The organism is Terrabacter sp. P5_B1, from assembly GCF_056400505.1.
In genome coordinates this window covers 1-51,635 of the sequence record NZ_JBFULD010000003.1, presented here as the reverse complement: position 1 = coordinate 51,635, position 51,635 = coordinate 1, and the positions used below count along the sequence as shown (strand labels likewise).

The 51,635-nt window shown below is 66.2% G+C and carries 38 protein-coding genes, 3 tRNA genes and 2 pseudogenes; 20 read left to right on the top strand and 23 right to left on the bottom strand.

Going from position 1 to position 51,635, the window contains the following annotated elements; genetic code table 11:
* Positions 1-396: 396 nt before the first annotated feature.
* Together hemG and hemQ are read left to right on the top strand one after the other, a co-directional pair.
* The gene (hemG, locus tag AC1DP0_RS00685; protein ID WP_478081827.1) at positions 397-1,773 is read left to right on the top strand and encodes a protoporphyrinogen oxidase; all 1,377 of its coding nucleotides are present in this window, start codon (positions 397-399) and stop codon (positions 1,771-1,773) included.
* A gap of 34 nt (positions 1,774-1,807) precedes the next feature.
* On the top strand, positions 1,808-2,509 hold the full coding sequence (gene hemQ, locus AC1DP0_RS00680) for a hydrogen peroxide-dependent heme synthase (protein ID WP_478081825.1): 702 nt from the start codon (positions 1,808-1,810) through the stop codon (positions 2,507-2,509).
* A gap of 27 nt (positions 2,510-2,536) precedes the next feature.
* Here hemQ and AC1DP0_RS00675 read toward each other — a convergent pair whose 3' ends face one another.
* Positions 2,537-2,932, bottom strand: a complete 396-nt coding sequence (locus AC1DP0_RS00675; protein ID WP_478081823.1) for a DUF1707 domain-containing protein — start codon at positions 2,930-2,932, stop codon at positions 2,537-2,539.
* Between the two features lie 63 nt (positions 2,933-2,995).
* Positions 2,996-3,442, bottom strand: coding sequence for a peptide-methionine (R)-S-oxide reductase MsrB (msrB, locus tag AC1DP0_RS00670; protein ID WP_478081821.1), 447 nt, complete (start codon positions 3,440-3,442; stop codon positions 2,996-2,998).
* A gap of 127 nt (positions 3,443-3,569) precedes the next feature.
* Between msrB and AC1DP0_RS00665 the strand changes: the two genes are divergently transcribed.
* Positions 3,570-4,739, top strand: a complete 1,170-nt coding sequence (locus tag AC1DP0_RS00665) for an alpha/beta hydrolase family protein (RefSeq protein WP_478081819.1) — start codon at positions 3,570-3,572, stop codon at positions 4,737-4,739.
* A gap of 63 nt (positions 4,740-4,802) precedes the next feature.
* Here AC1DP0_RS00665 and AC1DP0_RS00660 read toward each other — a convergent pair whose 3' ends face one another.
* Positions 4,803-5,546 carry a dihydrofolate reductase family protein gene (locus AC1DP0_RS00660; protein WP_478081817.1) on the bottom strand — a complete coding sequence of 248 codons (744 nt, stop codon included), beginning with the start codon at positions 5,544-5,546 and terminating at the stop codon, positions 4,803-4,805.
* 90 nt (positions 5,547-5,636) lie between these two features.
* Between AC1DP0_RS00660 and AC1DP0_RS00655 the strand changes: the two genes are divergently transcribed.
* Entirely contained in the window at positions 5,637-6,623 is a 987-nt protein-coding gene (locus AC1DP0_RS00655) for a polyphosphate kinase 2 family protein (protein ID WP_478081815.1), read from the top strand.
* A gap of 73 nt (positions 6,624-6,696) precedes the next feature.
* On the opposite strand, the gene AC1DP0_RS00650 is transcribed toward AC1DP0_RS00655, so the two are convergent.
* Positions 6,697-8,337 carry an acyl-CoA dehydrogenase family protein gene (locus tag AC1DP0_RS00650; protein WP_478081813.1) on the bottom strand — a complete coding sequence of 547 codons (1,641 nt, stop codon included), beginning with the start codon at positions 8,335-8,337 and terminating at the stop codon, positions 6,697-6,699.
* Between the two features lie 102 nt (positions 8,338-8,439).
* Between AC1DP0_RS00650 and AC1DP0_RS00645 the strand changes: the two genes are divergently transcribed.
* From AC1DP0_RS00645 to AC1DP0_RS00630, 4 genes are all read left to right on the top strand, one after another.
* On the top strand, positions 8,440-9,648 hold the full coding sequence (locus AC1DP0_RS00645; RefSeq protein WP_478081811.1) for a YihY/virulence factor BrkB family protein: 1,209 nt from the start codon (positions 8,440-8,442) through the stop codon (positions 9,646-9,648).
* Between the two features lie 112 nt (positions 9,649-9,760).
* Positions 9,761-9,833 (top strand) — tRNA-Gly (locus AC1DP0_RS00640).
* A gap of 28 nt (positions 9,834-9,861) precedes the next feature.
* Positions 9,862-9,932, top strand: a tRNA-Cys gene (locus tag AC1DP0_RS00635).
* Between the two features lie 43 nt (positions 9,933-9,975).
* Positions 9,976-10,050: transfer RNA gene (locus AC1DP0_RS00630), tRNA-Val, on the top strand.
* A 99-nt stretch (positions 10,051-10,149) separates the two neighbouring features.
* On the opposite strand, the gene AC1DP0_RS00625 is transcribed toward AC1DP0_RS00630, so the two are convergent.
* The 3 genes from AC1DP0_RS00625 to AC1DP0_RS00615 form a co-directional block, all read right to left on the bottom strand.
* Positions 10,150-11,367, bottom strand: a complete 1,218-nt coding sequence (locus tag AC1DP0_RS00625) for a site-specific integrase (RefSeq protein ID WP_478081809.1) — start codon at positions 11,365-11,367, stop codon at positions 10,150-10,152.
* A complete protein-coding gene (locus AC1DP0_RS00620) occupies positions 11,330-11,539 on the bottom strand; it encodes a helix-turn-helix domain-containing protein (RefSeq protein WP_478081807.1) in 210 nt (69 codons plus the stop codon). The genes AC1DP0_RS00625 and AC1DP0_RS00620 overlap by 38 nt, the downstream gene beginning before the upstream one ends.
* Positions 11,540-11,842: 303 nt before the next feature.
* Complete coding sequence (locus AC1DP0_RS00615) at positions 11,843-12,931, bottom strand: hypothetical protein (RefSeq protein WP_478081805.1); 1,089 nt, start codon at positions 12,929-12,931, stop codon at positions 11,843-11,845.
* A gap of 532 nt (positions 12,932-13,463) precedes the next feature.
* Here AC1DP0_RS00615 and AC1DP0_RS00610 point away from each other — a divergent pair.
* A complete protein-coding gene (locus tag AC1DP0_RS00610; protein WP_478081803.1) occupies positions 13,464-13,769 on the top strand; it encodes a hypothetical protein in 306 nt (101 codons plus the stop codon).
* A gap of 36 nt (positions 13,770-13,805) precedes the next feature.
* Here AC1DP0_RS00610 and AC1DP0_RS00605 read toward each other — a convergent pair whose 3' ends face one another.
* Positions 13,806-14,678 (bottom strand): tyrosine-type recombinase/integrase, encoded by an 873-nt coding sequence (locus AC1DP0_RS00605; RefSeq protein WP_478081801.1) that lies wholly within the window; start codon positions 14,676-14,678, stop codon positions 13,806-13,808.
* Positions 14,679-15,041: 363 nt separating this feature from the next.
* Between AC1DP0_RS00605 and AC1DP0_RS00600 the strand changes: the two genes are divergently transcribed.
* From AC1DP0_RS00600 to AC1DP0_RS00590, 3 genes are all read left to right on the top strand, one after another.
* On the top strand, positions 15,042-15,971 hold the full coding sequence (locus tag AC1DP0_RS00600; protein WP_478081799.1) for a hypothetical protein: 930 nt from the start codon (positions 15,042-15,044) through the stop codon (positions 15,969-15,971).
* Positions 15,972-16,078: 107 nt separating this feature from the next.
* A complete protein-coding gene (locus tag AC1DP0_RS00595) occupies positions 16,079-18,076 on the top strand; it encodes a sensor histidine kinase (RefSeq protein ID WP_478081797.1) in 1,998 nt (665 codons plus the stop codon).
* A complete protein-coding gene (locus tag AC1DP0_RS00590) occupies positions 18,073-18,735 on the top strand; it encodes a response regulator transcription factor (RefSeq protein WP_478081795.1) in 663 nt (220 codons plus the stop codon). Before AC1DP0_RS00595 ends, AC1DP0_RS00590 begins: the two co-directional genes overlap by 4 nt.
* Positions 18,736-18,959: 224 nt before the next feature.
* On the opposite strand, the gene AC1DP0_RS00585 is transcribed toward AC1DP0_RS00590, so the two are convergent.
* Entirely contained in the window at positions 18,960-19,211 is a 252-nt protein-coding gene (locus AC1DP0_RS00585) for a hypothetical protein (protein ID WP_478081793.1), read from the bottom strand.
* Positions 19,212-22,034: 2,823 nt separating this feature from the next.
* Here AC1DP0_RS00585 and AC1DP0_RS00580 point away from each other — a divergent pair.
* Both AC1DP0_RS00580 and AC1DP0_RS00575 read left to right on the top strand, forming a co-directional pair.
* Positions 22,035-22,856, top strand: a complete 822-nt coding sequence (locus AC1DP0_RS00580; RefSeq protein WP_478081791.1) for a GIY-YIG nuclease family protein — start codon at positions 22,035-22,037, stop codon at positions 22,854-22,856.
* 224 nt (positions 22,857-23,080) lie between these two features.
* The gene (locus AC1DP0_RS00575) at positions 23,081-23,863 is read left to right on the top strand and encodes a nuclease-related domain-containing protein (RefSeq protein ID WP_478081789.1); all 783 of its coding nucleotides are present in this window, start codon (positions 23,081-23,083) and stop codon (positions 23,861-23,863) included.
* Positions 23,864-24,046: 183 nt separating this feature from the next.
* Here the strand turns inward: AC1DP0_RS00575 and AC1DP0_RS00570 are convergent, their stop codons facing one another.
* From AC1DP0_RS00570 to AC1DP0_RS00535, 8 genes and pseudogenes are all read right to left on the bottom strand, one after another.
* Complete coding sequence (locus tag AC1DP0_RS00570) at positions 24,047-25,294, bottom strand: ScoMcrA-related endonuclease (RefSeq protein WP_478081787.1); 1,248 nt, start codon at positions 25,292-25,294, stop codon at positions 24,047-24,049.
* Positions 25,295-26,238: 944 nt separating this feature from the next.
* Positions 26,239-26,817, bottom strand: coding sequence for an alkaline shock response membrane anchor protein AmaP (amaP, locus tag AC1DP0_RS00565; protein ID WP_478081785.1), 579 nt, complete (start codon positions 26,815-26,817; stop codon positions 26,239-26,241).
* Positions 26,814-27,350 carry a DUF6286 domain-containing protein gene (locus AC1DP0_RS00560; protein ID WP_478081783.1) on the bottom strand — a complete coding sequence of 179 codons (537 nt, stop codon included), beginning with the start codon at positions 27,348-27,350 and terminating at the stop codon, positions 26,814-26,816. The genes amaP and AC1DP0_RS00560 overlap by 4 nt, the downstream gene beginning before the upstream one ends.
* Position 27,351: 1 nt before the next feature.
* Positions 27,352-27,738 carry an Asp23/Gls24 family envelope stress response protein gene (locus tag AC1DP0_RS00555; RefSeq protein WP_478081781.1) on the bottom strand — a complete coding sequence of 129 codons (387 nt, stop codon included), beginning with the start codon at positions 27,736-27,738 and terminating at the stop codon, positions 27,352-27,354.
* Between the two features lie 50 nt (positions 27,739-27,788).
* Positions 27,789-27,971 (bottom strand): hypothetical protein, encoded by a 183-nt coding sequence (locus AC1DP0_RS00550; protein WP_478081779.1) that lies wholly within the window; start codon positions 27,969-27,971, stop codon positions 27,789-27,791.
* A 308-nt stretch (positions 27,972-28,279) separates the two neighbouring features.
* Positions 28,280-28,600 carry a hypothetical protein gene (locus AC1DP0_RS00545; RefSeq protein WP_478081777.1) on the bottom strand — a complete coding sequence of 107 codons (321 nt, stop codon included), beginning with the start codon at positions 28,598-28,600 and terminating at the stop codon, positions 28,280-28,282.
* A 13-nt stretch (positions 28,601-28,613) separates the two neighbouring features.
* On the bottom strand, positions 28,614-29,105 hold the full coding sequence (locus tag AC1DP0_RS00540) for an Asp23/Gls24 family envelope stress response protein (protein ID WP_478081775.1): 492 nt from the start codon (positions 29,103-29,105) through the stop codon (positions 28,614-28,616).
* Positions 29,106-29,412: 307 nt separating this feature from the next.
* A pseudogene (locus AC1DP0_RS00535) lies at positions 29,413-29,679 on the bottom strand (VOC family protein); the annotation flags it as partial.
* Positions 29,680-29,738: 59 nt separating this feature from the next.
* Here AC1DP0_RS00535 and AC1DP0_RS00530 point away from each other — a divergent pair.
* Together AC1DP0_RS00530 and AC1DP0_RS00525 are read left to right on the top strand one after the other, a co-directional pair.
* Positions 29,739-30,455, top strand: a complete 717-nt coding sequence (locus tag AC1DP0_RS00530) for a hypothetical protein (protein ID WP_478081773.1) — start codon at positions 29,739-29,741, stop codon at positions 30,453-30,455.
* Positions 30,456-30,711: 256 nt separating this feature from the next.
* Entirely contained in the window at positions 30,712-31,950 is a 1,239-nt protein-coding gene (locus tag AC1DP0_RS00525) for an IS110 family RNA-guided transposase (protein ID WP_478081771.1), read from the top strand.
* Between the two features lie 159 nt (positions 31,951-32,109).
* On the opposite strand, the gene AC1DP0_RS00520 is transcribed toward AC1DP0_RS00525, so the two are convergent.
* The gene (locus tag AC1DP0_RS00520; protein WP_478081769.1) at positions 32,110-32,736 is read right to left on the bottom strand and encodes a hypothetical protein; all 627 of its coding nucleotides are present in this window, start codon (positions 32,734-32,736) and stop codon (positions 32,110-32,112) included.
* Between the two features lie 863 nt (positions 32,737-33,599).
* Here AC1DP0_RS00520 and AC1DP0_RS00515 point away from each other — a divergent pair.
* Complete coding sequence (locus AC1DP0_RS00515; protein WP_478081767.1) at positions 33,600-34,112, top strand: hypothetical protein; 513 nt, start codon at positions 33,600-33,602, stop codon at positions 34,110-34,112.
* Positions 34,113-34,519: 407 nt separating this feature from the next.
* Here AC1DP0_RS00515 and AC1DP0_RS00510 read toward each other — a convergent pair whose 3' ends face one another.
* From AC1DP0_RS00510 to AC1DP0_RS00495, 4 genes are all read right to left on the bottom strand, one after another.
* Positions 34,520-35,950, bottom strand: coding sequence for a patatin-like phospholipase family protein (locus tag AC1DP0_RS00510; RefSeq protein WP_478081764.1), 1,431 nt, complete (start codon positions 35,948-35,950; stop codon positions 34,520-34,522).
* A 1-nt stretch (position 35,951) separates the two neighbouring features.
* Complete coding sequence (locus tag AC1DP0_RS00505; protein WP_478081762.1) at positions 35,952-37,025, bottom strand: ComEC/Rec2 family competence protein; 1,074 nt, start codon at positions 37,023-37,025, stop codon at positions 35,952-35,954.
* Between the two features lie 4 nt (positions 37,026-37,029).
* The gene (locus AC1DP0_RS00500; protein WP_478081760.1) at positions 37,030-39,459 is read right to left on the bottom strand and encodes a hypothetical protein; all 2,430 of its coding nucleotides are present in this window, start codon (positions 39,457-39,459) and stop codon (positions 37,030-37,032) included.
* A gap of 1,160 nt (positions 39,460-40,619) precedes the next feature.
* Positions 40,620-41,264, bottom strand: coding sequence for a hypothetical protein (locus AC1DP0_RS00495; protein ID WP_478081758.1), 645 nt, complete (start codon positions 41,262-41,264; stop codon positions 40,620-40,622).
* A 2,079-nt stretch (positions 41,265-43,343) separates the two neighbouring features.
* On the opposite strand from AC1DP0_RS00495, the gene AC1DP0_RS00490 reads away from it, so the two are divergent.
* The 3 genes and pseudogenes from AC1DP0_RS00490 to AC1DP0_RS00480 all read left to right on the top strand — a co-directional run.
* On the top strand, positions 43,344-44,303 hold the full coding sequence (locus AC1DP0_RS00490; RefSeq protein ID WP_478081756.1) for an alpha/beta fold hydrolase: 960 nt from the start codon (positions 43,344-43,346) through the stop codon (positions 44,301-44,303).
* Between the two features lie 8 nt (positions 44,304-44,311).
* Positions 44,312-45,526 carry a hypothetical protein gene (locus AC1DP0_RS00485; protein ID WP_478081754.1) on the top strand — a complete coding sequence of 405 codons (1,215 nt, stop codon included), beginning with the start codon at positions 44,312-44,314 and terminating at the stop codon, positions 45,524-45,526.
* A 234-nt stretch (positions 45,527-45,760) separates the two neighbouring features.
* Positions 45,761-45,943 (top strand): annotated as a pseudogene (locus AC1DP0_RS00480) (DUF6998 domain-containing protein); the annotation flags it as partial.
* Between the two features lie 107 nt (positions 45,944-46,050).
* Here AC1DP0_RS00480 and AC1DP0_RS00475 read toward each other — a convergent pair.
* Positions 46,051-51,357, bottom strand: a complete 5,307-nt coding sequence (locus AC1DP0_RS00475; RefSeq protein WP_478081752.1) for a sacsin N-terminal ATP-binding-like domain-containing protein — start codon at positions 51,355-51,357, stop codon at positions 46,051-46,053.
* Positions 51,358-51,635: the final 278 nt, after the last annotated feature.

The following is a 51,635-nucleotide window of genomic DNA, read 5'->3' as shown; positions in this document are numbered from 1 at the left end:
CGGCTGGGGCGCCCGCTCCGGCCACCCCACCCCCGGCGGCCGCACCGCGGCCGGCTTCCCCGACAGCGGACCCTGCCGAGGGAGACGAGGACGAGGATCCGTGAAGGGCCCTCAGGCCCAGAGCGATCGAGAGGGCGAGCACGGCAACGGCCACGGCGAGCGCAGCCAGAGCCCTGCGCCATGAGCGGGATGTGAGGCGCGGCAGGTGGGGCGTCGCAGTCATGGCATACCTTCCGACGGGTCGCCCGTCGTGGCCGGTGAGCCGTGCAGACCGGGACCGCGTGCGTGGCGACGTACTTGTCATGAAGGACACGCTGCGGGCGCAGAACGTTGCGAGCCCGATGCCCGTGGTCGGGCCGGTCACCCGGCGCGCGAACCGGATGAAAGAGTGACGGCATGAGCAGGACGGTCGCGGTCATCGGTGGTGGCATCAGTGGGTTGGCGGCAGCCTGGGAGCTCAGCCGCCTCGGCGACCTGTCCGTCACGGTACTCGAGGGCTCCGATCGTCTCGGTGGGAAGCTCCGGCTCGAGGACGTCGGAGGCGTCCGCATCGACGTCGGCGCCGAGTCGGTCCTGGCCCGCCGGCCGGAGGCCCTGGCACTCTTCGCGCAGCTCGGGCTCGACGACCTCACGACGCACCCCGGGCCCGCCGGCGCGGCGATCGTCTCGAGGGGACGGCTCTGGCCGATGCCGCGCGGCACCGTCATGGGAGTGCCCTCCGACCCCGAGTCGGTGCGCGGGCTCCTCACCGACGAGGAGGTGGATCGCCTCGCTCACGAGACCGTCGGCCGCCCGGTCGTCGGCGACGTCTCGGTGGGCGACCTCGTCGACGCCCGGCTCGGCGTTGCCGTCACCGACCGGCTCGTCGAACCGCTCCTGGCCGGCGTCTACGCCGGTCATGCCCGCGAGCTCTCCGCCGAGCAGGCGGTGCCGGCGCTGGCGGCGGCAGCGCACGAGGGACGTCCGCTGCTCGACGTGGCCCGGGCCGCAGCCGACGCCTCGACCAACGGGTCCCTGGCGGGCCGCCCCGTCTTCGCCTCGCTCGTCGGCGGTCTCGGGACGCTGCCCGAGATCCTGGAGCGCGAGCTCGTCACCGCCGGTGTCCGGGTGCGCACCGGCGCCCTCGCCCGCGGCCTGCGTCGCGACGGTGCCGGCTGGGTCGTGTCGACCGGGCCCACGACCGAGGTCGTCGACGAACGGTTCGACGCCGTCGTGGTCGCGGTCCCCGCGGCGCCGACCTCACGCCTGTTGCGTGACGTCGCCCCCGCGGCGGCCACGGCCCTCGCGACCGTCGAGTACGCGTCCATGGCCATCGTGACGTTCGCGCTCGAAGGGCCCGCGCCGGCCGTGCTCGGCGGCAGCGGCTTCCTCGTCCCGCCCACCGAACCGCTCACGATCAAGGCGTCGACCTTCAGCTCGGTCAAGTGGCCGTGGCTCGCCGCCGCCCGTCCGGACCGCACGTTCCTGCGCGCCTCGATCGGCCGGCACCGCGAGGAGGCGACCCTGCAACGGTCCGACGACGAGCTCGTCGCCGTGGCGCTGGCCGACCTGTTGACCGTCCTCGGGCCCGAGGTGCCCGCTCCCGTCGCCACCCAGGTGCAGCGTTGGGGCGGGGGACTGCCGCAGTATGCCGTGGGCCACCGCTCGCGCCTGGCGCCCACCCGAGCGCTGCCCTCGGGGCTCGCCCTGTGCGGGGCGGCCTACGACGGCGTCGGGATCCCGGCCTGCATCGCGTCCGGACGGGCGGCCGCCCGTGCGGTCGTGACCCCGTGAAGGGACGCCGGGGACTGCGGGGGATGATGGACCCATGAGCGAGCGCCTGACCCCGTCCCAGATGCGAGAGATCAACGACACCATCCGCTACTGCATGTGGTCGGTGTTCAGCACCGTCACACCGCTGGGCGACGACCGGGCCAAGGTGACCGCCGAGCTCGAGGCGTTCCTGGCCGACATCAGCGGCGAGGGCGTCGCGGTCCGCGGCATCTACGACGTCGCAGGCCTGCGCGGTGACGCCGACTTCATGATCTGGTGGCACGCCGAGACGATCGAGCAGCTCCAGTCCGCCTACCACCGCCTGCTGCGCACCGAGCTCGGCCAGCACCTCGAGCCGGTCTGGAGCAGCGCGGCGCTGCACCGCCCGGCTGAGTTCAACAAGAGCCACATCCCGGCGTTCATGGCCGACGAGGTCGCCCGCAAGTACGTCTGCGTCTACCCGTTCGTCCGCTCCTACGAGTGGTACCTCCTCGAGGACGGTGAGCGTCGCGACCTGCTCCGCGAGCACGGCCAGATGGCGCGGGACTTCCCGGACGTGCGCGCCAACACCATCGCGTCGTTCGCGCTGGGCGACTACGAGTGGCTGCTGGCCTTCGAGGCTGACGAGCTCCACCGCATCGTCGACCTGATGCGCGAGCTGCGCGCGTCACGGGCCCGGATGCACGTGCGCGAGGAGATCCCCTTCTTCACCGGGCCCCGGGTCGAGGCTGCCGAACTCGTCGCCAACCTGCGCTGACGCCTGCCGCTCGGCGACCTCGGGCCGTCAGTCGTCGATGGCCCGGGCGAGGATGGCGATGATCGGGATGAGCAGGAAGACCAGCCACGTGTCGGTGCGGAAGAACGCGACGAGCGCGATGAACGGCGACAGGTACACGAGGGTTCGTGCGACTTTGCTCCTCGTGCTGGACCGAGCGGTCGCGGGGCGGGCCGCGTTTCTGCCCGCGCCCTTCCCGGTCGCGCCCTCGAGTCTCGGCCGGGGCTCGGGCAGGTCGGTGAAGAGCGAGCTCAGGTCACGTCGGACGATCGCGTCCGTGGCGCGGCCCCGCCGGTCCTCGTAGTCGTTGGCGTCGAGGCGTCCGGCCGCGTGGTGCTCGGCCAGGGCGGCCAGGGCCTCCTCGCGCTCGGCGCTGCCGATGCGGATGTCGCCGTCGTCCTGCATAGGACGAATCTAGGCGAGGAGGCTTGGCCGCGGCACTCGAGGTGGAACCTCTGGCGCTCGGGCTCAGGCCTGGCGACCCGGGTCCTCGTCGGGCTGGAGGCGCAGCGAGATCGAGTTGATGCAGTAGCGCTGGTCCGTCGGCGTGTCGTAGCCCTCGCCCTCGAAGACGTGCCCGAGGTGCGACCCGCAGTTGGCGCAGCGGACCTCGACACGCTTCATCCCGAAGGTTCGGTCCTCGATGTACTCGACGGTGTCGCCGGCCAGCGGGGAGTAGAACGACGGCCACCCGCAGTGCGACTCGAACTTCGTGTCACTGCGGAAGAGCTCGGTGCCGCAGGCGCGACAGGAGTAGACGCCCTGGGTCTTGGTGTCGGTGTACTCGCCGCGGAAGGCCGGCTCGGTGCCGGCCTGTCGCAGCACCTTGTACTCGGCGGGCGTCAGGGCTGCGCGCCACTCCTCGTCGGTGCGCTGGACGGCATACGGCTTGTCGGAGGTGCTGTGGTGGCTCATGCCCTGACCAACGCCACGCCGCCCGGGTTTGTGCCCCGGGTCGGCCGCGGGGGGGACGGGGTCTGCTCGGCGCGGCGCGCCCGTCGCCTTCCCGTGCCGCAGCACCCTCCTTTGCGACGATGAGGGCGTGCAGCTGCGCCGTCTCGTCTCGCGCCCGGTGCTCGTGGCGGCGGCCGCGGGCACCGGTTCCGTGCTGGGTGCGGCCGGGGGCTCGGTCGCTGCAGCGGCGTACTTCGCTCGGAAGGTGATCACGCCGGACGAGCTGCAGCCCGACGACGTCGAGATCGTGCGCCACGACGCCGAGAGCCTCACCTTCGCCCTGACCCCCGAGACCCTCCGCCCTGGCCGCTACGGCGTGTGGCTCGACGCGGGAGCAGGCCACGCCCGGGTGGGCGAGATCGTCGACACGAACGCCACGTCGGTCACCCGCCGGCTCGTCGCCGTCGACCGCGGACGGATCGAGGTGGGGCCGGCCCGCTGGAACCAGTACTACTACTGGGACCGCCCCTCCGTCAGCCTCGGCCTGCCGGACGAGGACGTCAGCATTCTCTCCGACGTCGGCCTGCTGCCCGGCTGGCTGGTCCGCCCTGCAGGCGGGACTGCCGGGAGCGACTGGGCGGTCCTGGTGCACGGCAGGGGTGCGCGCAGGGAGGAGACGCTCCGTGCCGTCCCGGTGCTGCGCGATGCAGGTTGGACGAGTCTCGTCACCGCCTACCGCAACGACCGCGACGCCCCACGAGGACCGGACGGGCGCTACAACCTCGGCCTGTCCGAGTGGCGCGACGTCGAAGCCGCCATGGGCCACGCCGTGTCCCAAGGGGCGCGGCGCATCCTGCTGTTCGGGTGGTCGATGGGAGGCGCCATCGTGCTCCAGGCGCTCGACCGTTCGCCGCTGTCCGACTACGTCGTCGGGGTGGCCCTCGACTCCCCGGTCATCGACTGGGGCGTCGTGCTGCGCCACCACGGCCGACTGCACCGAGTTCCCGGGCCGCTCGTACGGGTGGCGACCGACCTGATGGGCTCGTCTCGCAGCCGGCGCCTCGTCGGGGTGCGCGAGCCGATCGACGTGGCCCGCACCGACTGGGTCGCCCGGGCGGACGAGCTGCGCCACCCGATGCTCCTCGTCGCCTCCGACGGTGACGCCTTCGTGCCGATCGGCCCCGCAGTGGCGCTCGCAGGGCGCAGACCCGACCTCGTGCGCTTCGAGCGCTGGGAGACGGCAGGGCACTGCCGGGAGTGGAACCACGACCCGGAGCGCTGGGAGCGTGTGCTCCGTGAGTTCGTCCAGAGTCGTTGACCCGTTGACCCGTTGACCCGCTGACCCGCTGACCCGCTGAACCGCTGAACACCCCGGGGGTGGTCAGCGGCGGACGGACCAGCGACCCATCAGGGTGCCGTCCTGCTCGACGAGCAGCTCGACGTCGAGGTTCCCGGGCGTTCCGCCCGGGCCGACCGGTCGGGGGTGCACGCCCCCGACGACCCGAGGGCTGATCGTGAAGCAGAGCTCGTCGAGCTGCCCGGCCGCGAGGAAGGAGCCGAGCAGGCTGGGGCCGCCCTCGGTGAGGACCTGCGTCCAGCCGCGGCCGTGCAGGGCTGTGACGAGCGCGCTCACGTCGAGCGTGTCGTCCCCGCAGACGAGGACGTTCTCCTCGCCCAGGTCGCGACGGGCGCCGGCGACGCCGGGTGCGGCAGCCGGGACCGCCAGGAGGACTCGACCGTCCCGGCATCCGCTCAGGGTCGGCGGGACGTCCCCCCGCTGGCTGACCGCGACGAGCGGAAGGTCGTCAGGGAGCCCGCGCCCGCGCCGGAGTCCTGCGAGCGAATCGTGCACGGAGAGTGGGGAATAGCGCTCGGTACGGACCGTGCCCGCGCCCACCACGACGACGTGGCTCAAGGCTCGCAGGACCTCGAACACGACGTGGTCGGCGTCGCTGTTGATCGACCCGGAGCGTCCGTCGGCCCCGGTGGCGGCCCCGTCGAGGGACGTGACCATGTTGCAACGGACCCACCGCTCACGCGGCGCGGCGTAGGCGGCGAACAGGCCTGCCGTGTCGAGCTGGGTCATGGCGGGCACGCCGGACCGGCCGGGAACGAGCAGGAGCATGCGGCCAGTATCGGCGACGGGAGGGGGCGCCCGCACGATCGGTGGCCTCCTTTCCCGTCGCGCCGGGCGCCGTTCGGGCAGGATGACGCCATGGGCAAGGGCGCGAAGGGCAAGCACGGCAAGTCCGACAAGAAGCTGGGCAAGAAGGCGCGAAAGGCCTCGAGCAAGGCCGCGGCCGAGGAGGTGAGGCAGCAGGCCCGCGAGGACGAGGCGATCGCGGAGCACGAGGCCGAGGCGGTCCAGGAGATCAAGGACGTCGCCAACACCCTGCGTGTCGGCAAGGGCTTCGTCCTCGCCGACGTGGACACCTCGGCGACTCCCGGCTTCACCGGCGACAAGATCGCCGGCAAGGCGGCGCTCAAGGCGTGCGAGAGCGAGCTGTCCGACCTGCTGGAGCGGCTCTTCGCCGAGTCGACCGCCGGCTCGAAGCGGTCGGTCCTGCTCGTCGTGCAGGGCATGGACACCTCGGGCAAGGGCGGCCTCATGCGCCACGTCATCGCGGTCAACCCCCAAGGCGTCAAGGCGACCGCCTTCAAGGCGCCGACGAAGGAGGAGCTCGCGCACGACTTCCTCTGGCGCATCGAGAAGGCCTTGCCCGAGCCCGGCGAGCTGGGCGTCTTCGACCGGTCACACTACGAGGACGTGCTCGTCGTCCGGGTGCACGAGCTCGTCCCCGAGGCCGTGTGGTCCAAGCGCTTCGCGCAGATCAACGCCTTCGAGCGCAAGGCCATTGCCGCGGGCACGACCGTCATCAAGGTGATGACGCACGTCTCCAGGGACGAGCAGAAGGCGCGCCTGATGGAGCGACTCGACCGGCCGGACAAGCACTACAAGTACAACCCGGGTGACGTCGACGAGAGAGGTCACTGGGGCACGTACATGGAGGCCTACCAGACGGTTCTCGACAAGACGTCGACGGTGGGGGCGCCTTGGCACGTCGTGCCCGCCGATCGCAAGTGGTACGCCCGGCTGGCCGTGCAGCAGCTGCTTCTCGAGGGACTGCGGGGCATGAACCTCCAGTGGCCCCAGGCCGACTTCGACGTCGAGGCCGAGAAGAAGCGGCTCTCCGCCAGCTGACACGGGCAGTGCYCGAGCCCCCGACCCCGAGGACGTATGCCGCCCACAGCGATTCGTGGGAGGGCTTGCGCCGTCAGCCGGCTCGGTCGATGACGGCTGCGGCGGCACCGGCCAGTTCGACGCCGAGCGAGCCGAAGGTGTGCCCCCGTCGCCCGGCGATCCGACTGGCGACGAACGCGTCGGCGACCGGCGCGGGGGAGAGCCGGACGAGCAAGCTCGCCTGGAGGGCGAGCGCCAGCTGCTCGACGACGACGCGGGCGCCGAACGCAGCTTCCGGTGACGACGGGTCGAGCGAACGTACTTGTGCCAGAGCGGCATCCGTGTGCGCATCGAGCTCGACACTCTGCCCACGCGCCTCGTGCAGCTCCTTCGTCAGCGCCTCGAGGCTCGCCGGCTCTCGCGTGACGGCGCGCAGGACGTCGAGCGCGTTGACGTTGCCGGAACCCTCCCATATCGAGTTGAGGGGGGCCTCGCGGTAGAGCCGGGCGAGACCGTTCTCCTCGACGTAGCCGTTGCCGCCGAGGCACTCGAGGGCCTCCGCCACGAGCGGGGCCGTGCGCTTGCACACCCAGAACTTGCCGAGTGCCACACCGAGCCGGGCGAGCTCGCTCTCGCCGGCGTCGACGGCGTGCGCCAGCCGCAGGCCCAGCACCGTCGCCGCCTCGGCCTCGAGTGCGAGGTCGGCCAGCACGTTGCGCATGAGCGGCTGGTCGACGAGCAGGGACCCGAAGGCGGTGCGGTGCCGCGCGTGGTGCACGGCGCGGGCGACGGCGTCGCGCATCGTGGCCGTCGAGCCGAGGATGCAGTCGAGGCGGGTGGCCTGCACCATGTCGATGATGGTGCGGACGCCCCGTCCCTCGTCACCGATCCGGCTGCCCCAGGTGCCGTCGAGCTCGACCTCGCTCGAGGCGTTCGAGTGGTTGCCGAGCTTGTCCTTGAGGCGCTGGAGGGCGAAGGCGTTGCGGGCGCCGTCGTCCAGGGCACGCGGCACGACGAAGCAGGTGAGCCCGCCGGGCGCCTGGGCCAGCACGAGGAAGACGTCGCTCATCGGCGCCGAGCAGAACCACTTGTGACCGGTCAGGCGGTAGGTCTCGCCGAGCAGCGGACCACCCGGCGCGGGGACGGCGCGGGTCGTGTTGGCCCGCACGTCCGAACCGCCCTGCTTCTCGGTCATGCCCATGCCCGCGATGGCCCCCGCCTTCATCGCCACGGGCCGGATGCCGAAGTCGTAGCTCCGGCTCGCCAGTGCGGGCAGCCAGCGGGCACCCACGGTCGCGTCGTGTCGCAGGGCCGAGCCCGCGGCATACGTCATCGAGACGGGACAGCCGTGTCCGGCCTCGACGCGCGACCAGAGGACGAAGCCCGCGGCACGGCGCACGTGCGCGCCGGACCCGCTGGCCGACGTCCACGGCTCGGCGGTGAGGCCGGCACCGACCGCCTGGGTCATCAGCCAGTGCCACGACGGGTGGAACTCGACCTCGTCGACACGGTTGCCGCGGGCGTCGTGGGTGCGCAACACCGGCACGTGGGTGTCGGCGAGCCGCGCGTGCTCCTGTGCCTCCTCGGTGCCCGCCAGGATCCCGAGCGGGGCGAGGTCGGCGACGGCGGCAGGGCCGGCCCAGCGCTCCACCGCCTCGCGCAACGCGACGTCGCCGGTGAGGAAGTCCCCGCCGATGAAGGGCGGGGCCTGGTTGGTCACCTCGTGTGTGCTCACCCCGCCGAGACTAGGCGGCGATCGGCGTGACTGGCTGTCCCGACGCGTGTTGCCCGGATCACTGGTGATGCGCGCCGCGTGACCCCGTTAGCCTCGGAGGCGATGAGTGCACGGACGAGGACGCGGGCAGTGCTGGAGCGGGTGCCGTGGGGCGTGCCGCTCGTGAGGCTGACCCTGGAGACGATCCGGGTGTGTCTGCGCTACCGCGTCACCGGGCTGGCCGCCGAGGGTGCCTTCTTCATGCTCCTCAGCCTGCCGCCGCTGGTTCTCGGGCTCTTCGGCGGCCTCGGCTTCGTCGGCGGCTGGCTCGGCCCCAACACGATCAACAGCGTCGTCTCGTCGATCCAGGTGTACGCCTCGCGCTTCCTGACCGAGTCGAGCATCAAGGAGCTGCTCCTGCCGACGATCGACGACGTGCTTCGCGACGGACGCGTCGACGTGATCTCGGTGGGCTTCATCCTGTCGCTGTGGTCAGGCTCGAGGGCGTTGAACGTGTTCGTCGACACGGTGTCGATCATGTACGGGCAGAAGGATGCTCGCGGGATCGTGCACATGCGCGCCTTCAGCCTGCTGCTCTACACCCTCGGCATCCTCTCCGCCGTCGTCGTGCTGCCGCTGATGCTCCTCGGGCCGGGACTGCTGGCGTCCTGGCTGCCGGAGGCGGCGGCAACCATCACGAAGGCGCTCTACTGGCCGACGCTCATCATCTTCAGCGTGGCGCTGCTCGCCTCGATGTACCACGTCTCCACGCCGCGGCGGAGTCCGTGGCGTCGCGACGTGCCCGGCGCCGCCCTGGCCATGGCGATCTGGATCGGCGCGTCGTACGTCGTGCGGATCTCGCTCGAGGCCTCGATGGGCGGTTCCTCGATCTACGGCCCGCTCAGCACGCCCATCGTCCTGCTCGTGTGGTTGTACGCGCTGGCCGTGGCCATCCTCATCGGAGCCGGCCTGAACGCGGCCGCGAACACCCTCTGGCCCGTCGCCCTGCACCAGGGCGCCGACGTTCGCCTCGTCAACTGGGCGATGGAGGGGGCCGGGGGACTGCTGACTCGCGCCGAGGGCGACGCAGGGATGTCGGACGCCGACCCACCGACGGCGGCTGACGGCGTGGACGACTCGGACGGCGTGGACGGCTCGGACGGCGAGGACGGCGAGGACGGCGAGGACGGCGAGGACGGCGAGGGGCGCGGCCGCGACCGGCAGTTCGAGAGCGGGCACCGCGGGCCGATCACGGCAGCGATCCAGCGGCGCGCGGGGGACGGCGCGACGGCTCCGCAGGAGGCGTCGGACCCGGCCTCGCGGCCCTCGTGAGCAGGGGTCGGTCCGTGGCTGGACGGGCATGAGGACCGGTTTTGTATCTCGTGCATCGATCGGCTAATGTCTAGCAAGCACCGAGCGGGGAAGTTACACCGCTGGTGTTTCCGCGGACGTAGCTCAGTTGGTAGAGCGCAACCTTGCCAAGGTTGAGGTCGCCGGTTCGAGCCCGGTCGTCCGCTCGGAGGCAAAGATCCACTTGCCTTCCACGGTGGAGTGGCCGAGAGGCGAGGCAGCGGCCTGCAAAGCCGCGTACACGGGTTCAAATCCCGTCTCCACCTCGGTGAGACACCACGAAGTACCAGGCAGGACAGCACCACCCACGGGCGATTGGCGCAGCGGTAGCGCGCTTCCTTGACACGGAAGAGGTCACTGGTTCAAACCCAGTATCGCCCACCAGCACGAAACAGCCCCTGACCAGCGGAAACGCGGGTCAGGGGCTGCTTCGTTCGGGGGTCCGATCGGCTCCGAAGCGGTGATGCTTGACTAACTGCTTGACTAAGGATCCGTTTTCGAGGGCTCGTCGGGTCGGTCAGAAGATCTGTCTGGTGCCCGGAAGAGTCGGTCCATGGCCTCGGTCCCTTGGGTCAGTACTGGGCGTAACTGCTTGCGGTAGACGGCCTCGGTCACGGTCGTGCTGCGGTGCCCGACGAGGCGCGAGATGTCCTCCAACGGCACGCCGGCGTCTGACATGAGTGAGACGAAGCTGTGGCGCAGCTCCCGAGGCGTCCACACCTGGTCGTCGAGTCCGGCCCTGCTCACCACGGCGCGGAAGGATCGCCGTACATTGGCGGGGTCCAGCGGCAGGCCCTCGCGGGTGCAGAAGACGAGATCGTGCTCCCGCCACGCGTCCGTGATCTCGCTACGCCAAGCGTTCTGGGCATCCAGGTGGCGACGGAGGGAGTCCACCGCTCGGTCCGGGAGCCGGAGGGTACGGCGTGACATGCGGGTCTTAGTGTCGCCTCCTTCACGGACGGAACGCCACACCTGGATGCTTGGCGGCCGCGGAGGGTCGGCGTCGGCGTCTCCTTCGAGGTCGAGATGGGACCACGTGAGGGCTCTGAGTTCCTCGGTGCGGGAGCCGGTCAGCAGGCTGACCGTCACATATGCCTCCATCTCGGTGCCTTCGACAGCCTTTAGGACGGCCGTCGCCTGATCGAGGGACAGAGCCTTTGACGGGCGGCCGGCCCTGCCGTGCGGGACCTCGCAGTGGAGGGCCACATTGCGGCGGAGCCGGTCGCGAGCCACCTGTCGGGTCAGGGCGCGTCGCAATATCGAGAGCAGGCGTTGCAGCGTCGATCTGGAGAGGTCCGACGACTTCCCCTTGAGCCATCGGTCCACGTCCTCGGCGGTCAGCTGGTGCAGCTTGCGCGCACCCAGATCCGGGATGATGTGCCTTTCGGCAAGGATTCGGCAGGTCGTGACCGTCTTCACGGATCGACCGCTCAGGCCGAACTCCAGCCAGTCCTCGACTGCGGCAGCTACTGTTATCCGGGCAATCGCCTGGATGCCATCCTCGCGGTTCCGAAGCAGTTCCTTGAGCTTCGCCTTCGCCTCGGTCTTGGTCTTTCCCGCACCTGTCTTGACGATGCGCTTGCCGTTGGGCAGGAACCCCACCTGGGCGGTCGCGATCCAGCGCTGGCGGCTCTCGGAGTAGTGAACGCCGCCTTCGCCCCGGCTACGCCGCGCCGCCATGGTGATCAGCTTCGAACTCAAGCAGTGCCACGTAACGCTCCATGGCGTTGGCGGTCACGTAGCAGCGGCGGCCTTGGTGCACGGTCTCGAGGCGGCCGGCGCGAATCTGCTCGTAGATGACCGAGCGGCTCATGCTGAGCAGCGCCATCACGTCGGGGATGTTGTACAGGACGCGTTCGGCAACGGCTGTCATCAGGTCTCCTTCAAGTGATCCTGCGACACGAACGGGATCGAGGGGCCACTATCGGAAGTCCACTGGCGTTGCTACGCGGACCTGGTGCTGGATCGACTCTGGGCCGTTGATCATGCCGAGCGGCAGTCCACCGAGGCTCCGCCAACCCGTGGCTGTCGGGCCGACTCGCGGCGAAGTGACGCATGAAGCGTGAGGGTCCTGGTGCTCGACGTCAAAGTCTGCTGGCCAACGCGGCAAACCCCAGTCGCGGGTCCTGACGATGACGTCGGGGCTGATCCAGGTCGGTTTGCAGAGTGCCCCGCGTCAAGCTCCCGTCGCTCGGTAGAGCGACGTGATCTGCATAATCACATCGCGAACCGTGTCCCACCCCGCCACCGCGTCCCCGCTGGGGAGGTTCGGCGCCTTTGGGGTCAGCCGCTTCCTCGTAATCGCCTGCACCTTCGCGGCGATTGCATCCGCTTCATTGGTCCAGCCGCGGTCACGCAGGGGCTGGATCGGTATCTCCAGAGTGTCCCAGTTCGCAAGGTAGACGTTGGCGACCGAGGCTAGGTCTCGGGTCTTCAGGAGAGCGCCAGATGGCGTCTCCTGCACCAAGAGGCCGAGCTCTTGGGCCAGCTGAGTAGCCAGTTCGATCAATCGAATGGTGTCCGGCTTGGACGATGCGAGCGCTTCTTCACGAGTCGGCGTCCGCCGCCCTCCAGAGGCTTTGAGCGAGGCGGCCGCGGTCCGTCCGTACACGGCGGGCACGATCACAGTCCCGGGATAGCCTTCCGCTCGGTATTGCTTCACCTCGACCGCGAACACCTGCGCCGGGTTCATCTGCTCGTTCAGGAATTCCGTGATGCGCATCAGTTCGTCAGGTATGACGTCTGCGACGAAGACCATGCGGATCCGACCCGCCCTGAGGTTGTCGGCTATTGCCGAGAAGAAGTCGTCGACGGTGACGTTCGGGTCGTCGAGGAGTCGGCGAACCTCGGTCTCCGGGTCGTTCCCGATCTCTTCTTGGGTCTTGATCAGCGACGCCCGCAGATCGCCTAGCGGCCAGTAACGAACGCCGTTAGCCGCATAGTCGAGCATCTGCCCGACTACTTCTCGGCGAATCCGGGTGTCAGTCGATCGCTTGACCTCTACGAGCGTTGGCACCGCGTCCTGATCCACGAAGAGGTGATCAACGCTCCAGCGTCCCGACGACTCCTCACGGTCGGGGACGGGCTGTTCGCGTCGCATCAGTAGCCATCGTCGAGGAGCCTCGGGCGTCATCTGACCACCGGCCAACAGGTCAGGATGCGATTCCAGCAGCTCTTGGAGCACGCTCTCGTACTCGTAGGGAGTCGGGACCATGGAGACCAGGGCGCCCTCTCCGTCGATATGGAACAGCCCATCGCCACTCATAGCGTGATCTTGTCATCCCGCCCGGATGGCTTCCCGTTTTCCTCGGCCCCGCTCGTCGTTCGGGCACGCTGGAGCCACACTGGGCCACCTGTCTTCGGGGAGGACGGTAAACCGTCAAGGTCCACGAGAGCGGGGCGCCGGTTAGGCGCCCACGACATCTGGCGTGGAAGCCGAGGTGGTCCGCCACGCGGTAACCCGCTGCCGCCGGTCCCAGGGATCAACATCACCGCCGGTGAGGAGTCCTTGGTGCAGCGTGCTGGCGCCCGGACCCTTGGCCAGAGGCCGCGATGGACGGTCGGCTCGCGGCGGTGTGACGCACATCTGCTTGATCGTCGGCGGAACCGCGCGGGCCCGCCAAGATTTCGGCAATGTTCAGTGCTGAGGGGCGTTCAGTCCACATCAAAGGTCACGAGGCCAACGGTTGCCCGTCGCGGATCTGAGTGCAATACGGCACCTCAGACCTCCGTCTCTGAATCGGTCGTCCTCAGCTGGGTGTGCGCCAAGATGAGTGCACCGGACTCGAGGAGAATCAATGGACTACGACCGGCTAGCCGCTCTTGCGCGACCAGCGCTAATCACCGCTGCGATGCGCCGCTCGACGCTCACCTATGGGGAACTCGCCAAGGCGATTGACTTCGACTCCCAGGTCCCGTTGAGCCACCACCTGAACCGCGTGCTTGACCTCGTTTCCGACGAGTGCATCGCGGCCGGTGAGCCATCGCTCGCTGTACTGGTCGTCAACGCACAGACGGGGGAACCCGGTGACGGCTTCACCGAGGGAACGCTGACGTGGATGGCCGAAGCGCGAGCTTGTTTCAAGAGGTGGTCGCCCGCGTGAGACGCGGCGGAGTTGACGCTGGTGTCGCACCGCAAGTCAGACGCCTGCGACGTAGGCGGTGAGGAAGTGAACGCCGTGTCGGTCGAGGTTGCCGCGGGCGCGGTCGTAGTGCTCAGTGGTTCGCGGGTCGGCGTGCCGGGCGAGAATCTGCGCGTCGCGTAGCGGCACGCCGGCGTCAAGTGCGTTGGTGATGGCGGCGTGCCGTAGCGAGTGGGGGCTGATGTGCCGCGGGATCCCGGCGCTCTTCGCGATGCGGGCGACCATCCGGTACACGTCGCGTCGGTCGACCGGCTTGCCGGAGACCGGCCGTAGGACCAGCGGCCCCGCCGTTCGTTGGCCGCGGCAGGCCTCGAGTGCACGGAGCACGGGGACGGTCACGGGCATGGTGGCAGGCTTGTTGCCTTTGCCGATTAGGTGCAGGACGCGGTGACCGCGGAGGGTGTCGGCGTAGTCCTCGATCCGCACGGCCGCGGCCTCGGAGGCGCGCAGGGCGTTGATGCCGAGCAGGTAGGCGAGGGCGCCGTGGTGGACGGTGATGGTCTGGGCGACTTGGAGGAAGCGGATCAGCTCGAGGCAGTCGAGTCCTTGGGTGCGGGATTCGTCGCGGTGGATCTTGGGCAGTCGAGCGTAGACGGCTGGGTCGGCGGTGATGAGGCCGTCGATGTGGGCGAAGCGGAAGTAGCCGCGGACGGCGTGCATCATCGTGTTGACCGAGGAGTCCATGAGCCCGCGGTCACCAAGTCCGCGGATGTAGAGCTCGACGTGGGCTCGCTGGATACCGGCCAAGGCGTCGAGCCCGTTGGCCTCGCACCAGGCGAACCACTGCCTCAACTGGAATGCGTAGAGGGAGTGAGTGCGCCCGGAGTAGCGGGCCAAGTAAGAAACCGCCGCCAGTTGCGCCGTTGACATCGTCGCAGGCTGGAACGGTAGAAGAGTCGTGGGAGCGGACATTGAGTCACCTCACGCGGCGACTGACTTCGGCCAGACCCCGCTCGCCGCCAACKCGGTCGGGCATCTAGGCGCATCGACGCTAGACCCGTACTTTGCTCGCCTCCGCAGGCGGCGATAAGACGCACCTCCACATAACCAGCCCGACCGGCCACGTTCAGCGCCGCATGGTTCGCGTGACTGGCAGGGCCTGACTGGGAGGGCCGTCCCTGACGCAGCCGCTGGGTCCCGATCGTGATTCCCGCTGGGGAGGGACTGATGCCCGCAGCGCCGGGACCGGGCTGCCGGGTTACCTGAAGGCTCACTCAACTCTTTGGAGGAGCCATGAAACGGGCAGAAGCCATTCTCTACTTCGGCCGTCACGGGGCTGGCGGACTCAGGCACGCGGTTCGGCGCACGATCGCTCCCATCGCCTTGGTGCTCGCCGTGGTTGGAGTACTGCTCGGCGCGCCGCCGGCCGTCGCCGGGCCAGACGCTCGCGGCTCAGTCGTGCTCACGTTCGACTCGAACGGGATGACCCTGAGCCGCGACGAGGTCCGAGCCGGCGTGGTCACTTTCACGCTAAGGGCACCCGACTTGGACGTCGGATCCGCCACCATGTTCCGGCTGCGTGGGTCCTCGACGCTGGATGACGTCCGGCTCGACTGGCAGCACGAGTTCTCCGACGATCAAGCCATTGCGGCTCTGGCGACGCGTGACTTGTCGCGACACGCGGTGTTCGTCGGTCTAGCTGAGGTGACCAAGGGGCGGATGGTTTCGGTGACTCAGCCGCTCACCCCGGGGGTGTACTACATCCAGGACAGCCAGGATGCTGTCGAGGGGACCAGGCACATGATCCGCCTCCGGGTATCCGGGAACGGGCCCGAGCAACCGAGCCGCGCGCTAGTCGCGCAGCCTCTGATTGCGTTCACGCCAGGGAACCGCATAGAGGTCCGCGGCGCGCTGCCCGCGACGGGGACCGTGACCCTGCGGAACCGGACCGGGTCGATCCAGTCGTTGAACGTGTGGCCGGTCAATGCCGGCACAACTGATGCCTTCCTCCAGGCCTGGTTGGACGCAGGCGCGCAGGGTGACCCCGGCTTCTTCATCGGCGGGCCCACGACCGCCTTCGTCGTCATCTCACCCGGACGCACAGCGCAATTGAGCTGGGACCTGCCGGCAGGCACTTATGCGCTCTTCGACGAGGTCCGCGACGACCACTCGGGCGTCTCGCGCGTGTTCGAGGGCATGCACCACGTGGTGGTTCTGAAGTAGGGGGACGGCCCGGATCGGCGTCGGCCGATCCGGACCCACCCCTGAGTGCGCAGAGGAGACTGATCAGAGTGAGCACGAATCGCCTCGCGCAGCTGCGGGCCACGGTCGTGGCGGCGATCGGCATCGTCGCGGTGGCCTTGTGGCTGGCCGTTGCGCCGCGGGTGGTCGTCGCGGACTACGACGGTGGCTGGCCGAGCGCTGCGGCCTTGGTGGCGTGTGTGCCCGTAAGCGTGCTCCTGTGCGCCCGGCTGCCCGGCGCAGCAGTCACCCGGGTCATCGCCGTGTTCACGCTCGGCACAGCAGTAACCCTCCTGGACGAGGCGATCGGGCTGTGGCCCTATGTAAGCGGTCACGCAGCCGTGCCAGCCCACGTTGAAGGGCCGTTGGGCAGTCTGACCGTCGCGCTGTGGGTGACCACCCTGCCGATGCTTCCAGTGCTGCTTGTCGTCTTCCCCGACGGGGTGCCGGTCTCGCGGTGGTGGCGGGCGGTCCTCGTGACGCAGCTGGCCGCGGTCGTTGCCGGCGTTCCCGTGCTTGTCGACCAGGGCGACGGACAGATGTCCCTGCTTTCATCCGTGACGGGCACGGTGGCCGGAGTGGTGATCCTGGCCTCAGGCATGCTTCGTGCCGTGGCCCTGACGTGGCAGTGGAGGCGCGCGCAAGGCCAGCGGCGAGCTCAGCTGACGCCGTTCGTCGCAACGGCCGGGGCTCTCGCTGCGTTCTACGCCCTGACCGGGACCTATCTGGCTCTCACCGGACGGGACGAGCTCGGGAGTCCGGTGGTGTCCGCGGTCCTGTTTGCGTTGGTGTTGGCGGCGCTGCCGTGCGCGCTAGGCGTGTCCGTTTTGCGCCACCACCTCTTCGGTATCGAGGTCATGGTCAACCGGGTGGCTGTGGCGACACTTCTGTCGTTGCTGCTCTTTGGTGTCTACGCCGCGGTCGCGACCCTGGTGGCTTCGGCGACCGGCGGGGGCGGCCCCCAGTGGCGTCCCCTGCTCGCCGCTAGCGTCACGGTGGCTGCACTCGGCCCTCTTTACCGCGTTGCACGATCGATCATCGACCGCGCCATGTTCGGCGACCGGGACCGGCCCGACCGGGTGCTCGGGTCCCTGTCGGCGAGCCTGGGCGATGCCGTGGACCCATTCCAGCTGCCGCAGATCATCGTCCGCACCATCGCCGAGACCCTGCGACTTCCCTACGTCGCCCTGCACCGGGCAACCGCGTTGGCCTCGGCAGCCGGCTCGGCACCAGTCTTGGTGTCGTCCCCGCTGGCGGTCATCGGCCAGGAACCAAACCCCCAGCGGATAGACCACTTCGACATCTCCTTCGGCGGTGACCGGCTGGCGCAGCTTTCCGTTGGGGCAAGGACGGGCCAAAGCGCCCTCACCATCGCCGACCGCCGACTGCTCTCGGACCTTGCCCGTCAGGCAGGCCCGGCTCTGTACGCCAGCAGCCTCGTCGAAGAGCTGGCCCAGAGCCGAGAGCGACTCAGGCGCGGCTGGATCGAGGAGCGCGCAGTTATGAGCCGAGCACTGCACGACAGCGTCAGCCCTACCCTGGCGGGGATCGCGCTAGCCGCAGCTGCTGCCCAGCTACGTGCGCCAGGCGACCCCGGCATATCGGCCCTGCTGGATCGCATAGAGCACGAGGCCGGCGCCGGCTCGACAATCCTTAAGGCACTCCTCGCCGGGCTTCGACCGCCCGGCCTGGACGACGTCGGCCTCGTGCCCGCCTTGGAGCACCGCGCTGCGGAACTCGAAGCCGTGGCAGGCCTGCGTTTCGAGATCGACGCGCTGGATGGGCTCCCCGCGCTGGATTCGCACGTGGAGGAGGCCGCCTACCTGGTCACGGTCGAGGCCATGGCCAACGCCGCACGACACGCCGGCGCCAGCCGATGTCACGTCGAGATCACTGCTGCCGCGGGAGACCTGCTCGTAGCCATCACCGACGACGGCGGTGGGCCAGGCGGGGCCCACCGCGACGGGAACGGGCTGCGGTCGGCACGCGAGCGTGCCCAGGCCTGCGGAGGAACGCTCGTTCTCGGCGCCCGCGAACGTGGAGGCACTCGGGTACTCCTCACGCTTCCAGCCTGGACACAGTCATGAACATCCGGGTTGTGCTTGCCGAAGACCACCCCCTGTTCCGGGACGCGTTGGAAGCCCTGATCGAAGGCCTTCACGGCCTCGAAGTTGTCGCAACCACCAGCACCGTCGAAGGGTTGCTCACGCAGGTCGCCTCCACCCAGCCCCACATTGCGGTCGTCGACCTCGGCCTCGCCGACGGCAGCGCGAACAGCGCACTCGCTCGGCTACGCGAGATAGCCCCCGGCTGCCAGGTGCTCGTTCTGACGAGTGCCGATGACGACGCAGCCGTTTACGCCGCGCTGCGGGCCGGCGCGCACGGCTACCTGCTGAAGTCCGCGTCGCCCGCGGACATCGCCCACGCCATCCGCACCGTCGCCGCCGGCGACGGTCTCTTCGACGGCTCGGTGGTTGATCGGATCACCCGCCATCTCACCACCGGCGGTCGCGCCTCGACCACCACGGTGTTCCCCCAGTTGAGCCCCCGCGAGCACGACGTACTGGCAATGGTCGCGAGCGGCTTTTCAAACGCCGAGATCGCCGACAACTACGTCCTGAGCCTGAAAACGGTTCGCAACCACGTCTCCAACATTTTGACCAAGATTGGGGCAGCAACCAGAGCTGAGGCCATCGTTCTGGCCCGCGACGCTGGACTGCCAGTCAGCTCACGTCGACCCCGCTGAGCCGGAATCGCCATCCCATCGTCAGCTCCAAAGCGTGCCGGCCGAATGTACATCCTCACTCGCCAGACCCCGTTGCTCGAAACAGCGGACGACTCGCGGCGGTAGGACTCACCTAGATCGAGTGTCCAGGGGCGGTGTCCGTGCAGGGTCTAGCGGGCTCGGAAAGGAGCCGCAGCGCTTCACCGCACCGAACGCCGCCCTGCTCCTGCAGACAGCTACAAGTACTACTGCGTGTCTTGCAGGATCAAATTGAGCCCGTCGTCAGGGTGATAGGTCCAGCGCGCTTTGATGCCGTCCCACTCGTCGGTCTGCTGACCGTCGAGAGCCCGGGTGGTCTCCATGTGCTTCTTGACTGCACTGCTTACGTTGAGCTTTTCCAGGAGGCAGTCGGTCTGCTCCATACGTAGCGACGCGCCCTTCTCGTCCTTGCCGATGCCACTAACGGTGACCGTGCGACCGCCGTCGTCCACGCTCACTTGACTTCCGATCCCGCAAGCGTCGCGAGCATCTGCAAATCGCGTGGGTCCTGACGCGGCTGTCGTCGAAGGCACCTGGGCCGTGGGATCGGCCGCTTTGCCGCATCCAGCGAGTGCCATCGCGAAGAGAAGGACGCCTGCTGTGAACTTCATTGACTCTCCCCGTGATCTGCCACCGGTCATTCTGCTGGTTGGCTCGAAGGAGAGAAGGGTCGCACGAGGGACGGAAGCGCTCGACACCGGTGGCCTCGCGACAGCCAACAGCAAGATGATGGCGCATGTCGATCTGCCCACACTCGCCTAACCGAGGACGGCCCAAGGGCGGCGCCCGTGCTCGTAGCCTCTTGGCGGTTGGAGGCCGCCCGTCAGGCGGCGGATAGACACACCTCTCACCACGTTTCTGGTCCGCCGGGAGCGGGTGCTGTTGTCTGCTCGTTTCACCTTAGGCAGGGTCCGCGCGATCACCCCTCGGTTACGGGAGATGCGCGCGCATGGTTGAGAGCGGCGGTAAAGCGTCTAGGGTCCTCTTCTAGTGCATCCTGCAGTAGTGGTTAACGGATCGAGCGGCGCCTTCGGACCCATCAACGTAAGTACCACTCAGATGCGCAGGGGTGTTGAGGCGAGAGCTGACGAGGGACCCAGGCTCCATCCCTGGCCGGAGGACTTGCGTGAGCGACTCGACGAAGAGACCGCCACGATGCTGAGTGCCTTTCACGCGTTCGTGGTCGGGGCGTCGCCTGACATGTACCGGCCGGACAGTGAGGCCGCGTACAGCGTCCTTCACCATGCGATGAACGACGTGCTCGCTCTGGTTGACCATGTCGTCCGTGGCGATGGCCGGTCAGCCGCACGGGCGGCACGTGCGCTCTGCGAGCACTTGGTCAACTATGCGGACGTCACGACGTCGTCCGACATGACAGAGCGCTACATGTCCCATACTCATGTGACAGACGACCTCATTGCCCAACGCGCCCTCTACTTCCGGGCGCCGGGAGGAGGTCATAGACCGAGGCAGACGAAGTGGCAGCGCGAGATGCAGCGGGTCGCCCGTCAACCGCTTGCTCAGGCATTGGATGCCTACGGGACCGCGTACCGACGCGGCTTCACTCCCCGAACGTTCAGGGATCGGGYGAACGAGCATGAGTACCCGGATGCTTACGACGGCTACCGCATCCTGTCAGGGGTCATGCACGGCGCGGCCGGAGGACTCCACGGAACTCGCGAGACCATCCGTGGGAGCATGGTGCTCCGAGTCGGACCAGACCTGCGCTTGGCCGCACTCGCCTATGTCGAGGGCATGAACTGGTGGTGCCAGTTGCTCGAGCGGGTGCTCGCACAGCAGTCAAGTTCACGACTAGACGTCCTTGCCGGGGTTTCGAAGTATCTTCGCGACGCTTGGCCCCGTATCTCTGACGCACTTCACGCTATGGACCGAGCCCTCTGGCCTGTGGACCCGCCAGCGCCTGTGCACACCGTGTTGGCCCTCTATCCACGCGGGGATCGTTGGTACGTCCATAGGCCTAGCGAGTGGACGCTCACCTTGGCTGTGCCACCGCAGGGCGAAGACGCGGTACGGGCGGTACGCGAGGCACGTCTTGCATATGGCGACTACCGTCCAGCAGACGCTGGCGGGCGACCAATGACATTTGCGGTCCCGCATATCAACGTGGACGAGGCGGCCGGAGCCCCAACCATCAACAGTGCGGGGATTCTCATGCCTCAAGACGTGCTTGGGGGCCTTCGAGCACTCGAGGACAGGTAGGCCAACGAAAGGCATCTCCCAACGTTCAAAACAGCGAAACCGTCGTGTTCGTCATCCATGCCACCGCGCGGCGGACGCGCACTGATATGCCCCCCGCGTCCACAGACCGTGATCTTGGACGCTGCCGCTTCGCGGCGGATAGACGCAAGCTGAACTACTTCGAAGCGGCATGCGGCACGTGCCATGGAGGTCCCTGCCAAGGCAGCGGCACACCGGGACCATCCGAACCATCGACACTAACGCCGATACCCGAAAGGCCTGCGGAGGATGAGCACCGTCTCCATCCCGGGGACCAATTCCGCGAGCGATCAGGCCGAGAAGGTGCTACCCCCACGTGCCGTTCTGCGGCGACGCGGCGCCGTCGATGTCCGGGGCCATGTCGCCTAGGTGCGGGCCGGGTCGGCACGCTAGCCACGTGGGTCAGTTCATCGAAGCGGCGCCGAGCCTCTTCGTCGCGAAGCTTCCAGCGCGCGACCCAGTCGGCAGCGAGAAGCGTGTAGATCAACATATCTAGAACGACGAGAGCGGCCACGATGAGGCCGCCCACGATCCAGAGGACGGGCGCGGAATTCTCCGTCACGACGAGCGTTCCCACTGCGGCCAAAGACAGGGTGAGGGATGTGGCGAGGAAAGTGTTGGCCTCCTTGGTGCTCGGCCGGTTCCCCCGTCGGGCCGCCAGTCGAGACACCAGGAGGCCGAAACCTCCGGCGGCGAGGAGCAGCAGAATGCCGCTCAGAAGGCCGCCGAGGGCATTGGAGACCGTCGCGGTCCAGAACTCACCCATGGCGTGAGTATGCCGCCGCTCTACCGGACCGAGACCGGAACGCGCCGTACCGTCTGCGCTGTCACCCCCACTCTCGGTGAAGGGACGTGCAAGATGCAGAGCGCTGCGGCCTCGTCCGGTTGTTGCCTCTTCGCGGTGGAATGCCGCACGTCGTGGTCCGCGGTCGGAGAGATCGTCACGGGTCGGACGGGCCTCTGGTCGGTGATCAGCAGAGGGAGCGCGCACGCCGTGTGGTTGTCTAGCGCTTTGGGCCAGACACACTTCTTGGAGATGGACATTGCTGACTTTCAACGACCTGCTGGCTCTGGAGGGGATCGAAAGCACCGGAGTGCGCCTGGTTCGACACCAAGACAGCCGGCTGGGACGTGGCCGGCTGTACGAGGCGTGGCTGAACGACCGGGACGCGTTCGAGAGTTACCAGAGCGTCCAGAGCAAGGACAGGTTTCCGATCGGTGGCTTCCTCGCCGAGTTCGTCGTTACCGAGGCGCAGAAGACGGTCTTTGTCGGGATCTATCGAGTCGACGGAGTCGGTCGATGTCCGTCCGGTAGTACCGATGCGCTGCTGAAACACGACATCTCCGGGCACTTCCGCTACGACCTCACACTGCTGGACCAGTTGGCCGACTACCGGGACAGGGTTGTCATCGCCTGGGGTGCCGGGACGCGGAGCTGGGTCCAGCGGGCAGCGAACCAGCCCAAGCCTGTGATCGAGATCGCCGAGCAGTACGAGCCCCGTTTTCCGGGCTTCCGCGAGTTTGTCCGCCCGGTCGACGACATCCCGACGCTCCCTAACGGCTGGCAACAAGTCCTCCGCAGCGTCAAAGGCGTGTACCTCTTGGTCGACCTCGACTCAGGCCGCCAATATGTCGGTTCGGCCAAGGGCGCGGACAGCCTGTTTGGCCGCTGGATGGAGTACGCCACCGACGGCCACGGAGGGAACATCGGGCTCAGGAGAGCCGCATCGGGTGGGCGGCGCCGCTACCAGGTGTCGGTGCTTGAGGTGGTCGACGAGAACACCCCGGACGCCTCCATCGAGCAGATCGAGTCCTACTGGAAGTACAAGCTGCTGTCGCGCACCTTCGGCCTCAACGTGAATTGACGGGCTTCGGCGGAACCGTCCTCCGGCTGAACTAGCCCCACCCGTGTGAAGGAACGTGCCCTTCTCGCGACGGAAGGAGGCAATTGCCTTTGCCGTTTCCCCATTCTCACGGGGATCGTTTCCCATACGGTGATCTCGTGGACGGGGGATTCGAAGGGAAGCGCATGCGTCTGCGCTGCGCCGGCGCTTGTCGGGTCTGTGAGACGCAACTCCACGCCGGCGCCGTGGCGATCTACGAGCGGACGACCAAGAGCGTCCGATGCATCAATCACGATGCAAGGACTCCGGGCGAGCCCGCGGTCATGGGAGTGCTCGAGCCCCCCGCCGCGGCAGTGATCGAGTCCGCTGTCGTGGACGTCGTTGAGGCCGGCACCGCGGGAGCGTCAGCGCGGCGTGAGTTTGAGCGGCGTACGGCGAGGCGTGAAGAACGCATCCGGACCGAGCACCCGAAACTGGGCGGCCTCATCCTTGCACTCTCCGACGAGCGACAGTCAACGACTGCCTGGGACGTCGGCGCCGCTGGAGAAGAACGACTCGGCAAAGGCCTCGACCGCTTGGCATCAGACACCGTCCGGCTGTTGCATGACCGGCGGATCCCGAAGAGCAGGGCGAACATCGACCACCTCGCCGTGACCGCCAACGGCGTCTATGTCATCGATGCCAAGAAGTACCAAGGCCGTCCTCGCCTCAAGGTCGACGGCGGCCTCTTGCGGCCCCGCGAGGAACGACTGCTTATCGGTTCACGCGACTGCACCAAACTCGTCGACGGAGTGCTCAAGCAAATCGACGTCGTACGCGGACTGCTCGACATCGAGGTCCCGGTCCACGGCGTGCTCTGCTTCGTCGAAGCAGACTGGCCCCTCATCGGCGGCACCTTCACCACACGTGGGGTGCAAGCCCTATGGCCCAGAAAGCTCTACCCCCAGCTGGAAGCGGAAGGGTCCTTCGCCACCCACACCATCGCCGAGATGCACCGAAAGCTCGCCCACGCACTACCTGCTGCTTGAAGGGATCCGGTGCGCCCGACACGCGGTGGTGTGACGCAACCCAGATCCTGACCCAAGACCCGTTGACTGCTGCGACGCAGGGAATGTCGAGGCGACATGGACAGGCCTCGCTAAAGTGCCTTCGGCGAAGGTCCGCTGTGCTCTGGGCCCGCGTCGACCACTGCGTCCTCGCGAAGGACGTTGTCAGTCCCGGCTCAACCGATACTTCCTATGCGCGTGAAAGTACCCCTGCCGTGACGACGTCCACCCGACCGCCACAGTTTCCACAAGCAACTCGACGTCTTTGCGCAAATCGGGTGGCAAGCCCGCCAAGCCGCGGAGTGCCTCCACCCGCCCACCATGAGTCACGCTGACAAAGCCCTGCTCGAACAGAGCGTCACAACCTAGAAGGCAAAGAGGCCAGCCCACACTGGGCATGTCCAGCCGCTCGGCATCCGTACATAAATGCCGCGGCTTGATGTGAGCAGCTACCAGCAACGACTCAGGCAGCACTCGCCCGCACATCCCACATGTTCCCGTGGCGTGCGGATCGCCGGATCCGATCCCCAGCGCACCACGGAGGTATCGCTGCTCGCGCCGACCCATGCGCTTGAGGGCCACATCGGTACCTCCAAGCCGACTGGCAAGATCCACGTACTTGGCGGGGTCACCTCCGAGAGGAGCCTCCCGCGGATGCTCCAGATCGTCCACGCCGAAACCCAGCTCGCGAAGAGGAACTGCAACGTTGACACGATCCCCGCGCCAGGGGCCCTCAACATCCAATCCCGCCATGGCTCTCGCCCCCAGAAGCAACGCCATCGCGTCGATCTCGAAGTCGCCATCGACCACCACGTACTTGTGGGCGCGTGGCGCGCCAAACTCAGCCAGGAATGCCTCCTGACCGATCGCTCGCCATCGTTCGATCGCCGCCTCGACCTGCGCCTGGGTCAGCCCTGAGGCAAGACCCGTCCTCCGGAGGCGAGAGGCCACTTCCACTGCACGCAGGTTGCGCATGAGTTCCAACCGGTCTACAGGGCGGGTCATGCCGAACGTGATTGTGATGCGCTTGCGCTGGTTGCCCCCACCCACCTTGCGACTGCTCCCAATGTCTCCTTGGGGTCGGGTGAAACTTCTGCGCAGCTCTTCAAAGTCCTCGCTCGGGCCTGCCGTAAACGGGTACGGGCGCCCGTCGATGTGAATGCGACGTTCCTCTTCGCTCAGCCCAGCCACGCGGCGGCTGTCGACGACGGCATCTTCTATGGAAGCCCCCAGCCCAGCGGCACGCCGGAGTAGTTCCTCGAGGAGGCGTGGGTAGTCGGGATTGCGCGTTCCTCCGCTGACGGCTGAGCCGCCAGCGCTCTCGATGGTGATACCGAATCGACCGTCTTCCTGGATGGGGCCGATGTCGAACGCCGCGTCAATCTCGTGCAGGTCTGACGTTAGAAGCCGCATGTTCGCAAGGTATCAAGATTCCGGATTGTGCCTTGTTACGTGCTCGACCGGGCGACCCAGAGCATGGAACCCGCGTCGTCGCAGTTCAAAATGCGCTCATTCGGACCCGCTGCACTCTGGCAATGCCCAGCGCTGCTCCTCGAGCAGAAGGCTGGTGAGCGCGGCGGCGAGATCCCGGGCGGGATCGGTGGGACGGATTGCTCGATGCGCTCGCCGGCCGCGATCCTCCAAGAGGAGCCGTTCTCCCAACCGAGTGCTCGGTTGAGCCGCGGCATCGGCCGACGCCTTCGCGCGGTGGGCGCCCCCGGTCGCGGTCGTCAGCGCCTGTACCCACTTGGCTGTCGGGCTCATGTGGCCTGAAGTCGATAGGGCGTTATCCCTATAGCGAGCCGTTGCTCGTCAACCAGCCTCCTCAGTCGCAGCCACGAGGCCTGATTCCTGGGCGGCGGAAGAATGTGGTCGCTTCGCGGCGAAAGGACGCATGTTTCGAGGTAGCTTCGTTGACCACCCGGCGGCGGGTCTTGAGCGGTCATTTTGAGCCTGAGTTGTAGGCTCAGCCACCTCGCCGTGTTCGCCCGGTCGCCCCTACAAACCCTCGGAACTGTGGGGTGGGGGCCTCCTCGTCACACTGGGGAGGGTGTGTCTCCTGGGACGTGGGGCCCGCTGTCGGCGAGCCGAGGAAATGAGCCGGCCTGCCAGGCTGCGGTCAGGGCGGTGGTGTCCTCGGCCAGGACGGACTCGGCGCCGCCGAGCAGCCGCGGCACACTGCGCTCCCATGCGCATACCTGTGTCACGTCGTGGTTGTCCGGCCAGGCCAGGCGATGACGGTCCCGACAACGTGTCGCGCCGGGGCGTTCCCAGCTCGGCGCCGTCACCGCCCTGACGGAGCCGTCCGCTCCATGAGGGCTCCGCTCGAAGTGCCCGGGTCATGGGATCCGGTTTGTTCAGGCGACGGTGCGTGCCGGAGTGCGCTTTAGGTCGGGACGGAGCTCTATGTTCACGGGGAAGTCGGGTTCGTCGACCACGTCACGGACGTGGGCAACGACGACGTCTTCCAGATGCGTGCGCAGCTTGTCGATGTCGACGGTGTCGGTGATGTCGACGACGAGGGCCAGCCCGAGGTGCGGCCGGTCGTGCAGCCGGGCAGAGGCACCGGTCACGCCGGAGATGTCTTCGACTTCGTCCTCGATCGCCCCGGTCAGGGCTGCGGCATGCAGGGTCGTGTAGCCCTCCCGAGCGTCCGTGGTGCGATCCAGCCGGGAGACCCGGTGAGTCCGGATCTGGGCAAGCAGCCACAGCAGCGCCAGAACTGCAACCAGAAGCGCGGCACCGGCCACCGCCCACCAGAACCATGGATTGTTGTCAGGGTAGGTGCGTAGCTCTCCTGAGAACACAGGGCTGGCCGCCCGCGTGGTGCCGAAGACGCCCAGGCTCAGGGCGAGGCCCAGTCCTGCGGCAACGACGAGGAGCAGCCCCAGCAGGAGGAGCAGGACCCGGTTGACGGTGTCGACTCGGCTTCTCATCGCCGGTCCTTCGCGTAGATCTGAACGTCGAGGCGCCGTTCCCGGGCCAGGCCCAGCGAGTCCAAGCGGGCCCGCGCCGCCGACTCCACATCTTGGGCGAGGCCGGACTCCGGGCGGCTGCCCCGAGCCTCGATGCGCGCTTTGCGACGTCTGACCGAGGCATCGGCCGATGTGACACCCGACGTGCGGGAAGCGGCGGCAGCCAGAGACCGCTCCACGCTCTTGCGCGAGGCCTTGACGTCCACTCCCGACGTGCGAGGACGAAGGGACAGGGTCGCGGGCTTGCCGCGGCGCAAGGTGAGGACGAGCAGAAGCAGCCCAACAAGGAGCAGGCCGACCAAGATCGTCCTCACCGTCCGGTCGTCCCAGTTTCGCTCGCTCATCCACGCGGTCCACTGTGTGAAGTCCACCAGCCACGGGGCCTGGCCCGCCGCGGCCAGCGCCACCTCCACGACGACGAGCAGTGAGGCCAGGAGCAGAGCCAGCGCCAGAAGGGCGGCGAGGGCGCGCGTCAACCACTGAGTCGCTGTCATGTCATCTGACCCGCGGCCGCGTCGACTTGGGGACCGTCATCGATACGACCTCGACGTCGATGTGCGCGACCTGGACCCCGGTGAGCGAGGTGACATCGTGGCGGATGCGTCGGCGAACCTCGTCCGCGACCGTCCGCACAGACCGGGGCCACTTCACTGCGATGGTGGCTTGGATGCGCGCGATCCCGTCCTTCACGTCCGCGCTCACGCTGGCGGCATCGCTGGGCCGCGCGTCGCCGAGATTCACCCCGAGTAGGCGTCTGGGTGCGGCTGCCGCCCCTGAAACGAGGGACACGGCGTGGCTCGCGACCTTTTCGACCACCTGGTCGGCGACCTCGAGTCGGCCGGCGTCGTCGCGCGGACTGGGGGTGATGTCCTTGCCGGTCACCGAGCTCGGCATCGCTTGCGGCCGGTCGACGGCTTCGAAGGCTGTCGCGTTCATCGTGACGATCGGCCCCCGCCGAGGTACTGATTGATGTCGACGTCGCCAGCCACCACCTTGCCGACCACCAAGCCGATGATGCCGAGCGCGGCCGTGATGACCAGGCCCTCGAACCCGCGCGCAGCCCATGCAAGTCCGAGGATCAAGCCAGTGAAGAGTCCAACAATCGCGGGGTGCATATCTACCTCCATGGAGACGCGGTGCGGTGTGTCGTCGGTTGATGTGCGAGTGGTTCAATGGACCCGTCTGGGCCGTCGAGTGCGGAAGGGCCGGGGTGGGTCCAGAACCCACCACCGCCGGCGTCTGACGAAACGCACCTCCGTGGGTGGCCCTTCGGTTTCCGAGCCCTGGTCGAGGCGCCGAAGGACTTCGATGAACTCGGCCGGATCGCCGCCCAGGTCAGGATGGTGTGCCCGCATGACTGCCCGTCGACGACGACGAGCCTCCACATCGGAGCGCGTCGTCCGAAGGGGCTCCGGTTCGGCCTTCATACGGGTCCTTCAGGAGGGAACTCGTCCGCCGGGTCGCCCGTCTCCACGTCAGCGACATGGACGTCAACGTCTCGACCCTCGACCAACGCCGCCAACGCACCTCGGACCTGCTTCTCGAGTGTCCGCACCGGTGTGCCTCGCGACAGGACGACCGACACGAGTACTCGGTCCTCCTCGACACGAACCCCGACGACGCGACGGCCGGGGAGGTAGGTCGCCACGAACTTCGTGCCGCCGGGATGCAGTCGGGCCACGGCAGGGCACGCGACCACGGCCGCCGCCAGCAAGTCGACGTCGAGCAGTTCCTGTGCAGGCATGCGTGGGGACCCGTCACTCGACCCGGCGCTGGGTTTCCTCTGACTGGGAGTCGTCGGTCGGCAGGTGGACGTCGTTCACCATCACGTTCACCTCGGTCACCTGAAGACCCGTCATGCCCTCGACCGCCTCGATGACATTGCGCCGGACGGCTCTGCTCAGCTCCACGATGGAGATGCCGTACTCAGTGACGATGTCGAGGTCGATGGCGGCCTGACGCTCTCCCACCTCGACGGAGACACCCTGTCCCACCGATTGCGAAGAGCCTGGGATGCGCTCCCGGAGCGCCCCGAGGGTGCGGGCTGCTCCGCCGCCCAGGGCGTAGACGCCCGACACCTCACGGGCCGAGACACCTGCGATCTTCTGGACCACACTGTCAGAGATGGTCGTATTGCCCTGCGATGTCTGCAGTTTCGAAGGGGAGCCCGACCCTGACGTCGAAACCTCGGTCGCCGGCCCTTTGTCGGATCCGCTCGACTGGGCGGTGCTGGGATTGCTCGTACTCATTTTGCTCCTAGGCCACTTCGCAGGAGGGAAGCCGGCTTCTGGGCTCCCGGTAGAGACGTACCCCCCCACCGTAGCGCGCCATCAACGCTCCCCTTCATCTGCCGCGAAGAACCGCCGGGCAGGCTCGCTCCTGCGTCGACGTCGGTGAGGTGCCGCTCTCGCTTCTTGACGATGACGGGCGCCATCATCGCTACCCGCGCCAGAGTCACTTCCCACCGGATCCCAACGCGGCGGAGTGACTCACCTTTGACACGCCGCCCTCGTGCGCACGTGCCATCCCCCGGCACCCGGTTGAGGATCGATACTGTCAGCTCTTCTTGAGCTCCTCCGCGAGCATCACGATGATGCCGCTGGGGCCGCGGACATACGTCAGCTTGTAGACGTCTTCGTAGGTCGCTACGCCGCGTAGCGCATGGCAACCGGTGCGCGGCAGCAATCTAGAGAGCCTCGTCGAGGTCATCGACCGAGAAGGCAACGCGGTGCATGCCGATCTCGTTCGGTCGGGTGGGTTCCGTCGCTTTGCGTTGGGGTGGATGTACTCGAAGAGCTCGAGACGACCGTTCCCGTCCGCAGTGACACATGCTTGGGCGAAGCACACTGGAATGGATGCGCTGGCGTCCGGGGAGGGATGGCATGAAACTGAGCGACAGGCCTTGGGTGGGCACCTACTTGGTTCGGGGCGAGGATAGGGAGGGCCCGTACTTTTACACGGGGAAGGGCGACCCTCTCCGCGCGCACGCCTCGCTGCATGCCCGGCGCGGCCAAACCGTCACAATCTTGGCGTCGCACGTTGGTGACAGCGTGGCCCTGATCGTGGAGACCGCAGTCCTACAGGCGTTGACGGCAGCAAACGTCCGCTTGGTGAACGGTATAGGTGGTCACGGCACAAAGCAGCTCGCTCCTGCCGCAGCCCTGGCGGCAAGCCTAAATCCGCTCAATGGCAGCCCTCGCCGAACGCTGACACCGGTGGAAGTCGGACCAGCGGTCGTGGTCCCCCTCAACCTCATCCATGGACACGTCCAAGGCGACGTGCGCCAGTCCGTCTACCGCCAGTGGCGCATGAGCAAGGAAGTGGTGCACAAACTTCGCCGACTCATCTCTGCCGGGGTGGCCATCCGGGTGCTTGCCGTGGCGCCTGGAAATGTAGTGGCTGCGAGCTACCTTCTCACGGCGGTGAAGACGTTCCCTGCTGGTATGCCGGCGGCCGGATTACGCTACTTCGCTCTTTCCGTCGACGGGCACGCGGGTCGATTGCGGGGTCACTACTCGCCGGTCACGCGGCAGGTGGGCGTCCGCTATGTCACACCCAACGGGCACGGTGCCCGGGCCCTGCTCGCACTCCCACTGTGAGACCCACCGTGTCCGCCGAACAGGCGGCTACTAGACGATTCCTTCAGGATCGTTGTCCGGCCAGACTCGATCCAGGTGATCGGCGGGCAGCTCTCCAAGCGGCTGCCCACCAGGGTTGATCGGTGTGGCTCACTACCGGTCTGCGTGCCCGGCGGTCACCGTTGACGAGGCGTGGCTCAAGAAGGGACTGCCCTGCTCGTAGTAGCACTGCCCACCTCGCCGTCCCCATCGGCACGAGCACAGGCGGGAGCAGCACATGGAACAGACGCAGCAGAGCACCCAACAGGTGATCATCGGGGTCGACCCGCACAAGCTGTCCGCGACGATCGAGGTCGTCGACGACCGGGAGTGGTTCCTCGGCTCGGGCCGGTTCACCACCGACCAAGCCGGCTACACCGCGATGCGCGCCTACGCGAAGGCCTGGCCGCAACGGGTCTGGGCGGTCGAGGGTGCCAACGGCGCTGGCCGGCCGCTGGCGCAGCGGCTCCTCGAGGACGGCGAGCATGTCCTCGACGTCCCGGCGAAGCTCGCCGCCCGGGTGCGCCTCTTCGACACCGGCCATAACCGGAAGACCGACGCGTTGGACGCGCACTCGATCGCGGTCGTCGCCGTGCGCACCGCTGGGCTTCGGGTGCTGCAGGTCGACGGGGAGCTCGAGGCGCTGCGGATGCTCACCGACCGCCGGGAGGCGCTCTCCCACCGGCGGGTGCAGACCGTCAACCGGCTGCAGGCGTTGCTCGCGGAACTCCTTCCGGGACAAGCGAAGAAGGACATCACGACCCTGCAGGCCAAGACGATGCTCGCCTCTGTCCGCCCCCGCGACATCGCCGGCAAGACCCGACGGCGAATCGCCTCCGAAGAGCTCGCCGAGCTGGTCGCCCTCGACGCGAAGATCAAGAAGTCCAGTGCCGAGCTCAAGGCCATCGTCCTGGCCCGCGGGTCACGCCTGATGGACCTGCGCGGTGTCGGACCCGTCGTCGCGGCCCGCACGCTGGCCGACGTCGGTGACATCGCTAGGTTCGCCGACCGGAACCGGTTCGCGTCCTGGACCGGCACCGCGCCCCTGGACGCGTCCTCCGGTGAGCATGACCGGCATCGGCTGTCGCGGGCGGGGAACCGGCGGATGAACCACATGATTCACATTGCCGCGATCAGCCAGATACGCCTCGACAGCGACGGCCGGGCCTATTACCGACGCAAGCGCGCCGAGGGCAAGAAGCCCCTCGAGGCCCTGCGGTGCCTCAAGCGCAAGATCTCCGACGCGATGTATCGCCAGCTTGTGGCCGACGCCGACGCCGAAGCCGCTACGGCAGAGTGGGTCGACGCGGGCCCGGGAGGGCACTGCGGGGCGACTCAAGAATCCAGCGCGGCCGGCTCACACCCGCGTACCGGCACTTCGGATCAGCCACTTCCCGGGCCCGCGCGACCGACGCTACGCCCGGCAGCCACACCACGGAAGACCGACCGCACAAGAGCCCTCGAAGTCACTGCTTGACAACAGAAGGGAGCCGGTAGGACGTGGCCGCTTCGCGGCGACATGCAGCGGTGACTAGCGGGCATCAGGCAAGTCGCGTGGCCGTGTCTTGGCCACGCGTCAGCGCCGGCTGATACCGGCCCCGATGCCGCCGCCGAGCAGGCGGTTGGCGGTGAGGCCCTACGAGGCCGGCCCTGCTCGACCCTTGGTGCGCCGAATCCACCCGAGCCATCTTCGGGAGGGCGTCTCCCCACGAAGACCTCTGGGGTCAGTCGGAGGAACGGGGGAACTTGCAGGGTCGGAATCCTGCGGTAGGTACCCGTCACCAGCCACTCCGGAATTGGCCTTCTCCTTGTTTGTCTTCTCATCCTCGTCTGGCGCGGTCTTCTTCTGCTGGTTTTTGCCTTGCGGTGCGAAGTAGACAACCCCGCCGAGGTATAGCACGCCACCGGAGACGAGAGTGATGCCGATGATGTAGAGAGCCGTGCCTACCGGACGTTCCCCCACAACCCAGGAGGCGACAACTGCGAGGAACCCGATGCTTACCAGCCCCGCGAGAACTTTGAGGTTGCGCATCTTCGACGTCGTGTCGAGGGCTTGCTGCTCGACCATCCCCCTCCACTGACGGATAGTCTTGTCATCCATCTGGGCTGCAGTCATCTCACGCAGGACCTGCAGCGATGACTTGATGTGCCGGTGGGGGTCGCGGCTGCTGACCCATGCAGCTACCGCCACCGCGGCCCCCGCGATGACGGACGACGCGAGCGGAGCCAAGTCGATATCTGGTGCCATGAGAACCCCGTCCATGAAACCCGATGGGGCAGTCGGTCAGGCGTGACTGGACTGCTATCCCTCCTGCCCTGGCACCTCAAAGTATCGCTTGGACTACCGCCGCATGGCTCATTTTGACGGCGGATCCATTCGCCGGCGAAACCCCGGCGTCGGTTGGCTGAGGAGTCCAAATCGGCCGGGACTGCCGAGGGGCTCGCCCGCTGTCGCATCGTCCAGCTCGTCGCCTGTGGTGCGCCGCCTCCATCGCCGTACGTCTTCGTTGCAGCTGACGCCTTCCTGGAAGACGACTTCGGTCGTTTCAGCTTATGCGCGGGGGCGCTACTGGTCTGGGCTGCCCGCCTTACGTGCAGCCCGCAGCAAGCGACGCCACTTCCGTTCTCCGCAGTACCTCCGCCAGCCTTCGGCAGTGCTGGAGAGGGATGACTGGACTTGCCAGATCTGCGGGCTTTCACTCGACCTGATGTCTCGATGGTCCATGGCCTCTATCCTTAGGTAGATCACGCGACCCTCGGCGCACTTGGCGGGGACGACGGGCTGGAGAACCTTCCAGCCGCACACAGATGGTGCAACTGGGCGCTCGGGGAGAGCCTCGCGGCTAGCGAGCCAGACGGCACGACTGCCGCCCACGTTCGTCGCATCCCGCTTCCCGGCTGTGCTGATCGCCCGTGTTGCCTGTCCTGGGCGAAGCCGAGAGTCAGTCAACGATCCGCAGGCCGCCAGCTCACTTGATCACGGACACGGCTCCCCTTCAACGTGTCCTGCTCCGGCGTCACCGCGGCGGCCGTTGCACCCGGCGGAGGACATGGCCGCTTCGCGGCGGAAAGACGCTCGTCCCGTCGCGGTCACATCGGGGTCTGGCCCTGATGCAAACTGGCCCGATGGACTGGACGCGCGAGAGGCTGGTCGAGGCCGGATTCGAAGGCTTCGTGCCATTCGCTGAGTTGCCCTCGTCCGCCGTGCCGCGAGGGCCCGGGGTCTACTTCGTGTTTCGGGAGCGAGTGGATGACCCGGCGTTTCTCGGCACCAGCTCTGCCGGGTGGTTCAAGGGCAAGGATCCCTCAGTATCCCTGGAGACTTTGGAACAGGCTTGGGTACCAGGAGCGCAGGTTCTCTACATCGGTAAGGCGAGTGCCGGAGCGTCCGGCAGGCGCGGTCTGGCGAAGCGCCTCGACGAGTACCGCAGGCATGGTGCCGGGGAGCCAGTCGGGCACTGGGGCGGCAGATACGTTTGGCAGTTGGTCGACAGTGGGATCCTGGTCGTTGCGTGGCGCGAGACGCCCAACGCGGACGCTGAGGATGTCGAGTCCGCACTCATCTCGCAGTTCGTCTCCGACTGGGGCGGTCGTCCGTTCGCTAACCGAAAGGCTGGGCGCGTCCTCAAGGCGGGCTAGCCCCCTCGCGGCGGAAAGGCCGCAAGTGGGCTTCGACGTTCCCACTGTCCGGCGCAACGAAGGCCGGAGGACACTACTTTGACCAGTCCTGGCATTTTCTTCGCGCAGGGGCGATCGACATTACTGAAGCGTCGCCAGACCATGTTCCGCGCAGTTGGAGGAGAACGACAGGGACGGTGCTGATGTTGGGCTTCTGGCTATGCCGGAGCACCGCGCGTGACCTCATGGGCCGCTACGTCCAAGAGAGAACGCAAGAGCAACTTGTGACTCTGATTCCCGTAATGCAGCAGTCGTCTCATAGCTTCTGAGCCGTTATCACCAGACCTTGTTGAGAGGGCAGTGACGAAGTGGACGGGACGCGGCACATGCTTTGTCTGAATCGTTACCCCATCCTCCGTGCGGCACGGTCACGTCGACGCTGAGGTTCCCCGAGCCCCGAGCAGCCGCTCAAACCGGTCTCGGGTTGGCAGGGGTCCCAATGGGTAGCCCAACAGCACGTGCAGGTTGCACAGGCTGAGGGTGTAGGAGTGCTCGAGCAGGTCAACCGTCGTCTTGTGTCCGAGCTTGCGCAGGACCGTGGGGACTTCGCGGCTCGCGCGCGCGAGCTCCTCCCATCGCTTGCGAGCGGCTGTGTCATCACCCAGCAGTTCGAGCACTGACCGCGCACGCTCGGCGCGGTCGGGCCAGGACGTCGAGTGTCGGTAGTAGTCGGCGACGGTGTACGGCGACTGCGCGATGTGCACGAACGCGCCGCGCTGACCCGAGGCCGGACCGCGTTCCAGCGCGCGTTGCACCTCGTCCCACTCGTGCACCAGTGAGAAGCGGCGGCGCTCGGTGGTCACCTGGTACATCACGCTGTTGACCCGCATCAGCGTGGCCAGTTCGCCGAGAAGGACTAGCCTGGCCCGCCTCATCGTGGTCCACGGCACCGGGCTTGAGCCGTTGACGACGATGATCTCGTCGACGCTTCGGCCCACTGCAGGAAGCGTCGGGGAGCGCCGGAGCCGGCTCTCGAGACCGTCTAGCCACTGGTCGGCCATGTTGTCGTACACCCCGCCGTCGGTGAGCACAACGTGGGGGGCGTTCGCACCGCCTCCCATGCCGCCGGTAAATCCATACGACGCTGTCTTCAGCCGCCGCGGTGAGAACGCTCCGGGGAGGCAGGCGGAGGCTTGTACTGCCGTGGATAGACGCAGATCACGGGGCCGGCCCTGGCCGATCCGGTAGGAGTAGAGAAATCGCGGTGAGAGGTAGAGGTGCTCGCCGGACTGGAGCTCTGTGGCGCACACGACGTGGTCGATCGACCGTGCTACGTCCGCAAGCCGCGTCGCCTTCCCGTCCCGTGAGAAGTGCGTTCGTGCCAGCGCTCGGTCGACCACCTTGGAGCGCAACTCGAAGAATTGGGCCGCTAGCGCAAGCACGGCTAGCGCGCCGAGTGCCGTCATCCCGGACCCCCACGTCAGCCCATCGATGCACAGCAGCACGACTCCGACGACGAGCGTGAGCACGCCGACGCCGACGGCGGCGAACAGCGAGATGACGTAGGCGTTCGTCGACGGGCCCCAGAAGAACAGCCCGACGTCGGCCGCGTGGCGCACCAGTGGGGCCACCTTGTGGTCGAACGTTCGCTGGTCGACCGCGGGGTAGTCGACCTCATGGGCCACGACGCCGTTCAAGATCGAGCCCCCGGACACCGATGACATGGTCGCCACCTCGCGGTGCTTGCCGGCATCCACCAAATAAAGCAGTGTGCCGAGTCCCCACATCGTCGCACGGTGGCCACCGCCCGAGATCGCGACGCCGACGTGCTGGCGGGGTTTCGGTGTTGGCTCGGTCATCTCACACCTCGACCACGACGCCGCAAGCGTCGGTCTCGGGAGTCACAGCGGTGTAGCGGTAGCGCTTCGCGGTCGACGACGTCGTCCAAGGGCTGGTTGTGTTGGAGACGTAATTGAAGAACACCTCAATTTCGTCGCGCCGCGATGGGCCGTCGACGACACGCAGCACGGCCTCCCGGTCTGGATGCTTGTAGCGCTCCCCGTTGGTGGAGATGAGGTAGCGCTGGGTGTCGACGAGGGCGAGAAGCTCGTCGGTGACGTTGAACTTGCTGCAGTGGTGCGGCAGTTTGAAAGCGTTGACCATAAACGCGTCCTGCTTCCGCTGCTTCAGCAAGCGCTGGATCCCGTCTATCAACGGCGGCGCGTGGCTGTCGCCCGTTAGTAGTAGCGCCTTGCCGTCGTACTCAAAGAGGAAGGAGATGCTGCTGCCGTTGGCGACGCTATTGTCGAGCTTCGCCGTGCCGCCCTGCACGTCGTCGCCCTCGAGCCCGGCCAAGCTCCGGCGCTTCGACAAGCGCTCTAGTGCGGCGTCGGCATCGCCCGGTTCGACGCCGGCGTCGGCGAGCACCTTGGTCCACTTGGCCTGCAGCGCGGCAAGCTGGTCCGGGCCTGGGCCGAGAACGGTGAGCCGGGCGCCTGCCACGTCGTAGGTTCTGATCTTTCCACTGCGAGGCACGGCCGCGGCACGGTGGTCGAACGCGGCGTTCCAACGGTCCTTCAGGGTCTTGTCGCGCTGCAGCAGCGCGCCGACCATTTCGCCGTAGTCCGGGCCCTGCTGATCCGTGGCGGGAAGCTGCGGCCACCCGTTGAACCACACCTCGTCGATATGTAGGCCTAGGGCCGCGCGGTCCTGGAGGAGGCGTACGACGCCCTCGATGTGGTCCCCGTCGATGTGAGTGACCACGAGCAGGTCTAGGGAGGGGCGCCGGCCGAGCGCTTGGATGCGGTCGTGCACGGTGCGGTAGGTGCCGAGCGGACCCGCATCGACCAGTATGCGGTGCGGGCTCCGCGCCGTGCCCCACTCAAGCAACAGTGCGTCGCCGTACGCCGCGGGCAGCATTTCGAGTCGAAGCATCCCCTCACCGCCGGTGCTTCGGGAGCAGCCAGCCCGACTGACCGAAGACGACGAGGGACAGTCCCAGGGTCGCGCCCTCAGCGACGAGCCGCCGCCGCACGTCGCGCAGCGTCTCCCCGATCGTCGCGCCCCGCGCAGGCTGTGGACCCCAGAGCTGGTCGGCGACCATGCGCGCCATCGGCGCGGTCTGCCGCCCGAGGGTCTCGACGACGCTGCCGACGACGAGGCTCGCGCCGCCGCGACGGAACGCCGCGACAGACGACTGCCATGGGATGTCCTCGTTCGCCGTGCTGCAGCCGAGGAGGAACACGACCGGCCCGACCGGGGCGCCGGGCGACACGACGTAGTCGCCGGTGAGCGCGGCGACCTCGCGAATGCTTGTCTTACCGATCTGCAGCGCGACCAGGTTGCCCTTTCGGTCGGTGTGCGGCAGGGACAGCACCAGCCCGGGCTTGTGCGTCCTAATAGCGTCGTGCCAGCCGGTCCATGACGTGGCTTCGACGACGCCGTGGTGCAACCGCTGTTGGAGTAGCTTCACGGTCCTCGCGTGCTCGCCGCGGCTCTTGGCGTCGATCTTCGAGGTGGCGGCGAAGAGGACCTTGTCCAGGCGAGGCAGAGTCTCGTGGCCCTGGCGCAGCTGGCCCGAGAGCGCGGTCGACTCATCCTGCTCCCCGATGCCGGCGAGCTGGTGCTCGATGACGTGCCGCAGCGCCCAGAACCCGAGCGGGCAGATCACCCGGGTGCGGCCGCGCCGCGGCTCGCAGTCGCACTCCCCGGTGGCGAGCGCCTCCCGCCAGTGTGCCGTCAGCCGGGCGCTCCCGGTCGGGAGCCCGTAGTCGTAGACGAACTCGAGGGGCACCACACCGTCGCCGGGCGAGACGAGCTGGATGCGTGGGCCGATGGTGACGTCGCGAGTTTGGCTGGCGAGGTGGTCGTAGAGGGAGTACCCGAGACGGGCGAGGTCGCGCAGTAGCTCGGTCTGTTGCTCGCTGCCCGGCGTGGCACCGGTGGCGCGGTCGGCGTCAACCGCGATGCGCAGGGTTTGCACGACGTCACGGCGGAACTCGTCTAAGCCTTCCAACGAGATGACACGGTGGTGGCCGTGCGCGTCGACGAGCAGCGCCTCCCCATCCGCCCCCACGTTGAACGACAGTGAGGTGTCGACGTCGGCGGGAGGTTGGATGAGCTCGCCGCCCTGCTTCCTGGGGTAACGCGCTGGAGCCAGCTCGGAGTCGCGGACGAAGCGGATGAACTGACTGTGCACTGGGTAGTCGCTGGCGTCGACCGGACCGCGCAGTTGCGCAGACTGCAGGACGAGCGCCCCTTGGTAGACGACGACGCTCGCGCGGACTTCTGTAGCGTCGGGGGCGACGTCCAAGGCGAAGGTGAGCTGGGCCGACGTCCCCGACTTCGGAAGGAGCAGTTGCTGGGTCTCCCGCGTGGTCCCGGTGGGTGACTCGGCGACGAACTCGACGTCGAGGATCGCGCCGTACGGCTCGAACTTGACCGCTGCCTCCGGGAATGCGCCGGCGACCGTCAGCGGGCTCTCCTCGCCCGGGCCGATGTGGATCCCGATGTCGTGCCGGATGCCGGGGGCGAAGGCGTTGCTGCGGGGCGTCCCGGTATCGGTCTCGTGAATTTCGGCCTGCAATCGGCGCGGCTGGGGCGGCCGGATGGGGGGCGGCGCGGGCGCCGATGTGTCGCGCTTAGGGCCGCGTAGCTCATCACCCGTTTGTGGCCCATAGCCGCCGATTCCGCCCCACCATCCACCTATTCCGCCCCCGTGGATTTCGGGATCGAGAGGATGGGCGGAGAGGCGGGCCTTAGATGCTGGCGTGGACCTATACCACCGTCTCAATGCTTGCGGCTGGCGGCGGAGATCGTCCAGATCGCGGAGCGCTGTGCGATGGAACCGCGGCACGTTTGCGGATCCGGGGCGGTCGATGAACGACACATGGGCTGCCACAGGATAGTGGTCGGTCACTTGAGGAGCGTTTGGACTAACGGTATACGCAAGCCCTGGTGGCAACTGGGCCACTACCGATTCGATTACCCGCAGCAGCCCCGAGTTGGATGATTCAACAGAACGCGAAGGTGACACCCCTGAAGAGGTCAGCGTCGCATTAACCGGGTATGTGGACAGCGCATTTTCTAGATCGACCCTCAATTGCGGATACGTTTCGCCGATAGCAGAAGCCAACCGTGCAGCCCAACAACCGATGCTAGTCAGAGGCAGCAGGCCAGACCTCGCGAACACGCTGGCATGAGGTAGAACCACGGCGAGTGCTGCGTCGATGGGCAGGTCGTTACCCATCGCACGCACCAGTCGCTCGGCGACATGGGATGTCGGCTCCGCCGCTATGGCGACGAGATCACCGTCGCGCTTTGCAGATTCCACGAGGCATTCATTATCAGCCTTCAAGAAGATGTTCACACTGGAATCAACCATCCGTGGCTCAAGGCCCTCCGTTTCCTTGAGAACCGCAAGTTCTACTGGATCACCCCGCCCTGCTGGGACAGACGCTCCAGCAATTCGCACCCTCGCGGATCTCTCTCCAGTCAGATCAGCCACCCGGATCGGCCACCGCCACGCTACTGGTCTGCGTGGTAGCTGGCGATGTGCGGCCACTATCAGCCCCCTTACGTGCGCTCCGTGAAGTGCCTTCTGATGTGCGCTACTGGCCACCCATAAGCGCATGAACAAAGGAGCATCCAGCGCCATGGCCTCTTGGCCCACCGCTTCCCAGGCGGCGAAGATGGCGGACCTAGCTTCAGCGTAGGCAGGGCTAGGTGCGATCCAGCGGGCGACCCGCGGCCACGTGTAGTCACGCGCCAACTGCGCCTCTGGCCGACCGGCAACCCCCCCGGGTTGCCAAAGGGATCCTTGAGTTGCCAGGTCTCTTAGAACTGCAGCCACCTGCTGCGGCGTTGCGCGCTCAGGCGTTACACTTCGCGCCGCCAAGACTCCCCCGATGACCCACTCAAGGGAATGACGTGGATACGTATCCTGATCCGCATTTTTGGGCATATAGCGAGCGTCCCTTTCGAGAAAGGACTCTGACTCGGACGGCACTGGCTATGCAAGGCTCACGCCCTGACACTTGGCTGTGTAGTTCCCACGCTACTCCGGCTACATCCCGGCCGGAAGGTTATGCGTTAAGCCATACAGTTACACCGGGAAGCGGGAGACAGGCGGAGGGCCATACGGTGGTCGGCGCTGAACGGCCTAGGTACCAGCAGCGATGGTCCGCGTGGCATGCAGACTGTCGTCGGTTTGCGACGGTACTGCGCCGTCGTCGATCTGCTCGCGCTTGGGGGACGACAGAGTGTGTCCATCGCGGATCGATGCAGTTGGGACTAGCGGCTACGCGGCGCCGGTCCACGCCAGAATTTGTATCAGACGCCCTAACTAACTCTTCCACTGAGGCTTTGGATCCTAGAGTTGCCTCGGTGATGCATTCCTGCCGCGGAGGGCGATCGCGGGACTTTCGTGGGAGAGTTGGGTGAACGGATACGAAGCGAGGAATGGTCGGGAACGTCATCCCTAACCGCGTGAAGTCGGGCGCCTATCTGGGACCACACTGATTGCCCCGGCTACTTGAACTTAACCGTTCCATTTCCGACCCACTCGGTAGTGGCTCCCTTGGCGAGGAGAAACTCGAGGTTGTCACCGTTCTGTCGCATGGCGAGAGCCTGCCAACCGTCCTCGTCCGCAGCCTCTCTCGCAGTGTTCATAACGGGGATACTGTTGAGTGGCACAGACGCCGCTTGGCTGGAGGCGGGTCGATACGCTTTGCCCGCTTCTTCCAGCATCGACACCGCCACCGAGCTGCGCGCTTCGATCGTCGCGACACTAGCGGCAGCACGGCCTCGAACATCGGAACCGAGCAGGTACGCGATCCCGAGTCCTGCAGACGCAAATATCAGTCCGACGGCCAAGAGGGCGTTGGGTTGGTTCGCGGCGCCGAGGCCGTCCCAGAAGCCCCTGATCGACGCGCCCGACACTACGGCACCCCCTGCGATAGTGACCGACCACCACTTCGCCGCCGCGGTGGCTCCGGCCTCGATGACCGTCACACTGTCGGGAGGACCGGTGAACGCAGCGGTAAACTGTCCGGCCTTCTTGAGTTCCGAGGGAGCAGTCGGGAGGAGCGACAAGTTTTGCAGTAGCTCCACTGCCGGTTCCTCGATGCTGTCTTTGGCTGCGCCGACGGCGAGCCCTGGAATCTGAACAGCCATCGGTTTCGACTCCTTCATCAACGATGCGGCGGGTCGTGTCTGAGGGGCACTATCCGCTGACTCGGATTTGCGGGCTGATGAACAGATGTGGTCGCGCTTCCCTCGCAAGGGCCCTCATGCGCATCCATCTCCAATGTACTGATGAGAGCGCACGGACGAAGGCGTTCTGGACAAGCGTTCTGTGACCCGCGGTCGTGCGAGACCCTCGCCTCGAACTGACGCCGCAAGGTGACTTGGCAGTGGCTCCGCCACGCAGGCCGACGTGAAGTTCTGAGCTTCTAGGATTCGCGCAGACGCCCACTCTAGGTGCCCGAGGGACGCTGCCTCGCTTCCAGGACGCGGGGACAGACGAGTTATCGCGCGGTCAATCTCAGCCACCCGGCAGCGGGAGGAATCTCTCGCCCGCTTTGCATGCAACGGTCGACTGCCCGAAGTAACTCAAGTCGAGCAGTCGCCGTGCCTTCAACTGCCCGGACAGGAGGGCAATCGCTCGACTAAGCACCGGTCGGCATGGGACCCACCTGATGTTCAGCCATGCGTCCGACCACACCGTCGTGCGCCAGGAGAGCTGTTCCGAAGGACCGTGAAGGTGCCGTAGAAGCCTTGGGCTCATGGACCTCGCAAGCGTCTGCGAGATTTGACGAGCAGGGCTCGTCGAGCGCCGCCCCCTCACGGCGGTTCGGAGGCCGGTCACCGCGTTCGCGGCTAAATCGGACGCGACTGGAGTCGCCTCGCATGATCCACAGATCCCGACGCGCCACCTTCAGTGATTGGGGCCAGAGTCGACGTGGGCCACGAACTGTTCCTGCCTTCCAACCGCGTCGACCGGGCAGCGCCCCGAGGTCCCTCGCTGCGCTTGGACGGGCCCCTGCCGCCAGAGCGCCCACCGCAGCCGTAGGGCGCCCCCGGGGTGGGCGTGGCGAGACGGTAGCTCCCAATATTCGGCGCGTCCAGATGACGTGGGGACCGATTCCGGAGAGCCGTCCGCGACGAAGTCGAAGCCGTAAGAGATTCGGCTGACCATGGTCCCAGGGCAAACTGATTACTGCGGCCATTGTCTCGATGTCACCACCAAGTAGAGCAGTGGGCCAAGGCCCAAAATCATGGTGCGGTGGCCTCCACCGGAAATCGCCACGCCTATATGACTACCCATCTCGAGGCCCCCAGGACAATGCAGCGCGGAGCGGTGCACCAGTTTGAGAAATCGCCAGCTCCGGCACTCATGCCGACCAACCGGGGTTGGCTCCAGAGACTGCGCCCGGCAAAATGCTGATTGAGAGCGCACTCGGCCACTGGATTCCCCGATGCTGCGGATATCCCTGGATACATGTCGTTTTGACAAAGATCCTCGGCGTCGTCGTACATCGTCCAGGCGTCGTGCATTCGGACCGGGCCGAGACATTGCGGTGCCTGAGACGTCGCAGCCGTGTCCAAGCGACTTGTTTATCTGCTCACCCACACCAAATCAGGGTTCGCGCCCGGGAGGGACCGAGAGGGCGCAGGCCGCCTTTCTAGGCGGTCGACGGCGGCCCTCAAACCGACCCCTGTCTGGGCGGAGTGATGCACCTGCTTTGAACCGCCCGGGCGAGTCCGGAGGCTCAGTGGTCTGAGAGCTCAAGTTCCTAGCGAACGAGGTCGCGGTCGACCCGCACACGTTGTCGGCGACGGGCATCCCATCATGCCCGCTGACACGCCGAACTCACATTCGCCACCTTCGTAACAGGACTAGCCCCACAAGGGGCGCGCTTGGCAGTCGCAAGGAAAGCCGCACCAAGCTGCAAGACAGCAGGCGAGGCGGAGCCGTCAGCCTCGTGCTGTTCCTGCCCGAGCGACCACGGCCGGACGCCAGTGGACCACGTCGGCGTCTAGCCAGCGAGCAAATTTGGCTCCACATGGAACCCAGGTGCAGTGATCGCAGTCAAGTATGCATCGACCAGGGGTGGCCGTGGCATCATGAAGCCGACCTCGCTCGCCCGCGGGATGCCGACAGTCAAGGGGCGACCACAAAAGAACGAGGGGCCGGCCGCCGCGTCCTTTCGATTCGCATAACACCCAGCCAGTGACTCAAGAATGGTGCGCATGTCAACAGAACCTATCGCCAAGGCATACACAGATCACGCCCGGGAAGAATACTGTCCCTTCTTCTATGTGGATGAGCCCGCACGCTTTGGACTCAAGCAGCATTACTGTGACACCATTTTTGGGAGCATGCGTTATTTCGTGACAGGCCCTGCGCGACCCGACGCTAGCGTTACCCTCCTTCTACATGGCGTTGGAGGCTCTTGGTCAACTTGGTCGCACTTGCTCCAACAGATTCAGGTTGAACGTAGAGGGTTGCCCGATCTACTAATTGTTGAGATACCGGGCTTCGGCGCTTCGGAAAACAATCGGCCCGACCTGCCGGCAGGGCTTGTGGCGGACGTTCTAGTAAAACTCATCCACGACTTAGGGTGGACCAAATTTCGCGTCATCGGTCACTCAATGGGAGGGTTTCTAGCCCTTGACCTTGCAGCCCGCAATCCAACGGGCCTGAGCGGTGTGGCCGTGATTTCCGGCTTCTACTTCACCATCATCGACACTGTCAAGAGCCCTTGGCTGACTCTAGTCCGTTCGCCCAAGTCCGCGGCCACATACGTAGGATTTGCTCTGCTCTCGATGGTGAATCCGAAACGGCATCCTCGACTAAAGCGGTTGCATGACGGATTGCTACCGTGGATGATGCGCGGACTAGCTGCACACCCGTCTTGGATTGCGCCAACTACGCGGCTACGAATGGCATCCTCGGGTGGCTCGACGTCCTTCAAGAAGGCGGCGCGAAACGCCATCGGATATGACCCCGACGCCACATGGGGAACGATCAGTGTTCCTCTCCTGGCTATAGGTGGAGCGCACGACAAGATGGTGCCGCCAAAGGATCTTCGCAGACTCGCACGCTCTTCCCACGCGCGCACTGTGGAAATCTCTGAGGCTGGTCACTTCGCCCATATCGAAAGGCCAGCAGAAGTCCTCTCCTTGCTCACTCAATTCGAACTCGTCTGAGGACCACGATGGCGCCGATCTTCGACTGGTTGAACCGTAGACCGCCCGCTTTCCGATTCTCACTCTTGGTCGTAGCCGCATTCTCACCTGTGGCAGTCTTGGTTTCTTGGGCCAGCGTAAATGGCCTTTTGGTTTCGGACAGCTGCTCAGCCCTGGAAGTGCCTTTAGCTCTTTGGCCGGGAAAGCATCGCCCCATCGAATGTCTGGGAATGCCATTGGCCGCCGACTGGCCGTCTTGGCTGTTGGCTCTGACATCATCTCTGTCGAACCTTACGTCGCTCCTGACTTTTTGCCGTGTTCGTTCGCTTGAAACCGACCTCAGAACCGACGGCCTTTTAGTCGAGCGTCATCAGTCAGGGGACGGGGCGAAATTGCTGGATAACCTGACCTCGCTGCCCAGCAGGCGGCGACTCGTCCTGAATGCCTCTTTGATCTTGGTAGTCGCGATCGTGCTTTATTTTGCTACGTATTCGTCTGCGGCCTACGTCCAGAGGCTCGCGGAGGAGCAGGTTACGTCCTCGGGAACGACGGGAGAGGAGCAGGCGACGGGCATCGTTTCCACCATCCGTGATCATTGGTGGGCGAACATCCAAAACTATCCCGTAGGCGCGCTGCTCTTTTTGTCGATCGGAGCTATCGGCACATGGACGGCCATCCTTCAAATACAAACGATCTCGCACGTTTTCAGCATAACCGAGCGACTTGAGAGCCACGGCCTGCTCCGACTCGTAGACGATCTAAGTCTCGTGGATCACGGTTGGCGTTCTATGGATAAGATCGTTACCATTCGCCTTGGTGGGATGYTGACCTTCGTGCCAGCCTATGCCGCATTATTCATGATTCTTGCTTTCCCGGTCTGGGGTCTCGTGACGCTGGTTCTGCTTGCGGTAGGAGTCTCTTGGAATACTTGGCGGAACCTTAGCTTTTCTACCAGTACTGTCCCGCAGATTCAGCGGCGCATAGTGGTAAAGGAGCTGAGTCGCGTAGCCCAAAATCTCGAAGTCATTTCGCAGCCACGCCCTAGGTATGTGCTCAGTCCGGCATATGTGGACAGCCGGTTTCGACGTGTGGAATTGCTGTTCGAGCGAGCGGAAATCCTAAGGATGATCGAGGTCCCCAAGAATCGCGTGCTTCGGGCGACCATCAGTCTCTCAGTTGGCGCGATTTCCCTAGTAGGCTTGGCAGCCTCTGTACAGCAACTCTTCAGCGCGATGAACTCGTGAAGCACCCGTGACGCTAAGCGGTTGTTGAAGCAATCCTGCTGGCCCGCTCAGCAGAACTATAGTCTCGGTCTATAGAGAGCTCGAGCTACCAAGGGTCCGCTGCTCGCAAATGGCCCCCTGACCAGATGCCTTCATCGATCCGGCGGTCAGCTACGTCGGGCGCGTCATTGTGGGCGGTAGGCAGCGCGGTCTGGCCACGCCCTAACTGCGCGGAGTGCGGGCGCCGCCGTACTAGTGGAGCAGCTTCACGCCGTGGTGTATGAACTACAGCAGCTGCACTCGGGCCGGAAGTTCACCCCCGACGGGCACCTCCTCGGTTCGATCGGCGAGGCAGTCGCAGAAGCACTTTTCGACCTCACGTTGACGACGGCGTCGACTGCCGGCCACGACGCGGTCGACGCCGAGCGGCGGAAGGTGGAGTTAAGGCCATGTACGGGGCAGGAACGTCCTGACCCGAGCCGCCTCCGAGCACGCGCCCCAAATGCTGATCGTCGTCAAATTGTCCAAGTCACCTCTGCCATCCTTCAGCGAAGGTGCTGGTCTGGGTCGGCCGACACATCGAACCTGAACAACATCTGTCTTCCGTCGACGCGGAACAGGCGTGCGTCGGGACCGAAGGGATTGGGAAGCCAATGGAATCGCCGGCTTTCGTCGTTGAGCACGTGGGTGATGAACAGGATGCTGTAGCGCTCGTGGGGAGCCAGATCGAGTGCTCTTCGGATCTCTGACTCGGGAAGTGAGAACGCGGTGTCATCGCCCGTGGTGACTTTGACCTCGATGAGGTGGGTGGTCTCTCCGGCGAGAACCTTGAAGTCGTAGCCGAGCGAGTCGTCGCCAAGACCGTCGCCCAGGATATCGTTCCGGTACCCGGATCGCCACGTTTCTTCACGTGCCAGACCGAAGTTTGAGCGGATCCAATGGCTAGCGAACAGTTCGCCCGCCAGTCCAATGTTCTGGGTCTTTTCCGGTGGGACATGTGGGGCACGTATGCCCTTCCGGCGTCCGGAACCTTGACCGCCTATGCCGCTGCGGAGGGGTTCAATCGGGGCCATCTCTGCCAGACTTTCAAAACTTGGGGCATTCCCTAGGTCGACGTCTGCTGCCGCGGTCGCGATCATCTCATCAAGCCTGAGGAGATCGTCGGGATCGGTGGTGAACGTTTGTCCTGCGTACGTTATCGCGGACTCTCGCCGCTTTGCCTCCTCCTGCTCGCGGCGCTTCCGATCACGTGCTCGGCGAACGTCCTCTTGGGTGATCCCCAACTTCTTTTGGTTGAGCGTTAGGGGCATTGGGTCGGGCCACAAGCCGCGCGCGTGCAGCCACGTGAGCAACTCCTTAGGAGTTCGCTCGGCAAAGTCTAGGTAGCCGCTTGACCGTAGTTGCGCCGATACTGACGCCACGTCCATCGTGGGTGGAGCATCAACCTGGTTGAGCTCACACCAGGTGAGGGCCGAGTCGCGCGCCGTAGTGAGCGTATTGGTGACGCGCTGCCGCTGCGCACTTCGGAGTTCATAAACGGATGGGAGTGTGCGCTCCGCCGGCGGACCGGCCGCGGCGCGGAGCCATTCCTGGACGCGCTCGGACATGGCTTCTTCGGGGACGCGCCAGTGCGTGTCCGACCAGGCCGGGTCGGCAGTGAGGTTCGGTAGGTCGAGGAGCGACGCGTAAGCGGGCACAGCCAAGGGGTCGTGGGCGGCTCGTCCGGCAAATCTGTCTCGCAGGTCATCGACGATGTCTTCGCGGCGGTTTGCGACAAAGGCTGTGAAGTCGCGGATGTGCGCACCCGTGTTCTGGACCGACTGCAGGCCGAGGAGGCGCAAACCCTCGTTGGCTTTGGACAGGGCCACGTGTCCGTCTTCGATCGGACCTGTCGTCCATGATCGGTCGGCGTAGGCAAGCACGGCATCAGCTTCGATCGGGGCGTTATCGAGGCGACTGGCCAGCCAGGATTGCAAGGCCTCCCGGCCATCAGGAATGTCGTCCGTTCCACGCAGTTCCTCGGCCGCATCTGGCGCCACCGTCGCCAGAACCGCAACGAGGGCGGACGTGTCCGGTCTCCAGGCTTCACGTTCCCCGCTGACGAGATCCACCTCTGCTGCCGGAAGTCTCAAGGCCAGGGCTAGATCGTCGTTGGTCGGCGAAGGCCCGCGCACGACCTCCTGCAGATCGATCAGCGCTAGGCGCAGGTCTTTGAATGCCGAAGGCGCCTGCACCGCTTGGGAGATTCCCTCCGCGGCTTGTTCAGCCAGTCTCAATCGCGTACGCCCGTGCCCTTCGCGGACCAGCACCAAACCTTGGCCGTCATCGCCGACGACCCAGCATGACGTTTGCCTCAGGGTGTCCTCGACCTCATGACCATCCACGGACGTTGAAAACGCGTCTACAACCAGGAGCCGCGCGGACCGCAGTTGCGACGCCGCTTGCTCGAGCTGCCGCGGCCGACGTCCGGCCACACCCTGTTGGTGAGCGAGGACGAGGAGGACGAGCTTTTCAAGCCAGTCGCCAACCAAGTCCAGTAGAGGCCCCTGCTGGGAGGGTCCGGTCCAGTGGACTTGGAGTTCGGCGTCGGCCACGGAGCGGAGTCGTTGTGGCCAGGTTCGCGCGAGGTGCTCGCCGACCCGTTTTGCCAGCGCCCGATCGGTGAATCCAAGCCGGGTGAGGGGCAGCTGCGACAGCAGGATCGATTTCGGCTCGTCCGGGACTGGGAAGTAGATGAGTTCCCCGGTCTCGGACGGGTCCGCGAGTTCGACGGATCCCACAGTCTCGACCAAAACCCCGTCCGGACTCTGGGGCGTGGGGTTGGAGAGGTAGTCCGCCCAGCTCCGCTCGTACTCGGCACGAGTCCCTCGAATCCATGTTCCTTCAGCATTGATGATTTCCGCGAGATGGTTGATACGTGCTGCCGCTGAGCCTGGTCCGTCCCAGTGTCGAACACCCACTCTCCGCAATCGCGTGATCGCCGTCGGTCCGATCGCGCGACGCAGGTGCGGTGCGGGAGCCGGTAGGTAGTCGGGCACGTAACCGTCTACCCACCACCCGTGCTGCGCCTGTTTGAGTGTGACGGTGGATCTGTCGCCAGGGATGGTTTGGGGGAGCCAAGACGCTGTCATGAGGAACACCGTCACGAACGATGGCCAGGTTGCGGTTGATCTGCTTTCTGCGCGGAAGAACGTTGCCTTGAGATCGTCGTCGTCCCAGCGGTCGAGGCCCGCGAGCACGAGCTCTCCATAGATCTCTTGGGCGCGGGGGGAGAAGCTGTCCCAGTCCAACTGGCCGGGGAGGCGCGAGATGCGCGTGAGCGTGTACTGCCTTGTGGCGTAGTCAGCGGGCTGCCGCCACTCAGAGCCGGAGGCGGTGCGAAGCCAGGCCTTGGGCATCGGCCCCTGAAGCCACGACGACACCGACCAGTCGGGGAGTGTTTCGGGATGGTTGATGGCTGAGCCAGTGATGCGCCACGTCGCGGGCGTGACGTCGACCGGCCAAAGGCCGTGCTGGACGCCAGCGCGCTCTAGGAATTCGCGCATGCCTTCGTGGTGACCTGGTGCCAGCCAGGTTGAGGGCGGGGAGATGATTTTGTCGGCGATGCCATCGAGTTCGCTGGTGTCGCCGACGGCCTCGACCAGTCGCACCAAACCTTGATCGATCCATGAGTCGTCGCCGTCCCAGCCGCGTCCGAAATACGCGCTGTCGGCGGAGATCCAGCCACCGACGGTCGGCACGCGGAACGGCTTTGTCGGGAAGGACTCCTCGCCCAGCGGGCTGCGAGCGTTCCGCCACACGTCCAGTGCGTAGAGCAGTGACTCCGTGAGCCCGGCATCGCCGATGCCGGGCCCATTCGTCACTTCCGCGACAAGCTTGAGGATCTCCTCAGAACCGAAGTCTTCAACCCAATTCGCCAGCCAGTCACGTCCGACGCGATGAGTTTGATCCTCCAGCCTCCACGGGATGTCGTCGCGGACGTAGGCGAGACGCGCGGCCACCGCGGAGGGCGGTTGCATGCGAGAGTCAGTAGAGCTTCGCTGCGGAGGAAAGAACACGGTCGGCTGGTCTGGGAGGCCGTTGGCGTGCAGCAAGCCTTCCTTCCCGAGCACGATCAGGGCGCCTGCGACAGGCGCATGTCGGGGGATGGCAGTAGCAAGTTCGTCGTAGAAGTCAGCCCACGCTGCAGGGCCTGCGGTGCTCGACTGCAAGTGGTCAGCGCACGCCTCGGCGAATTCGACGAGGTTGGCGTCGGTRGGACGCCATGAGCCAGCAAATCCAAGGGACAAGTAGAGCCGTTCAAGCCGGGACAGGCGGGCGTCTCCCAGCGCCGGGTCGAGGAGGCTTCTCCTTTGCTCAGGCTTTAGGCGGGCCGGTGAGAAGAAACGACCGCTGGTCTCCCACAGCGATGCCTCGGAAATGGAGACGCGGGTTGACTGTTCGCCGAGCGATGGGAGGAAAGCCATGCTGGCCAGATTCCGCCCCCGTCGATCCAAGGCTGAGACAAGGCGTGGCAGGTGCTCTTTCGACCAGCAAGCAAGATCGACCATCGTTCCAGCGGGAATGTCGAGGTCACCGTCCGTGGAAGCTATCAAAAGCTCCGCTGCAAGTTCTGCGGCTTCGTTCAAGAACAAGTCGTTGATGGGGTATGCGTCGTGGAGCGATCGACGGTCAAGGCTGGAGAAGAATGGAGCTTGTAGGTACGCCGGCAACGGGCAGGCAACCTGATCGCCCATGGGGAGGAAGTTGTAAAGCCGAGGGACTGACAGTGGTTCGCCCCCGGCCAGCGCCAATACGACGTCGGCGTCGCCTTGCCACTCATCCCAGCCCGGCAGGTGAGCACCGTCCTCCCGAGTGGCGGCGATCGCCTCCAGCACCGCAGTCTCGGGCACGGTACGCCGGGCGATGATGAACTCGCTCTGGTCCTGCAAGAGGGCAAACGAGACTCGACGACTTAGATCGATTTCGTCCGGTAGACGGGTAAGCGCAAGGCTTCGCCTTTTCTCGGCATCGAGCGGGGCCGGGAACCAAGATTCCCGGTCGTCGTTAGCACCCTCTGGTTGCCTGTCGGACTCAATGACAACGAGGTGCACTGTCTCGATTCGGTCCAGAAACAGGTGCATCGGAGCGGTACTCCCTGCAACTCCGAGGAGTTCATCCCGCACATCGGCCCGTGCACGTTCCGATTTCAGGGGAAGCCGGATCACCGTGCAGTAGCCAGCGGCACCCAACTCGTCGACCCGATGTGGGGCGGCCTCGAGTGGGAACGTTAGGGTGAGGGTGGAGATGTTGCTTTCCATCTCAACAGCAATATCGGGCTCATCCGGCACCCACCGCGCCGCAAGCTCAGCGAAGTCATCGTGGCGCCCGAAGCGGAACGTGAAGCCGTCGAACTCGCGGCTATCGTCAGCCGCGCTGTACACCTCCGGGCAATCGCTGAACTGCAAAACGCTCTTGAAGCCGACGCCTTTGTTGCCGATCCCTTCACTTGGCGGCTTGTCGCTCACTGCCACGTCCACCATTGCAGCGAAATTGGTTTCGGTCAGCGGCCGGCCAGAGTTCGCGACATAGAGGGTGCCGAAAGCCCCTTCCGTCTCATCGAACAGGACGTGGATCTGCCCGTCGTCGGAGCCCTTGTCGTGTGCGTCGTGCGCGTTCTGGATCAGTTCGATCATGGTCCGGCCGTGGTAGTCGGCTGAGATGATTCCCTCAATGAATCGCTTGACCTGCAGCGTTGGGCGCTCGTTGTTCGCCCGACCGAACAGGAACTGGTCCACCTGCCATTTTGACTTCTTCTCGATCAGCGCTCGGAACTCAGGCTTCGCGCAACTTGACGTCGCAGGTTCCTCCATCGGCTGACCTTTCTGTCTAGGGTCGTGAGTTCCCGTCGCCGCCCCAGGAGATCGAGCCACTGGGACGCCATCCATCCAGGCAATCTTGGCAGCGTCCAGTTGAGTCCATGGCGTTGGTGTACGACGACACCGGTGAGCGTGTCCCTGCACATGCAGGTGCGGTCACCGCGTGATCCTTCGAGTGAACCTCTCACAGCACCCTCGAACGGAGCATCGCGATGACCGCGAACACCAGTATCGACCCTTCCCTCTTTCTGCACGAGCAGCTGGCCCAGGCC

What these genes read in the sequence shown, in the direction of transcription:
- hemG (WP_478081827.1), top strand. Translation starts at nt 397, where the DNA reads ATGAGCAGGACGGTCGCGGTCATCGGTGGTGGCATCAGTGGGTTGGCG.
- hemQ (WP_478081825.1), top strand. Translation starts at nt 1,808, where the DNA reads ATGAGCGAGCGCCTGACCCCGTCCCAGATGCGAGAGATCAACGACACC.
- AC1DP0_RS00675 (WP_478081823.1), bottom strand. Translation starts at nt 2,932, where the DNA reads ATGCAGGACGACGGCGACATCCGCATCGGCAGCGCCGAGCGCGAGGAG.
- msrB (WP_478081821.1), bottom strand. Translation starts at nt 3,442, where the DNA reads ATGAGCCACCACAGCACCTCCGACAAGCCGTATGCCGTCCAGCGCACC.
- AC1DP0_RS00660 (WP_478081817.1), bottom strand. Translation starts at nt 5,546, where the DNA reads ATGCTCCTGCTCGTTCCCGGCCGGTCCGGCGTGCCCGCCATGACCCAG.
- AC1DP0_RS00655 (WP_478081815.1), top strand. Translation starts at nt 5,637, where the DNA reads ATGGGCAAGGGCGCGAAGGGCAAGCACGGCAAGTCCGACAAGAAGCTG.
- AC1DP0_RS00645 (WP_478081811.1), top strand. Translation starts at nt 8,440, where the DNA reads ATGAGTGCACGGACGAGGACGCGGGCAGTGCTGGAGCGGGTGCCGTGG.
- AC1DP0_RS00620 (WP_478081807.1), bottom strand. Translation starts at nt 11,539, where the DNA reads ATGACAGCCGTTGCCGAACGCGTCCTGTACAACATCCCCGACGTGATG.
- AC1DP0_RS00615 (WP_478081805.1), bottom strand. Translation starts at nt 12,931, where the DNA reads ATGAGTGGCGATGGGCTGTTCCATATCGACGGAGAGGGCGCCCTGGTC.
- AC1DP0_RS00610 (WP_478081803.1), top strand. Translation starts at nt 13,464, where the DNA reads ATGGACTACGACCGGCTAGCCGCTCTTGCGCGACCAGCGCTAATCACC.
- AC1DP0_RS00605 (WP_478081801.1), bottom strand. Translation starts at nt 14,678, where the DNA reads ATGTCAACGGCGCAACTGGCGGCGGTTTCTTACTTGGCCCGCTACTCC.
- AC1DP0_RS00600 (WP_478081799.1), top strand. Translation starts at nt 15,042, where the DNA reads ATGAAACGGGCAGAAGCCATTCTCTACTTCGGCCGTCACGGGGCTGGC.
- AC1DP0_RS00590 (WP_478081795.1), top strand. Translation starts at nt 18,073, where the DNA reads ATGAACATCCGGGTTGTGCTTGCCGAAGACCACCCCCTGTTCCGGGAC.
- AC1DP0_RS00570 (WP_478081787.1), bottom strand. Translation starts at nt 25,294, where the DNA reads ATGCGGCTTCTAACGTCAGACCTGCACGAGATTGACGCGGCGTTCGAC.
- amaP (WP_478081785.1), bottom strand. Translation starts at nt 26,817, where the DNA reads ATGAGAAGCCGAGTCGACACCGTCAACCGGGTCCTGCTCCTCCTGCTG.
- AC1DP0_RS00560 (WP_478081783.1), bottom strand. Translation starts at nt 27,350, where the DNA reads ATGACAGCGACTCAGTGGTTGACGCGCGCCCTCGCCGCCCTTCTGGCG.
- AC1DP0_RS00550 (WP_478081779.1), bottom strand. Translation starts at nt 27,971, where the DNA reads ATGCACCCCGCGATTGTTGGACTCTTCACTGGCTTGATCCTCGGACTT.
- AC1DP0_RS00545 (WP_478081777.1), bottom strand. Translation starts at nt 28,600, where the DNA reads ATGCCTGCACAGGAACTGCTCGACGTCGACTTGCTGGCGGCGGCCGTG.
- AC1DP0_RS00540 (WP_478081775.1), bottom strand. Translation starts at nt 29,105, where the DNA reads ATGAGTACGAGCAATCCCAGCACCGCCCAGTCGAGCGGATCCGACAAA.
- AC1DP0_RS00530 (WP_478081773.1), top strand. Translation starts at nt 29,739, where the DNA reads ATGAAACTGAGCGACAGGCCTTGGGTGGGCACCTACTTGGTTCGGGGC.
- AC1DP0_RS00525 (WP_478081771.1), top strand. Translation starts at nt 30,712, where the DNA reads ATGGAACAGACGCAGCAGAGCACCCAACAGGTGATCATCGGGGTCGAC.
- AC1DP0_RS00520 (WP_478081769.1), bottom strand. Translation starts at nt 32,736, where the DNA reads ATGGACGGGGTTCTCATGGCACCAGATATCGACTTGGCTCCGCTCGCG.
- AC1DP0_RS00515 (WP_478081767.1), top strand. Translation starts at nt 33,600, where the DNA reads ATGGACTGGACGCGCGAGAGGCTGGTCGAGGCCGGATTCGAAGGCTTC.
- AC1DP0_RS00510 (WP_478081764.1), bottom strand. Translation starts at nt 35,950, where the DNA reads ATGACCGAGCCAACACCGAAACCCCGCCAGCACGTCGGCGTCGCGATC.
- AC1DP0_RS00505 (WP_478081762.1), bottom strand. Translation starts at nt 37,025, where the DNA reads ATGCTTCGACTCGAAATGCTGCCCGCGGCGTACGGCGACGCACTGTTG.
- AC1DP0_RS00495 (WP_478081758.1), bottom strand. Translation starts at nt 41,264, where the DNA reads ATGGCTGTTCAGATTCCAGGGCTCGCCGTCGGCGCAGCCAAAGACAGC.
- AC1DP0_RS00490 (WP_478081756.1), top strand. Translation starts at nt 43,344, where the DNA reads ATGTCAACAGAACCTATCGCCAAGGCATACACAGATCACGCCCGGGAA.